This is a genomic window from Streptomyces sp. NBC_00576 (assembly GCF_036345175.1).
Lineage (GTDB): Bacteria > Actinomycetota > Actinomycetes > Streptomycetales > Streptomycetaceae > Streptomyces.
This window is the reverse complement of sequence record NZ_CP107780.1, coordinates 5,749,368-5,807,038: the sequence shown is the minus strand read 5'-3', so window position 1 is coordinate 5,807,038 and position 57,671 is coordinate 5,749,368. Positions and strand designations below refer to the sequence as shown.

49 protein-coding genes and 2 pseudogenes (2 of these 51 cut by a window edge) are annotated in these 57,671 nt (G+C 68.6%); 28 read left to right on the top strand and 23 right to left on the bottom strand.

Annotation, left to right across the window (positions count from 1 at the left end):
* The 4 genes from OG734_RS25095 to OG734_RS25080 all read right to left on the bottom strand — a co-directional run.
* Window positions 1-1,782, bottom strand: the 5' portion of a protein-coding gene (locus OG734_RS25095; protein ID WP_443065101.1) for an AAA family ATPase. The gene continues 318 nt to the left of window position 1, outside the view; only the first 1,782 of its 2,100 coding nucleotides appear in the window; its start codon is at window positions 1,780-1,782; its stop codon lies off the left edge, out of view.
* A gap of 23 nt (window positions 1,783-1,805) precedes the next feature.
* On the bottom strand, window positions 1,806-2,513 hold the full coding sequence (locus OG734_RS25090) for a DUF4255 domain-containing protein (RefSeq protein ID WP_330289741.1): 708 nt from the start codon (window positions 2,511-2,513) through the stop codon (window positions 1,806-1,808).
* Entirely contained in the window at window positions 2,510-5,731 is a 3,222-nt protein-coding gene (locus tag OG734_RS25085) for a hypothetical protein (protein ID WP_330289740.1), read from the bottom strand. The genes OG734_RS25090 and OG734_RS25085 overlap by 4 nt, the downstream gene beginning before the upstream one ends.
* Before the next feature lie 156 nt (window positions 5,732-5,887).
* On the bottom strand, window positions 5,888-6,586 hold the full coding sequence (locus OG734_RS25080) for a helix-turn-helix transcriptional regulator (protein ID WP_330289739.1): 699 nt from the start codon (window positions 6,584-6,586) through the stop codon (window positions 5,888-5,890).
* 282 nt (window positions 6,587-6,868) lie between these two features.
* Between OG734_RS25080 and OG734_RS25075 the strand changes: the two genes are divergently transcribed.
* On the top strand, window positions 6,869-8,182 hold the full coding sequence (locus tag OG734_RS25075; RefSeq protein ID WP_443065100.1) for a COG1470 family protein: 1,314 nt from the start codon (window positions 6,869-6,871) through the stop codon (window positions 8,180-8,182).
* Between the two features lie 147 nt (window positions 8,183-8,329).
* Here the strand turns inward: OG734_RS25075 and OG734_RS25070 are convergent, their stop codons facing one another.
* The 4 genes from OG734_RS25070 to OG734_RS25055 all read right to left on the bottom strand — a co-directional run bounded on the left by OG734_RS25070 (window position 8,330) and on the right by OG734_RS25055 (window position 11,298).
* The gene (locus OG734_RS25070; RefSeq protein ID WP_330289737.1) at window positions 8,330-8,650 is read right to left on the bottom strand and encodes an amphi-Trp domain-containing protein; all 321 of its coding nucleotides are present in this window, start codon (window positions 8,648-8,650) and stop codon (window positions 8,330-8,332) included.
* A gap of 62 nt (window positions 8,651-8,712) precedes the next feature.
* Window positions 8,713-9,546 (bottom strand): class II glutamine amidotransferase, encoded by an 834-nt coding sequence (locus OG734_RS25065; protein WP_330289736.1) that lies wholly within the window; start codon window positions 9,544-9,546, stop codon window positions 8,713-8,715.
* 139 nt (window positions 9,547-9,685) lie between these two features.
* Window positions 9,686-9,910 carry a hypothetical protein gene (locus tag OG734_RS25060; RefSeq protein ID WP_330289735.1) on the bottom strand — a complete coding sequence of 75 codons (225 nt, stop codon included), beginning with the start codon at window positions 9,908-9,910 and terminating at the stop codon, window positions 9,686-9,688.
* 53 nt (window positions 9,911-9,963) lie between these two features.
* A complete protein-coding gene (locus tag OG734_RS25055; protein WP_330289734.1) occupies window positions 9,964-11,298 on the bottom strand; it encodes a diacylglycerol/lipid kinase family protein in 1,335 nt (444 codons plus the stop codon).
* Window positions 11,299-11,516: 218 nt separating this feature from the next.
* Between OG734_RS25055 and OG734_RS25050 the strand changes: the two genes are divergently transcribed.
* From OG734_RS25050 to OG734_RS25040, 3 genes are all read left to right on the top strand, one after another.
* A complete protein-coding gene (locus tag OG734_RS25050; protein WP_330289733.1) occupies window positions 11,517-11,861 on the top strand; it encodes a carboxymuconolactone decarboxylase family protein in 345 nt (114 codons plus the stop codon).
* A gap of 40 nt (window positions 11,862-11,901) precedes the next feature.
* Entirely contained in the window at window positions 11,902-12,315 is a 414-nt protein-coding gene (locus OG734_RS25045; RefSeq protein WP_330289732.1) for an SHOCT domain-containing protein, read from the top strand.
* Window positions 12,316-12,595: 280 nt separating this feature from the next.
* On the top strand, window positions 12,596-14,014 hold the full coding sequence (locus OG734_RS25040; RefSeq protein ID WP_330289731.1) for a DUF2252 domain-containing protein: 1,419 nt from the start codon (window positions 12,596-12,598) through the stop codon (window positions 14,012-14,014).
* A 204-nt stretch (window positions 14,015-14,218) separates the two neighbouring features.
* Here OG734_RS25040 and OG734_RS25035 read toward each other — a convergent pair whose 3' ends face one another.
* Window positions 14,219-15,340 (bottom strand): hypothetical protein, encoded by a 1,122-nt coding sequence (locus tag OG734_RS25035; protein WP_330289730.1) that lies wholly within the window; start codon window positions 15,338-15,340, stop codon window positions 14,219-14,221.
* A 477-nt stretch (window positions 15,341-15,817) separates the two neighbouring features.
* On the opposite strand from OG734_RS25035, the gene OG734_RS25030 reads away from it, so the two are divergent.
* Both OG734_RS25030 and OG734_RS25025 read left to right on the top strand, forming a co-directional pair.
* Entirely contained in the window at window positions 15,818-16,882 is a 1,065-nt protein-coding gene (locus OG734_RS25030) for a glycosyltransferase (protein ID WP_330289729.1), read from the top strand.
* Between the two features lie 403 nt (window positions 16,883-17,285).
* Entirely contained in the window at window positions 17,286-18,128 is an 843-nt protein-coding gene (locus OG734_RS25025; RefSeq protein ID WP_330293777.1) for a hypothetical protein, read from the top strand.
* Window positions 18,129-18,199: 71 nt separating this feature from the next.
* On the opposite strand, the gene OG734_RS25020 is transcribed toward OG734_RS25025, so the two are convergent.
* From OG734_RS25020 to OG734_RS24995, 6 genes and pseudogenes are all read right to left on the bottom strand, one after another.
* Window positions 18,200-18,961, bottom strand: coding sequence for a hypothetical protein (locus OG734_RS25020; RefSeq protein WP_330289728.1), 762 nt, complete (start codon window positions 18,959-18,961; stop codon window positions 18,200-18,202).
* Window positions 18,958-20,643, bottom strand: coding sequence for a serine/threonine-protein kinase (locus OG734_RS25015; protein ID WP_330289727.1), 1,686 nt, complete (start codon window positions 20,641-20,643; stop codon window positions 18,958-18,960). The genes OG734_RS25020 and OG734_RS25015 overlap by 4 nt, the downstream gene beginning before the upstream one ends.
* 380 nt (window positions 20,644-21,023) lie before the next feature.
* Window positions 21,024-21,569 carry a flavoprotein gene (locus OG734_RS25010; RefSeq protein WP_330289726.1) on the bottom strand — a complete coding sequence of 182 codons (546 nt, stop codon included), beginning with the start codon at window positions 21,567-21,569 and terminating at the stop codon, window positions 21,024-21,026.
* Window positions 21,566-21,742: pseudogene (locus tag OG734_RS25005) on the bottom strand (helix-turn-helix domain-containing protein); the annotation flags it as partial. The pseudogene OG734_RS25005 and the gene OG734_RS25010, both read right to left, overlap by 4 nt.
* A gap of 173 nt (window positions 21,743-21,915) precedes the next feature.
* Entirely contained in the window at window positions 21,916-22,566 is a 651-nt protein-coding gene (locus tag OG734_RS25000) for a response regulator transcription factor (protein WP_330289725.1), read from the bottom strand.
* Complete coding sequence (locus tag OG734_RS24995) at window positions 22,566-24,956, bottom strand: histidine kinase (protein WP_330289724.1); 2,391 nt, start codon at window positions 24,954-24,956, stop codon at window positions 22,566-22,568. The genes OG734_RS25000 and OG734_RS24995 overlap by 1 nt, the downstream gene beginning before the upstream one ends.
* A gap of 137 nt (window positions 24,957-25,093) precedes the next feature.
* On the opposite strand from OG734_RS24995, the gene OG734_RS24990 reads away from it, so the two are divergent.
* The gene (locus OG734_RS24990) at window positions 25,094-26,215 is read left to right on the top strand and encodes a CPBP family intramembrane glutamic endopeptidase (protein WP_330289723.1); all 1,122 of its coding nucleotides are present in this window, start codon (window positions 25,094-25,096) and stop codon (window positions 26,213-26,215) included.
* A 112-nt stretch (window positions 26,216-26,327) separates the two neighbouring features.
* Here the strand turns inward: OG734_RS24990 and OG734_RS24985 are convergent, their stop codons facing one another.
* Entirely contained in the window at window positions 26,328-26,873 is a 546-nt protein-coding gene (locus OG734_RS24985; protein ID WP_330289722.1) for a flavoprotein, read from the bottom strand.
* A 205-nt stretch (window positions 26,874-27,078) separates the two neighbouring features.
* Here OG734_RS24985 and OG734_RS24980 point away from each other — a divergent pair, with 205 nt between their 5' ends.
* Entirely contained in the window at window positions 27,079-27,447 is a 369-nt protein-coding gene (locus tag OG734_RS24980; RefSeq protein ID WP_330289721.1) for a hypothetical protein, read from the top strand.
* A gap of 58 nt (window positions 27,448-27,505) precedes the next feature.
* Here the strand turns inward: OG734_RS24980 and OG734_RS24975 are convergent, their stop codons facing one another.
* Complete coding sequence (locus OG734_RS24975) at window positions 27,506-28,297, bottom strand: GntR family transcriptional regulator (protein ID WP_330289720.1); 792 nt, start codon at window positions 28,295-28,297, stop codon at window positions 27,506-27,508.
* Between the two features lie 107 nt (window positions 28,298-28,404).
* Here OG734_RS24975 and OG734_RS24970 point away from each other — a divergent pair, with 107 nt between their 5' ends.
* From OG734_RS24970 to OG734_RS24955, 4 genes are all read left to right on the top strand, one after another.
* A complete protein-coding gene (locus OG734_RS24970) occupies window positions 28,405-28,812 on the top strand; it encodes an NUDIX hydrolase (protein ID WP_330293776.1) in 408 nt (135 codons plus the stop codon).
* A 46-nt stretch (window positions 28,813-28,858) separates the two neighbouring features.
* Window positions 28,859-29,287, top strand: coding sequence for an ATP-binding protein (locus tag OG734_RS24965; protein ID WP_330289719.1), 429 nt, complete (start codon window positions 28,859-28,861; stop codon window positions 29,285-29,287).
* The gene (locus OG734_RS24960; RefSeq protein WP_330289718.1) at window positions 29,281-29,700 is read left to right on the top strand and encodes a hypothetical protein; all 420 of its coding nucleotides are present in this window, start codon (window positions 29,281-29,283) and stop codon (window positions 29,698-29,700) included. The genes OG734_RS24965 and OG734_RS24960 overlap by 7 nt, the downstream gene beginning before the upstream one ends.
* Window positions 29,701-29,766: 66 nt before the next feature.
* Window positions 29,767-30,210, top strand: a complete 444-nt coding sequence (locus OG734_RS24955) for a hypothetical protein (RefSeq protein WP_330289717.1) — start codon at window positions 29,767-29,769, stop codon at window positions 30,208-30,210.
* A gap of 8 nt (window positions 30,211-30,218) precedes the next feature.
* Here OG734_RS24955 and OG734_RS24950 read toward each other — a convergent pair whose 3' ends face one another.
* Window positions 30,219-31,994, bottom strand: a complete 1,776-nt coding sequence (locus OG734_RS24950; RefSeq protein WP_330293775.1) for an IS481 family transposase — start codon at window positions 31,992-31,994, stop codon at window positions 30,219-30,221.
* 380 nt (window positions 31,995-32,374) lie between these two features.
* Window positions 32,375-34,564, bottom strand: a complete 2,190-nt coding sequence (locus OG734_RS24945) for a hypothetical protein (protein ID WP_330289716.1) — start codon at window positions 34,562-34,564, stop codon at window positions 32,375-32,377.
* A gap of 785 nt (window positions 34,565-35,349) precedes the next feature.
* On the opposite strand from OG734_RS24945, the gene OG734_RS24940 reads away from it, so the two are divergent.
* The 3 genes from OG734_RS24940 to OG734_RS24930 all read left to right on the top strand — a co-directional run bounded on the left by OG734_RS24940 (window position 35,350) and on the right by OG734_RS24930 (window position 39,466).
* Complete coding sequence (locus OG734_RS24940; RefSeq protein ID WP_330289715.1) at window positions 35,350-35,769, top strand: hypothetical protein; 420 nt, start codon at window positions 35,350-35,352, stop codon at window positions 35,767-35,769.
* The gene (gene fxsT / locus OG734_RS24935; protein WP_330289714.1) at window positions 35,766-38,594 is read left to right on the top strand and encodes an FxSxx-COOH system tetratricopeptide repeat protein; all 2,829 of its coding nucleotides are present in this window, start codon (window positions 35,766-35,768) and stop codon (window positions 38,592-38,594) included. The genes OG734_RS24940 and fxsT overlap by 4 nt, the downstream gene beginning before the upstream one ends.
* Window positions 38,595-38,875: 281 nt before the next feature.
* The gene (locus OG734_RS24930) at window positions 38,876-39,466 is read left to right on the top strand and encodes a hypothetical protein (protein WP_330289713.1); all 591 of its coding nucleotides are present in this window, start codon (window positions 38,876-38,878) and stop codon (window positions 39,464-39,466) included.
* A gap of 462 nt (window positions 39,467-39,928) precedes the next feature.
* Here OG734_RS24930 and OG734_RS24925 read toward each other — a convergent pair whose 3' ends face one another.
* A complete protein-coding gene (locus OG734_RS24925; protein WP_330289712.1) occupies window positions 39,929-40,135 on the bottom strand; it encodes a hypothetical protein in 207 nt (68 codons plus the stop codon).
* A gap of 1,002 nt (window positions 40,136-41,137) precedes the next feature.
* Here OG734_RS24925 and OG734_RS24920 point away from each other — a divergent pair.
* On the top strand, window positions 41,138-41,812 hold the full coding sequence (locus tag OG734_RS24920) for a hypothetical protein (RefSeq protein ID WP_330289711.1): 675 nt from the start codon (window positions 41,138-41,140) through the stop codon (window positions 41,810-41,812).
* A 246-nt stretch (window positions 41,813-42,058) separates the two neighbouring features.
* Here OG734_RS24920 and OG734_RS24915 read toward each other — a convergent pair whose 3' ends face one another.
* Complete coding sequence (locus tag OG734_RS24915; protein ID WP_330289710.1) at window positions 42,059-42,505, bottom strand: hypothetical protein; 447 nt, start codon at window positions 42,503-42,505, stop codon at window positions 42,059-42,061.
* Window positions 42,506-43,063: 558 nt separating this feature from the next.
* Between OG734_RS24915 and OG734_RS24910 the strand changes: the two genes are divergently transcribed.
* The 3 genes and pseudogenes from OG734_RS24910 to OG734_RS24900 all read left to right on the top strand — a co-directional run.
* Complete coding sequence (locus OG734_RS24910; RefSeq protein ID WP_330289709.1) at window positions 43,064-43,465, top strand: hypothetical protein; 402 nt, start codon at window positions 43,064-43,066, stop codon at window positions 43,463-43,465.
* A 291-nt stretch (window positions 43,466-43,756) separates the two neighbouring features.
* Window positions 43,757-43,945 carry a hypothetical protein gene (locus OG734_RS24905; protein ID WP_330289708.1) on the top strand — a complete coding sequence of 63 codons (189 nt, stop codon included), beginning with the start codon at window positions 43,757-43,759 and terminating at the stop codon, window positions 43,943-43,945.
* A gap of 66 nt (window positions 43,946-44,011) precedes the next feature.
* A pseudogene (locus OG734_RS24900) lies at window positions 44,012-44,124 on the top strand (polysaccharide deacetylase family protein); the annotation flags it as partial.
* A 38-nt stretch (window positions 44,125-44,162) separates the two neighbouring features.
* Here OG734_RS24900 and OG734_RS24895 read toward each other — a convergent pair.
* Window positions 44,163-46,094 (bottom strand): glycoside hydrolase family 97 protein, encoded by a 1,932-nt coding sequence (locus tag OG734_RS24895; protein WP_330289707.1) that lies wholly within the window; start codon window positions 46,092-46,094, stop codon window positions 44,163-44,165.
* Window positions 46,095-46,322: 228 nt separating this feature from the next.
* Here OG734_RS24895 and OG734_RS24890 point away from each other — a divergent pair, with 228 nt between their 5' ends.
* The 6 genes from OG734_RS24890 to OG734_RS24865 all read left to right on the top strand — a co-directional run bounded on the left by OG734_RS24890 (window position 46,323) and on the right by OG734_RS24865 (window position 54,401).
* The gene (locus OG734_RS24890) at window positions 46,323-47,840 is read left to right on the top strand and encodes an RICIN domain-containing protein (RefSeq protein WP_330289706.1); all 1,518 of its coding nucleotides are present in this window, start codon (window positions 46,323-46,325) and stop codon (window positions 47,838-47,840) included.
* Between the two features lie 322 nt (window positions 47,841-48,162).
* Window positions 48,163-48,942 carry a polysaccharide deacetylase family protein gene (locus tag OG734_RS24885; RefSeq protein WP_330289705.1) on the top strand — a complete coding sequence of 260 codons (780 nt, stop codon included), beginning with the start codon at window positions 48,163-48,165 and terminating at the stop codon, window positions 48,940-48,942.
* Between the two features lie 221 nt (window positions 48,943-49,163).
* A complete protein-coding gene (locus OG734_RS24880; RefSeq protein WP_330293774.1) occupies window positions 49,164-51,827 on the top strand; it encodes a LuxR C-terminal-related transcriptional regulator in 2,664 nt (887 codons plus the stop codon).
* A 117-nt stretch (window positions 51,828-51,944) separates the two neighbouring features.
* The gene (locus OG734_RS24875; protein ID WP_330289704.1) at window positions 51,945-53,600 is read left to right on the top strand and encodes an MFS transporter; all 1,656 of its coding nucleotides are present in this window, start codon (window positions 51,945-51,947) and stop codon (window positions 53,598-53,600) included.
* Complete coding sequence (locus tag OG734_RS24870) at window positions 53,578-54,075, top strand: hypothetical protein (RefSeq protein WP_330289703.1); 498 nt, start codon at window positions 53,578-53,580, stop codon at window positions 54,073-54,075. Before OG734_RS24875 ends, OG734_RS24870 begins: the two co-directional genes overlap by 23 nt.
* A 128-nt stretch (window positions 54,076-54,203) precedes the next feature.
* Window positions 54,204-54,401 (top strand): hypothetical protein, encoded by a 198-nt coding sequence (locus tag OG734_RS24865; RefSeq protein ID WP_330289702.1) that lies wholly within the window; start codon window positions 54,204-54,206, stop codon window positions 54,399-54,401.
* A 208-nt stretch (window positions 54,402-54,609) separates the two neighbouring features.
* Here OG734_RS24865 and OG734_RS24860 read toward each other — a convergent pair whose 3' ends face one another.
* Window positions 54,610-55,251: a potassium channel family protein gene (locus OG734_RS24860; RefSeq protein WP_330289701.1), complete on the bottom strand. Its 642-nt coding sequence runs from the start codon at window positions 55,249-55,251 to the stop codon at window positions 54,610-54,612.
* A 225-nt stretch (window positions 55,252-55,476) separates the two neighbouring features.
* Here OG734_RS24860 and OG734_RS24855 point away from each other — a divergent pair, with 225 nt between their 5' ends.
* From OG734_RS24855 to OG734_RS24845, 3 genes are all read left to right on the top strand, one after another.
* Window positions 55,477-56,139, top strand: a complete 663-nt coding sequence (locus OG734_RS24855; protein ID WP_330289700.1) for an HdeD family acid-resistance protein — start codon at window positions 55,477-55,479, stop codon at window positions 56,137-56,139.
* A gap of 141 nt (window positions 56,140-56,280) precedes the next feature.
* Complete coding sequence (locus tag OG734_RS24850; RefSeq protein ID WP_330289699.1) at window positions 56,281-57,651, top strand: hypothetical protein; 1,371 nt, start codon at window positions 56,281-56,283, stop codon at window positions 57,649-57,651.
* A 3-nt stretch (window positions 57,652-57,654) separates the two neighbouring features.
* Window positions 57,655-57,671, top strand: partial view of a ribonuclease BN gene (locus OG734_RS24845; protein WP_330289698.1) — the 5' end (the start) only. The gene runs 967 nt beyond the window's last position; only the first 17 of its 984 coding nucleotides appear in the window; it begins with the start codon at window positions 57,655-57,657; the stop codon falls past the right edge of the window.

The following is a 57,671-nucleotide window of genomic DNA, read 5'->3' as shown; positions in this document are numbered from 1 at the left end:
GAACGCCTCGTCGAGGTTGGCCCGCAGGTTGGTGGTCAGCACCGCGATCCCGTCGAACGACTCCATGCGCTGCAGCAGATACGCCGACTCGATGTTGGCGTGCCGGTCGTGCGCGTCCTTCACCTCCGAGCGCTTGCCGAAGATCGCGTCGGCCTCGTCGAAGAGCAGCACCGCGTTGACCGCGGAGGCCTCGGTGAAGATCCGCTCCAGGTTCTTCTCGGTCTCCCCGATGTACTTGTCCACAACTGTGGACAGGTCCACCACATACAGGTCCATGCCCAGGTCGGCGGCGACGACCTCGGCGGACATCGTCTTTCCGGTGCCCGACTCGCCCGCGAACAGCGCGATCACACCGCGCCCCCGGCCGCCGCCGGGCCGCATCCCCCACTGCCCGAGCACCTGCTCGCGGTGGCGGGCGCGCAGCGCGAGTTCGCGCAGCCGCCGGTCCGTGGTGGGCGGCAGCACCAGGTCGTCCCAGCCGACGCCCGGCTCCACCCGGCGGGCGAGCCGGTCGAGCCCCGCGCCGTTCTGGGCGCGTACGGCGGTGCGCAGGTCGTCGGCGCGGACCGGACGGCCGTCGAGGGCGGCCGTACGCACCGCCACGTCGGCGGCGCGGTGCAACTGCCCGGAGTCCAGGCGGTGCGCGGCGACCGCGTCGGCGAGCACGTCGACGTCGCCGATCGCGAGGCCGGCACCGGAGGTGTTGTCGGCGGCCCGTTCGAGGGCGTACCGCCAGCGCGCGGCCTGCCGCTCGGGCGAAGGCGCCGGCACGGTCAGGGCGACGGGCGTGTCGGCCGCCCACTCCGGGGCCCAGCCGACGGTCCCGTGCGTGATCAGAGGGATGCCCCGCAGCGCCGCGCACAACGCGCCCAGCGTGCGGGCCCGTTCGGCGGGCTCACCGGGAAGCGCTTCGAGCGGGCCGAGGACAACTCCGGCGCCGGTCAGGCGGGCTTCGAGGGCGGCGATCCGGGCGAGCTCCGGTACGTCGCCTGCGCGCCGGGCGAGCGCCGTCGCATCCAGGACGAGCGGGCGCAGCCCGGTCGCGTGCAGGGCCGCGGTGGCCAGCCCCGCCGCGTCGCCGCCCCGGCTGCGCAGATGGACGAGGCCGACGCCGGTGCCGGCCGCGGCCGCCGTCCGGTGGACGTCCGGTGTCTCGGCGGTCGGGTCCTCGCGGGCCTCGCCGAGCACCCCGGCGAGCCGGGCATCGGGCCGCGCGCTGCCCAGGAGATGCCCGGTGACCCGGTCGGGGACCGTCAACACCCGTGACAGCGGCGGCCGTTCGGGCTCGGTGACCTCCACCAGGCCCCCCGCGATCAGCGGCGAGCCGGAAGCGAGCCGGAACCGGGCGACTGCCGCACCGGCCAGCCCGCACAGCTCCAGGGCGAGCCCGACCGTGGGCCGACGGCGGGTCAGGTCGTCGTTGAGGTAGCCGTAGAGCCGCTCGAACCGTGCGTCGAGGTCGGGTGCCACCGCGACCAGGAGCAGGTCCAGGTCCAGCGGGGACAGCCCGAACCTTCGGGCGAGGCCGTCGAGGACGGAACCGGCGGGCGGCTGCCAGGGCTCGTGCGCGGGCATGTCGAGGCCGCCCGGCTCGTCCAGGATGCGGGCGACGGCGTCGGGGGTGAGGTACTGGCCGCGGTACGGGTCGTCCGGGTCGGGGTCGGCGGAACGGCGGAGGGCCACGGCGTGCCGTACCCGCTCCTCGACCAACTGGAGCCGTGACCAAAGGGGTTCTACGTCAGTGGGGAGGGGTTCGGCGTCGATGGACACACGGTCGGCCACGACGACGGGTTCGACGGTGTGTGTCACGGCTGGCGGTCCCCCCGGCGGCGACGGGTGGGGGCGGGGACCCGTTCGCGCGGGCCTGCGAAGCCGCCGTCCGGGCCCGGGTCGGTGGTCTCCTGGTAGCGCAGGCGGCGGCCCGGCGTCGCCTCTCCGCCCTCGCTCCGGGTGGCGGTGCGCACGACGAGGCCTTCGGTGACCGGCGGTGCGGTCTCCGTGGTCACGCCGGCGAGCGGCGCGCTCACCCGTATCTGCAGCGAGGCCTTCAGCTCCCCGCCGAGCGCCGACCACACGTCGGCGGCGGCCGGAGCGTCGAGCCCGACCCCGCCGGCGTCGAGTCCCACCGTCAGGCCGAGGTCGGCGAGGGTGCCGGTGAGCAGGCGGGCGGGCAGGGTGCCGCCTGCCACCAGCGTCGCCAACACCTGGGAGAGCAGGCGGTGTTCGTCCTGCGGGCGGGTCGCCCACGCCGTGACCAGGTACGTCAGCTCGAACCAGCGCGGCGGGGTGCGCCGCGCCACCAGGTGGCCGTCGGCGTCGTACACCTCACCGGCGCCGCTGCCGCGCCGGGTGGCGTCCTCCCGGATGTCGTAGAGGAAGACGCAGACGGTGGGGGCGCTGCGGCGCGCGGCCCAGTCCCGGGTGGGGGCGTCGAAGGCCACCTCGACGCCCGACGCCTCCAGGCCGGACTCGCCGAGCAGCCGGCGCAGCCCCTCGTCGACCTCGTGGATCACCGGCGGATCACCTCGCCGGGCGGCTGGATGGTCCCGCTGACCACCAGGAAGTCGGTCGTCACCGGCGAGAACCCGCGGCCCCTGGCGGTGATGACGCGCGGTCCGGTCTGGTCCTTGGCGAGGATGAGCAGCTGGCCGATGAACGTGCCGTCGCGGCCGGGGACGGTCGGCGCCGCCGCCGCGGTGATCCCCGGCTTCCAGGTGAACCTCACCGGCACGCCCGGCGGGAAGTCCTTGCCGCGCACGGAGGTGACGAAGCCGGGCTTGCCGATGTTCGGCACCGCCACGATGCGCGGCTGGAGGATCCGCAGCCGCTGCCGGGCGGTGTTGTCGCCCTTGTCGGCGTCCGTGCCGGTGGTGGTGAGAACGCCGGTGACGGTGCCGGTCAGCGCCTTGTCCGGGCTGAGGACGACCCGGACCACGGTGCTCGCGCGCGGCTTCAGGTCCGGCAGCGCGCACACCCAGGACGTGTCGCAGCCCGCCGGCGACCCGTTGTTCGGGATGCCCTTGGGCAGGCCGATGCGCAGCCGCAGCCCGGTCGCGAGCGCGTTGCGGCCGTTGCGGACGGTGTAGGTCACCACGACGCGTCCGCCGACGTAGCCCGGGTTGGGCTGGGCGTTGACCTGCACTCCGGGTCCGGCGTCGGGAGCGGGCGGCTCGGCGGGCACGGGCGGCTCGGCGGGAGCTGTGGGCGTCGGGGTCGGTGGGACGGGCGTCGGAGTGGGCGGGACGGGCGTCGGGGTGGGTGTCGGGGTCGGGGTGGGTGTCGGGGCCGGGGGGGCCTCGCGCACCGGGACCACGGTCCGGCCGGCGTTGTCGCTGGGCTCGGGGTCCAGGACCGTGCCGGTGACCGACCAGTCGACGGGCTGGTCACCGGGGGTGAGGCCGGTGAGGGTGACGCTCACCGTGACGGTGATGCCGGGCTGCACCACGCCGACGTTGCACTGGAGGGAGGCGGCGTCGCAGGTGCCGCCGGGCCAGGTCACCTTGGTGACCTGTACGCCGATCGGCGGGACGACGGTCAGGGTGGTGCCCGGGGAGGCGGCGGGCCCGTTGTTCACCAGGCCGACCTGGACCGTGGTGGTCTTGCCGACGGTGACCTCGGGCGTGGTCCCGGGCGCCTGCACCGCGAGGTTCACGGACTGCTGGACGCTGGGTTCCTTCTGCCGGCCCGCGAGGGTGCTGGTGAGCGGGGTGAGGTCGCCGGAGTCGACGTCCAACAGGCTCAGCTTCTCGGGGCTGTTGACCGCTGCCTCGGCCCGCGAGCTGATCACCAGGCTCTTGCCGTCGGCCGTCCACGCGGCGTCGCGCGGCTGGAACGGTCCGGTCGCCGAGGTGTCCGGCAGCGGCCGGCCGCAGGCGCCCGGCAGGTCGAGGTCGGCGGGCGTCAGCACCCGGCAGTCGTCGCCCGTGAGGGACGTCAGGAGAATGCCGCCGCGCTCGTCGACCACGCCGCCACCGCTCTTGCGGTTGAAGGCGATGCCGGTGCCGTCCGGCGAGAACGCCGGGCTGTCGTCGATGACCGCGCAGCCGCCCGGGCAGATCGTGGCGCTCAGGTCGCGCTGCTGGTCCAGGCGATCCACGGGCACGGTCCAGATGTGCTTGTTGCCGCCGTTGCCGTCGATCACCTCGTTGCGGGTGAAGGCCAGGGTGGTGCCGTCGGAGGACCAGGTGGGCTGGGCGTCGCCGCCCGTCTGCTCCCCGGCCGGCGGGGTGATCTGCCCGGTGATCGCGCCGGTGGCCACGTCCGCGACGAGGATGCGGCTGGGACCCGCGGCCTCACCGACGCCACCCGGCGAAGTCCGGGTGAAGGCAAGGGACTTGCCGTCCGGGGAGAACGTCGGGTCGGTGTCCCAGTCCGCCGCACCGCGTCCCGCGAGCGGCAGCGGCGCCGCGTTGGAACCGTCGGCGTCCGCCATCCAGATCCGTTCGATACGGCCCTGGGAGCCGTCCTCGAAGCGGGTCAGCACGATCCGGCGGCCGTCGGGCGTGTAGTTCTGCCGCTCGGTCCACGGGTCGAACCCGGCGGCGGGCTGGAACAGCGGGTCCTTGGTGGGATCGGTGTTGGTGTCGGCCGCCGGGTCCTCCTTGAGGATCGTCAGCCCCAGATCGCGCGGGTCGGAGCCGTCCGCACGCGCGTCCTGCAGTGTCACCACGTGCGGGCCGGCCGCCGAGGTGCGCTCGACCACCGCGCCACCGCCGACGAGCGAACCGGACCAGGTGACCGAGGAGACCTCCCGGTCCTCGTTCAGCACGAGCGAGGGGACCTCGTCGACGTGGGCGGTCGCCCGGAACACATGGTCCCAGTCGCCCTCGCACTCACATGTGATCTCGGGGCTCAGGAACACCAGATCGTCCCCGTCGGGCAACCACGCTGCCCCGTGGGCACGCCACTGTGCCCGCGCGCCCCCGAGCAGTGGTTCGTCACCGTTCGCGTTCGCGTTCGCCACCCGCAGCCGGGGCAGGCTCTGCCCGTCGACGACGGTCGTGGCGGTGTACGCGATCCAGTCCCGGTTCTCGTCGTCGTTCACCGGGTTCCACACGGGTTCGGTGCCCGTGCCGTTCGCGGGGGAGGTGATCCGGGTGGCGGTGCCGCCGTTCAGGGGCCGTACGTAGATCTGCTCTCCGGCCGACGCGTCGCTGTCACTCACGTACGCCAACCGCTGCCCTTCGGGGGAGACCGTCGGGCTCTGTTCGTTCGCGGGGGTGTCCGTGAGCCGCGTCAGGCCGGTGCCGTCGGTGCGCACCAGCCACAGGTCGCGCTGCGTCCCGTCGCCCAGGCCCACGGACTCGGCCGCGTCGAACACCACGGACGTGCCGTCCGCTGTCAGCCGGGGGTGCGCCGCGTCCATGCCGCTGGTCAGACGCCGTACGGAACCGTCGGCGGACCGCAGATAGATCTGCGGGGTCTCCTCGTCGCGCAGGCTCGCGAAGACCAGCTGGTCGCCGAGGGCGGACGGCTGGACGTCGTAGTGGGCCGGTCCCGCACCGAACAGCGGGGTGCTGGAGGTCGCGGTGGCCGCCTGGCCGAGACTGCGGTGCCGGGTGCCGGCGTAGGCCATCCGGGTGCCCGTGATGTCAGCGGCCGCGGCCCGCGTCTCGGTTTCGGCGCTGCCCTGCCCGGAGGCCACCGTCACCCCGAGCAGCGGGACGAGCAGCAGCAACGCCATGCCGAGTCTTCCCGGGCGGTACCGCCCACCAGGGCCGGCGGTTCGCATTGAGGGTCCCCTTCGCGGTCTGGTGCGGCACGTGGATGTGCCCCGCCCACCTTGCGACGACCGCGCACGACGCGGCAGGGCGACGGGGCCGTACCCGGGGGAAACGTGCGGTGCGCTTTCGGGCAGCACCGGCGTACCCCGCTGTCGTCACTGTCGTCAGATGAGTCCGTTCCGCAGCGCATAGCCCACCGCGTGGGCCCGGTTGCGCAGTTGGAGGCGGGTGGTGATCTCGTGCAGGACGTTCTTGACGGTCCGTTCGGAGTACGCGGTCTTGCGGGCTATCTCCGCGGTGTCCAGGCCCTCCGACACCAGGCGCAGCATGTCCGCCTCCCGGGTGGTCAGCGTGGACAGGGACAGGCCCTGCGGATCGAGCGCCGAGCGTTGCAGGCTCCCGACGTGGGACAGCAACTGGCCGAGCAGGTCGCCGGGAAGCACTCCCTCGCCGTTGGCCGTCGCGAGGACCAGGTGGACGAGCCGGTCCTGGTCGGCCTCGGCACGCCGCAGCACCGCCGAGACGCCGCACTCGATGACGCGTTGCAGCGCGCCGGAGCCGAGGGTGCCGACCACGAGGCCCACGCGGGTGGCGGAGTTGAGCCGCAGCCGCTGCAGCAGGGCGGCCACGTCGTCGCCGACCTGGTCCACGACCACCAGCGACACCTGGGCCCCCTCGGCTTCGGCGTCGACATCGGCGAGGAGGTCGACCTCGGGGCGCTGGCGTAACTGCTGGACGACACCGACACGCAGGATCGGATCGGCGGCGTAGACGGCCACGGTCACCCGCTTCGGCTGACCGGTGCGGGTGACCCGGTGCCCGGAGCCGGCGGTGGCGTGCTCGTAGGACGTGGGGGCAGACATGGCAGGGGTGTTCTCCTCTGCGCAGGGCATGGGGGGGGTACCTGTTCGTGAGTTCGTGGGGGAGGATCGCTGGGGCGGGACGAACACGGGAAGGCGGCGCGCGGGCGGCGTCGAGTGACATCAACAATCCGCTGCTACGGGCGAGTTGGCGGTGACTTCGCGGGCACCACGACTGCCCGGGTGTTGCCCTCGCGCCCCTCGCCTCACCCCTGCGGGCGCTTCTACCGTGGTGGCGTGACGCCTTCTGCAGCCTCTTCCGTTCCCGGTGCGCCCGGACTTGACATCCCGGTCGTGACAGTGGCCCCGGGCGGCACTGCCACGACCAGTCTGACCGTCCGCAACGACAGCGACATCGTCGAGGCCTACAGCCTGGAGGTCGTCGGGGACTGTGCCTCCTGGACCACCGTGGAACCCGCGCGGGTCTCCCTCTACCCCGGCACGTCCGAGACGGTGACGATCCTGCTGGCGCCGCCGCGCTCCCCGGAGATCCGGGCCGGCGAGCTGCCCCTCGCGATACGGGTCCTGCCGATCGAGCACCCCGACGCGGTACGGGTTCCCGAAACCACCGTGCACATCGAGGAGTTCCACGAGCTGCGCACCGAGTTGCAGCCCCGCCGCCGACGCGGCTGGCTGCGCGGACGCTACCGGCTGGCGGTGCGCAACGAGGGCAACACCCCGGTGCAGGTGGGCTTCACCCCCGGCCAGGCGGGCGAGGAGCTGGCGTTCGCCTTCAACCCGGCCGAGCCGAAACTGGAGCCCGGCGAGTCGGTCGAGGTCGGGCTGCGGGTCCGTACGGGCAAGCCCGTGTGGTTCGGCTCCCCGGTGGTGTGGCCGTTCACCCTGGCCACCGCCGAGACCCGCAACCAGGACGACGCCCAGCCGGACGAGATCACCGACCGGCCGCCGCTGGACGCGGAGTTCGTCCAGATCCCCATCTTCCCGAAGTGGCTGCTCGCCGTGCTCGCGGCGCTGCTCGCGCTGCTGCTCGCCTGGTTCATGCTGGTCCGCCCGGCGGTGCGCAGCGCCGCGAAGGAGGCGGCCACCGAGGCGGTCCAGCCGCGCCCCACGCCCCCAGGAGAGCAGGGCGTCAACGGGCAGACACCCGGCAACGGTTCCGGCGGCGCGAGCCCCTCGCCCGACGGCCAGGGCCCGGGTCAGGGTCAGGCCCCCGGAGCGGGCGGCGGTGGCACCTCGCCCGGGGACGGCACCACCATCGGGGGCGGCACCACGGTGGGCGGCGGTCAGCAGAGCTCGGAGACCATCGACCTGAAGACGTCCAGCGGGCAGACCGCGCCCGGTACCTACAAGGTGCCCGAGAAGACCGTCTTCGGTGTGACGGACATCGTCGTCGCCAACTTCCAGGGTGACGAAGGGGTGATGACGATCAGCTTCGGCGACCGCAAGATCACCACGATCGCCCTGGAGACCTTCCGCAACCAGGACTACCACTGGGTCACCCCCATCAGGATCCCCGCGAACAAGACCGTGACCATCGAAGTGACCTGCACGAAGCCGGGCACTCCGGCCACCGGCCGCCGGGCGCAGGGATGTCACGAGGTCCTGAACGTGAGCGGTGTGGTCAGCCGCACCGAGTAGTGAACCGGACCTCAAGCGTCCGATCATTTTTGATGAGTGCCGACTGCATCTGTAAAGAGTGGCAACTGTTTCTGTCCAGAATCCGATAACCCTGGTCTCAAAACCGGCATCCAGCCTCAGACGGCACACACCACAGCCAGACCGAAGTCAGGGTGTCTTCGTAGCGGACCGCTTCACGCTTCTGCTTCTTTTGGTGCCCGTACCGCTGTGCCCTGGCTTGGTGGCTGTGGCCACCCGCTTTCGCGTTGTCGGCCACTTGAGCTCGATCTCCAACTCGATCTCCCCGTTACCGATCTCGACCTCGATCTCGCTGTGAAGGTCGTCGGGGATCCGCAGGCTCAGCGTTCCCGGGCTGAGTTCCAGTTCCGCATCCCCACCTTCCCGCAGCGCGGCTGCGAGTGCTGTGAGCTGGTCAGCCGCCTCAAGGCGTGACAGCGAGCGCTTCTGCTCGAACTTGAGGTCCTTCATGGTGTCTCCGATCCGGATAAGAGTCCGTTTCGCCGAGCAGCGGCAGACCAGGACGGTGGGCGCTACACGAGTTGCGGGGCAAAGGGGAGCAGCTCGTCCCCTTCGGGCCGTACAACGCCGTAGCTGCTCTCGGGAACCTCGTTCCAGGCGCCGGGGAGATCGCCCAACGGCTCGGACACGATGAGGCGGGTCTCGTCGGAGACCTCCCGCAGGAACGCCATGTCGGGGTGGAGTGCCCGCAGCGCCTCCACCTGGGTGCTGTAGTACAGCGACCGGGAGGTTCCCTGACTGGAATAGCGGAAGGCCCACGTCTGTTGCCCGTCGGTCACGGCGACCGTCATCTGTATGGGGAACTCCACTCCGTGCTCATGACCGACCCGTTCCACCAGGCCGACCATGCGGGCGACGGCACCCGGCGGGTCCTTCTCCAGACCGAAGGTGAGGGCCAGGTAGAACATCATCTCGGAGTCCGTCGATCCCTCGATGTCGAGGAAGAGTTCCGGGTCGACCGCCAGGGCGAGATCGCGCCGTATCCGGTGGAAGTCGGTGATCCCGCCGTTGTGCATCCACATCCAGCGGCCGTGGCGGAACGGGTGGCAGTTGGTCTGCTGCACCGGGGTACCGGTCGAGGCCCGGATGTGAGCGAAGAACAGCGGGGAGCGGACGTGGTCGGCGATCTCCCGCAGATTGCGATTGCTCCATGCCGGGCCGGTGTCCCGGAAGACCGCGGGGGTGCCGTTGTCCGGTTCGTACCAGCCGACGCCGAACCCGTCACCGTTGGTCGTCTCGACGCCCATCCGGGAGTGCAGGCTCTGGTCGATCAGCGAGTGGGCCGGTTTGTAGAGCACGGTGTCGAGCAGGACAGGAGTTCCTGTGTAGGCGAGCCACCGGCACATCGGCCATCACCTTCCTGGTGTTCGGAACCACGCCGCAGTGGTCTCGTGTGTCGTCTGTCGTCCCTCCGACGGAAGGCGCGGCGACTCCCTGCTCCGTCAGGGTGATCTCCACTGTGGGCCCGCCGAGCGCGGTTCCGCATCACCCGGAACAGGTGAGTGCCGGCAGCCGTCCTTCCGGCCGTCGCCTGGCCTGCGACGAACCCGACGGCGCGAAGTACAGGGCGTCCGTACGGGTGAGGGGCTCGGTGAAGCTGCCGGGTGTGGCCCGCTCCAGCAGGAAGTACGAGGCGGCGAGGAGCAGTACGAACAGGGGGCCGACGGCGGCAGCGACCCCACGGCCCGCGCCCCGGTCCGGCCGACACACGGATCGCCCTCGCCACGGCCGGCAGGGTCGTGCGAGAGCCGGTTCCCGCACAGTCATCCGCCATGTCCTGCGGCTCTCCGGATCGTCGTCACCGCCAGCCGCCGCACCCGGCGCCAGTCCATCGGGGGTCTGCCGCGCGGCACGCCGGGGCGGTCGCGGGGGACCCGTACACGCAGGGCGCGCGGGCGGATCCGGCACCGGACCGGGGTCGGCAGGGTGAGAGCCTCGCCGTCCACGCCGACCGGAACCGCATCCGCGTCGGCATCGACGACGACCTCCTGAGCGGTCAGTTGCGCGAGCCCGGACGACCGGTGCCCGCGGAGCATCCCCGCCGCCTGCGCCGCGCTGTCGACCTTCACGCCCAGCACCCCGAGGACGCCGGAGTCCAGCCGTTCCCGGTGGCCCAGCCCCGCCGGGTCGTCCGTCCGGTACGGGTTGTTGCTGACCAGTACGGCCTGCGGCTGCTCGACGGTCACGCCCGCTGCGCGCACCGCCAGGCGCGGGCCGTACTGGTGCGTCAGCAGATCGGGCAGCATCTGCAGGATGGTGCGGGCCTTGTCGTCGCGGTACGCGGGGCTCTGGACGACGGACGCGTAGGCGCCGAACGACGCGTTGTTGACGAATACCCGGTCGTTGATGATGCCCAGGTCGATGCGGAGTTCGACGCCGTCGGTGAGTGCGTCGAGACACTTCGACGGGTCGTCCCTGTCCAGCCCGAGGTCCAGGGCGAAGTGGTTGCGGGTGCCGGCGGAGATCACCATGAACGGCAGATCGCGCTCCGCGGCCACGGCCGCGACGAGGGCCTGTGTGCCGTCGCCTCCCGCGACACCGAGCAGGTCCGCGCCCGCGTCGGCGGCCCGGCGGGCGAGCGCAGCCACGTCCTGCTGGTGCGTGACGTCCAGGACGCAGACCTCGGCGCCGAGTGCCTCGGCCTTCTCCCGCAGCCGGAACCGGCCGACCTTGCCGCCGCCCGAACGCGGGTTCATGATCAGGTAGGGGTGCCGCGGCGGCGCAGGAGTGCGTTCCGGGGTCCGTGCCGGGGTGGTCTCGGCGCCTGCCAGCGCGACCCGGCCGCAGAAGACGGCCAGGACCCACAGCGCGAGCGAGACGAGCACCACCCACAGCAGCCCGGCCACCACATAGAGCACGGCGACGGCGACGGGGGCGGCGCAGGCCAGCACCCCGGCCAGCACCCTGACCAGGCCGGTGTGGACGAGCGCCCACCACACGCCCGCCGCCGTCACCGCCAGCCCGGCAGCTCCCACGAGGACGAGCAACAGGCTGTCGAGCCCGGCGAACAGCAGCAGTACGACGATCGCCCCGATGCCCGCGAGCACGGCCACGCGTGCGGCCCAGCGGGGAGCGAGCGCGGAACGGCTACCGGACATGTCGACCTCCCACAGGCGGGGTGCGCTCGGTCCTCCATGCCACCGCGCCTCCACCGGGTCCGGCATCACCCGCTCGGGGGGATCCTCCGGACGGAGGCCCCTCGCACAGGCGGAGCGGTCCTACGACGATCACCCCTTCCGGGTGAGGCGGTCCGCGGCAGGCCCAGCTCTGATGAAGGTGCACGACACCACCCACCACCATGAAGGGATCTTGAGCCATGGCCCAGAAAGTGACCGGCGGAGAAGGCGTCGCCGCCCTCGCCGAAGCGAACGCCCCCGTATTCGAGACGATCGTCCAGATGACCCTCAACACGTTCGAACGTTCCGGGCTGGACGAGGAGACGTACCTGCTGGCACGCATCGCCGCCCTGGTGGCCATGGATGCCTCCGCCCCCTCCTATCTCCTCAACATCGGCACCGCCGCGGAACTCGGCGTGCCGCTGGAGAAGGTCCAGGGAACGCTCGTGGCGATCGCCCCCGTGGTGGGAAGTGCCCGGGTGGTGTCCGCGGCCCACAACATCGGCGAAGCCTTCGGACTCGAAATCAGCGCCGAGGACGCATAGACGAACAGCAGCAAGGCAACCGTGACCCGGAGGAGAAGCAATGAGCGGCAGCGTGAACCTGGCCTACGACTTTCCCGTTCTGGGGGCTTTCTGGTCGATCATGTGGTTCTTCTTGTGGATCATGTGGTTCGTCCTGCTCTTCCGTGTCGTCATGGACATCTTCCGTGACGACGACCTGAGTGGATGGGCCAAGACCGGATGGCTCGTCTTCGCGATCGTCCTGCCCTTCCTGGGCGTCTTCGTCTACGTCATCGCCCGTGGCAAGAACATGGGCAAGCGCGAACAGCGCCACGTCAGAGCCCAGCAGGAGCAGACGGAGCGCTACATCCGCGAGACCGCAGGCAGCGCCGGCACCAGCGAGGCGGACGAACTCGCCAAGCTCTCCGAGATCCGCGCCAGGGGCGACCTCACCGACGAGGAGTACCGCCGGGCCAAGGAGAAGGTCCTCCACTGACCCGCACGTGCACGCGCCCGCACAGGACACTCTGGGCGCCGCCCCGAATCGATCGAACTCGCCGGTGGCGCGATCCGGACATATGTTGTAAATGACGCCTGGTCGGCCTGGCGTGACGAGGTTGAACCGTCGGCTTCGGCAACCGGTCGGCTCCGAGTTCGGCGTCAACCGCAGTGCCCACGCCTTCGGTTGACATCCGTGCCGTCAGCGTCGGCTTCGTTCCGAGCATGCGGAGCGGTCGACTCCCTGACGTCGGGCAACACCTCAGGGAGGGTCCGCAATGACCGAGAACCACCTTTCCGGCGTCGACACACGACACCTCACCCCGCAGGAGCGGGTCGCCCGCGGGAAGGCCGCACGCGCCGACGCACCCCGGTCCAGCCACGCGGAGTTCGTACCGCCGCCGAAGCGTACGGACCCGGTGGAGATCATCGAGAAGCAGTCCGCGACGCGCGTGCCGGAACTCGTACCGATCCGCTACGCCCGGATGAGCGAGGCGCCGTTCCGCTTCTACCGCGGGGCCGCCTCCATCATGGCCGCCGACCTCGCGGAGACACCGCGCAGCGGGTTCAGGGTGCAGTGTTGCGGCGACGCGCACATGCTCAACTTCCGGCTGCTCGCCTCGCCTGAACGCCATCTGATGTTCGACATCAACGACTTCGACGAGACCCTGCCCGGACCGTGGGAGTGGGACGTCAAACGGCTGTCGGCCAGTTTCGTCATCGCGGGCCGGGCGAACGGCTTCAGCACCAAGGAACGGGCGTCCGTGGTACGGGCCGCCGTGGAGTCGTACCGCGAACGGATGCGGGCCTTCGCGGGACTCAGCAATCTCGAGGTCTGGTACACCCGCTTCGACGCGGACGAGCTCCAGCAGCAGTTCGCCCCGCTGCTGAGCGCGGGAACGCGCGATCGCTTCGACAAGGCCCGGGAGCGGGCCCGTGCTCATGACACGCTGCAGGTCTTCGACAAGCTCACTCACTTCGTCGACGGAAGTCGTCGGATCGCTCCCGATCCGCCACTGCTGGTACGGCTCCAGGATCTGCTGCCGGACACCCAACGCGGCGAGCTGGAGAAGCTGCTCGGCCGGCTGATCGAGCGCTACAGCCAGACCCTGCAGACGGACCGCCGGTTCCTGCTGGAGAGCTACCGGGTCGCCGACATGGCCCGCAAGGTCGTCGGGGTGGGCAGTGTGGGAACCCGCTGCTGGATCATCCTGCTGCTCGGCAAGGACGACGAGGACCCCCTGTTCCTCCAGGCCAAGGAGGCCGACGAGTCGGTTCTGGCGCCTTACGTCGGCAGCAGCACGTTCGCCACCCAGGGCGAGCGTGTCGTCGCCGGCCAACGGCTCATGCAGGCCACCAGCGACATCTTCCTGGGCTGGGAACACGTCACGGGCATCGACGGCAGGCAGCGGGACTTCTACGTGCGCCAGTTGCGGGACTGGAAGGGCATCGCCGTGGCCGAGAGCATGTCGCCGAAGCGGATGGCCCTGTTCGGCCGACTGTGCGGTGCCACACTGGCCCGCGCCCACGCCAGGTCCGGAGACCGGATCGCGATCGCCGCCTACCTGGGCGGCGGCGACGCCTTCGACCGTGCGCTGGTGACCTTCGCCGAGCTGTACGCCGACCAGAACGAGAAGGACCACCAGGCTCTGGTCGATGCCATCCAAACGGGACGGGTCCCGGCCGAAGCGGTCTGATGCGCGGTGCGTGAGGCTGAGTTCCCGGCCGGGCCGGTACCGCGTCCCGGCCGGGCAACCAGTTCGCTCTGCCCGGCGTCGGCCGATGGCAGCTCTTCCGCCGCACCGGGCCAAGGCGGAACCTCAGCACACGTATGAGTCCCCGCCGGAAGGCTGAAGGCCGGCGGGGACTCATGTGTGCAAAAGCGGTCGTGCCGTGTGGGGTCAGCTGCAGATGGCGTAGACCGTAATGGTGGTGAGGGCACCCGCCGTCGCGACCACGGTCCAGTGGTCTGTGTTCGGGAAGGTCTGCCCGATGACGGTGGCGAGGCCAGTGGCGGACAGTCCTCCAGAGATGGGAACCGTACCGACCGGGCAATCCGGGGAGTCGTAGGACGCGTTGACGCCGATCAGGACGTTGTAGTCCTGGGAGACGACCGTCGCATTCAGCGGTCCGGCGGGGCCCGTGGCGCCGGCAGGGCCGGTGGCACCCACGGAACCGTCGACGCCGGCAGCGCCGGTGGCACCCGTCGCGCCCGTGGCACCGGTCGCACCCGTGGCACCCGTCGCGCCGGTGGCGCCCGTAGCACCGTCGACGCCGGCAGCACCGGTCGCGCCGGTGGCGCCCGTAGCACCGTCGACGCCGGCAGCACCGGTCGCGCCGGTGGCGCCCGTAGCACCGTCGACGCCGGCAGCACCGGTCGCACCCGTGGCACCCGTCGGGCCGGTCGGGCCGGTAGCACCGTCGACGCCAGCAGCACCGGTGGCGCCCGTGGCACCGTCGACGCCGGCAGCACCCGTCGGGCCGGTGGCGCCCGTAGCACCGTCGACACCAGCAGCACCCGTCGCGCCCGTGGCACCGTCGACACCGGCAGCACCGGTCGGGCCGGTCGGGCCCGTAGCACCGTCGACGCCAGCAGCACCCGTGTCACCCGTGGCACCGTCGACGCCGGCAGCACCCGTCGGGCCGGTCGGGCCGGTGGCGCCCGTAGCACCGTCGACGCCGGCAGCACCCGTGTCACCCGTGGCACCCGTGTCACCCGTCGGGCCGGTCGGGCCGGTCTCGCCGTCAGCGCCCGCAGGGCCGGTCGGGCCGGTCTCACCGTCGGCTCCCGCAGGGCCGGTCGCACCCGTCGACCCCTTGGGGCCCTTGGGTCCGGTGTCGCCCTTGGGGCCCTTGGGCCCGGTGTCGCCCGTGGGGCCCTGGCTTCCCTCGTCGCCGTAGTCGCCGTGGTGACCCTGGTTGTCGCAGTTGCCCTCTCGGCATGCGTCGCCGCCCGAGCGGGTAGCAGAAGCTATCTGAGCGACCGTCTTCGTGTGCTCCATGGCGAGAGCCGGGCTGGCCATGCCCGTGAGTACGAGAGCGAGGGATGCAAGGCTGCCCCCCGCAATCCAAGTGCTCCGAGTGGGGAGCGGGAGCGGTCCGAGTGAGGAACGTGTCCTGGGGTCAGGACTCATGCGGTCTCCTGATTTCGCGAGGTCGGATAGTCACGCCACCCCGGCAGGGGCAACATCCACATCATTACCATGTGCGACGGTTCGCGCACTTTGTGTGATGCCGTTGCCCTCCATCCGAGCCACCTGTACTTCTATTGCCATGTACATGGCATTCCTGGCCGACTTCGACGTCCGCCGGTCTACCGGCATCCGCCCGCTTCCCGCCGCCCCGCCCCGCCCAGCTCGCTCATAACAAGAATCGGCGTTGCGCCGACAATCCCTGAGTCGAAGTGTCTAAAGTGATTACGGAGACTTCCCACTCCCTCCCACGCGATTCAGGCTTTTATCGTCACGCCCGATCGGAAACTCGAAGGTAGGGCCAGAACAATGAAACCGACCATCTGCCTCTGCATGATCGTAAAGAACGAATCCGCCGTAATTGAGCGGTGCATCGCCTCGGTACGCGACATCGTCGACACCTGGATCATTTCTGACACAGGCTCGACGGATGGCACCCAGGATCTGATTCGAAAAGCCTTTGATGGTGTCCCCGGCGAGCTGCACGAAGACCCCTGGGTTAACTTCGGGGCCAATCGCACGCTCAACATCGAACGCGCCCGCGGAAAAGCCGACTACCTGCTTCTGATGGACGCCGACATGACCATTCGGCAAGAAGGGCCGCTGCCTTCGCTGTCCTGTGAGTCCTACATGATCCCGCACGCAGGCAGGCTCGCCTACCGGATCAAGCGTCTCGTCCGCGGCGATCTGCACTGGCGCTACGAAGGCGTGACACACGAGTACCTGACTGCCGACGAGGACCACGAACAGGAGAACCTGGACGCCCTCGTGATCGAGCACTTCGCCGACGGCGGCTCCCGGCACGACAAGTTCGAACGGGACATGGCCCTGCTGAGCGCGGAGCTCGAGCGCGATCCCACAAACGCGCGCAGCGCGTTCTACCTGGCCCAGACCATGCGTGACATGGGTCGTACCGAAGAGGCGATCGCCCTTTACGAACGCCGTGCGGAGATGGGTGGCTGGGGAGAGGAGGTCTACTACGCACTCCTGCAGGCAGGGATCCTCAAGGATGAGTCCGGTGACTGGCCGGGAGCCATGGATACCCTCTCGCGGGCATGGGAGCAGCGGCCGCAGCGCCTTGAAGCATGCTTCGAATTGGCCTCACGGCTGCGGAAGCGTGGAAACTATCGTGCCGGGCATGCCTTCGCGTGTGCGGGGATCAATCGCGCGGAGCCCGACGACATTCTCTTCACTCACCCATGGGTCTACAAGTGGGGTCTACTCTTCGAGTATTCCGTCGTTTCTTACTGGGTGGGGGATATGCGGGGTTCCCTCGAAGCGTGCGACCGCCTCCTGGCCATTCCTGACCTGCCGGAAGCACATCGTCTACAAACACTACGGAATCGCGATTTCGCCATCGCCCGCCAAGCCTGAAAATCGATCCTGCAATCGATGTCGTGGCAGTCATTCCTGGAGCGGGGCCCTGAATCAATTCCGGAACGTGCCTTCGCTCATTGGCGCCGTTCGCGCGCACGCAGCTCAGCAATCGGTGAATCGCGCAGCGTAGTTGTTGTTCGTCGGCCTGCCGCATCCGGGCGGGAGCCGACCGGCCGCGTGAGGACGAGCCCGCGCTCGTGTGACGCAAGGCGGCGCGGCGGCCAACTGGCTTCCACAGCCGATGTGTTGCTGTGTCACGGCTGCGCCACAGCGGCGTCCTGAAGGGAAGACGGGCGCGACCTGCGGGCCCTGGGAGACCTCATAGTGATCACAGAGCGGGAAACGGTGGGAACGCCGTCGCCTCCCTGCCACCCCGCCCCCGGAAGGAATCCTCCCCGTGATGAACCGCCACCTGCGCCAGGCCATCGTCGTCGCCGCCGCCCTCACCGCCGGACTGCTGATGACGGCCTGTCAGAACGGCACAGACGACAGCTCGTCCAGCAAGAGCCCGGCGGACACGGCAAGCCCGGTTTCGGCCGCGGAGAAGGCGTCGGACTCCAAGAACGCCAAGAACTCCAAGGGCGTCAGCGGCTCGTTCAAGAACGGCAAGGTCATCTATCTCGCCCCGGGCAAGTACATCGTGTCCGTACCGGGCAAGGACGACCAGCAGTTCTGGGTCGCCGACGACACCGAGGTCTACGGCGGCGGCACGATATGCGGCGACGCGGGCTCCAAGGTGGACGCGCCGTGCACGCTGGACCAGCTGGAGGCGGCCCTCAAGAAGGGTGCCGTGAACGCCGACGTGGAGATGAAGAACGGCGTCGCGACCCTGGTGATGGAGCGCCGCGCCGCCCAGCAGGACTCCGGGTCCGACTCCGACAGCAGCTCCGCCCCTGACTCCGGCTCCGGCTCCGACGGTGGTTCCGACTCCCGTGAGACCGTCGTCGAGGGCATCAACGAGGGCAAGGGCGTCAACGGAACCTGGTTCGGCAACGTCTCCTACCTGGCGCCGGGCAAGTACACCGTCTCCGACATGAAGGGCACCGAGCAGCAGTTCCTCGTCGCCGATGACACCAAGATCATGGGCTACGACGACATCTGCGACGCCGTGAACACCGGGCCGGGTGGCGAGGGCGGCGTCGAGTGCACCGAGGCCCAGCTGGAGACGGCCGCCAAGAAGGGCTTCTCCGCCGAGGTCAAGGTCAGCAACGGCATCGCGACCACCATCACCGACGACCACTGAGCCACGGGCCGGCTGAGTCGCCCGGGTGGCGACATGACCTGAACGACTGTCCCTGAGCGGCCCTCGGCCGGTCAGGGACAGTCGTATGTGAGGTGGCTGACGACCGTGCGGTCGACGGGGGAGATGAGGCGCAGTTCGGCCTGGGCCTCGTAGTGGCCCTTGCCCTCAAAAGTCCACAGCAGGTGCAGATGTGCCTGTCTCTGGCCCCGGGCCATCTCTTCCCGCAGGACGCCCGAGGCCGTGCCGTCACTTCGGGTCCAGCGGTACGTGAGTGTGCCCGGGCGGCCGTTCGTGGCGACGAGGCCGACGATGTCCGCGGTGGCGTCGCACCCCAGAACCGTCGGCCGGGCAGTGGCCTCCACCGTGCGCACCGCGACGGACGGCCCGAGGCGCTGCCAGGCGAGGAACGCGATGACAGCGATCAGCACCAGCGCAGGCAGGGCATGTCTGCGCAGACGCCGGCGGCGCGAGGGCGCGGGAGTCGGCGGCAGGGCGGGCAGCGTCCTGTGGGTACGGTGCGCGACGGCGGCGGTCACTCCCGGGCCGAAACGCAGCACGGTGCCTTCGGCGCGATCAGGCAGCGTCGGCGGTGTCTGCGGCGTCGACAGGACCTGCGTGGAGGGCGGCCCGACGAGGGTGTCGTCCGGCTCGGGCCGCTGGATCCAGTGGCTGCCCAGCACGGTGGCGCTGTACTCGTCATCGGCGGAGCCTGGTTCGTCGCTGGGGGCTTCGTCGCTGGGGGCGTACCCGTCGGCGGGGCCGAGCACCCGGGTGGACTCGCCGTCCTCGGCAGAAGCGGGAGCCGGGACTGTGCGGTCGTTCTGAGCGGTCATCGGATGTCACACCGCCTGGTCAGAAGCTGTTGCGAACCGCCGCCGTCGGCGGAGGCCGGAGTGGTCGTGGCCTGTACCGTCCAGTAGCAACCGTTGTTCTGGAAGGTGTGGTCGGCGGTGAGGGTGTACTGGGTGGCACCACTGCGCTCGAAGGTCTGCGACGCACCGTCCGGGGTGCCGAGCCCTCCCGCGGTGTCGCTGGTGAACCACGAGACGGTGATGGAGACCGGCCCGGTGCCGTCCGTGGTGATGTCGACGGTTGCCGTGGCGGTCGCGGAACCCGTCTGACGGAAGCCCGTCACCGCGACGTCCTTGACAGCGGGAGCGGCCGGCGCGGTGGGAGAAGCAGATGCGGTGGGGGAAGCCGTCGTCGGCGTTGCCTCGGTGGTCGCCGCGCCGGGCGTCGTCGTGTCCGGAGCCGGAGCCGTGGTGGTGGGCGCCGAGGGCTCGTCGGTACCGGCGGTCGCCGGGCCCGCGACCGACACGCTGGGTGACGCGGTGGACGTCGAGGACGGGGAGGAGCTGGGCGACTCGGACGGGGAGGAGCTGGGCGACGCCGGCGGGGGCGTCGGCCCGCCCGGCCCGCCCGGCTCCACCGCGAGTTGGGCACTGGTGGTGGCCAGTGCCTGCGCCGCCTCCTGCGGAGCCGCTCCCGGGGCGTGCTGGATGCCGTAGGACAGGAGGACGCCCAGGAGCACGGCCGCACCGGACACGAGCATCCCCGGCCGGCCGGGGAGCCACAACTGCACCCAGTGGCCCGGTGCCGGGCTCAGGACGGTGCGTGCGGTGTCCGTGGTGGTCCGCGGGGCGCTGCGGGCCGAGGGCAGCAGCAGTGGCAGCAGTGCCACCAGCGCGGCGAGCCGGCCGCGGCCGCGTTCCTCCCAGTCGGGCCCGTAGGCGGCGCCGGCGGCCGCCTCCAGTTCCGCGACGAACGCCTCGGCGTGTGTGGGGCGCTCCGCCGGGTCCTTGGCGAGACCGCGCCGCACCAGCTCCCGCACCGCCTCGGGAACCTCGTCGGCGGGGATGGGCGCATCGACGTGCTGCAGGGCGAGTTCGGCGAGATTGTCACCCGAGTACGGCCTGTGGCTCGTCAGGCATTCGAAGAACGTGGCCGTGGCCGCGTACACGTCGGCGGCGGGCGAGGCGGGTGCGCCGGTCCACTGCTCCGGGGCCATGTAGGAGGGGGTCCCCGCCGCGCCGGCGCTGGTGCCGGCGTCCACCGCGATCCCGAAGTCGACGAGCCTGGACGATCCGTCCGGCACGACCAGGACGTTCGCCGGCTTGTAGTCGCGATGGACGACGCCGACGCGGTGCGCGTCGGCCAGACCGAGCAACGAGCCCTTGAGGACCACCAGCGCGGCCTCGGGGTCGAGCGGGCCCTGACTGGTCAGCAGGGTCCGCAACGAGACACCGTCCACCAGCTCCATCACGATCGCGGCGCCGTCCGGGCTCTCGACGTACTCGTACAACTCGGCGACGTACGGGCTCTCCAGTCCGCCGAGCAGCCGCGCCTCCGCCCTGAACCCGTGCACGAAGCCCGGTCTGGTGCGCAGTGACTCGCTGAGGTACTTGACCGCGACCGCAACGCCGGTCTCCTCGTGCACGGCCAGTACGACCCGCCCGCTCGCTCCGGCCCCGAGTTCCAGTGACTCGTTGTATCCGGGCACTGCCCAGGTGTTCATGCCCATCCCCCCTCCAAGGCGGCCGTGCGGGCGGATTCCACCCCTGCGGAGCATCGGGCCACGCGTTGGGAGACACATTTTCGGCCACTGCGGTTGCGGTGCGGCACCACGGTCCCCGTTCCAGGAAATCCCCCGGCCGCCGGCGACGCCCGTGCCCATGGCGTGCCCGTGGGGGCGTGCGACCACGGTCAACGGCGGTGCGATCCTGCGCGCCGAGCCCGCCCCACAGCACATATGAACAGCTCGGAAGCCATCTGGCGACGCAAGCGCCGTCGCTTCCCAAGCTGAGAGTGCGAGTTCGGTTCTCGTCACCCGCTCGATAGCGAAGCCCCAGGTCAGCGGCCTGGGGTTTCGTTATTGTCCAATCCAGGTGGCGTTGATCACGAACGCGCGGACATCCTGGGGGCGAGCAGTTCCAGCACTTCCTCCCAGCGGTAGCGGTCGGCCCCGCCGCCGGCCTTCGGCCGGTGAGGTTCGTACGAGCCGATCAGAATGCCCATCTCGCGCAGCCGTTCCAGGCTCTGGCGGTATGCGAGGTGGGCGGCCTGGGCGGAGTTCAGGTAAGGCAGCACGGCGACCGGGATGTCCATGGCAGGTGCTTCGCACAGGATGCCCAGCGCGAGGTTGTCGGAGATCCCAGCGGCCCATTTGTTGACGGTGTTGAAGCTGGCCGGGGCGACGGCGATCGCATCCGCAGGCCGAGTCGGGCGCGGTTCGCCCGGTGATCGCCAGGCCGAGCGGATGGGGCGGCCGGTCTGGGTCTCGACCGACTCCACGTCGAGGAAGCCGAGTCCTTGGGGGGTCGCGATGACGCCGACGTCCCAGTGCCGTTCATGTGCTGCGGTGATCAGCCTGCAGACGTCGGCGACCACACCGGCCGCGCAGGTCACGACCTGCAGAAACGGCTTGTCGGGCTGGTCACTCACGCGGGCACTCCCAGTTGGCGGCTGAAGTGGTGCAGTTCGGGCAGGGCCCGGCGGCGGTCGCGGACTGCCCTGTCGGCTACCAGTTCGCGTACGGCCGGGCGGCGGATGTCCTGCGCCGCGCAGCTCTCGGCGATGCGCAGAGCCTGGTAACCGTCGGCGAATCTGCCCTGCTCCTGCGCAAACAGGAGATACGGCACGACGGTGGGGAGGTGTTTCTCCTTTGCCGTTCACCAGAGGAAAGATGGTGCCGACGGCGACGACCGGGGTTGCCGGTCGGCGCAGCCACGGCCCTTACGGGAGTTGCCCCGCCGGTCGGCGGGGGCCGGCCGGCTGTGCGCCCTGGGACTCAGGCCGTTCCGTGCGGCCTGACCAGTCCGCTCTCGTACGCCAGGATCGTGGCCTGCACCCGGTCCCGCAGGCCCAGCTTGGACAGCAGGGCGTTCACATGGGTCTTCACGGTGCCCGTGGTCACTCCCAGCGCGGACCCGATCTCGGCGTTCGTCAGGCCCGACGCGACGTGCAGCAGCACCTCCCTCTCGCGCGGCGTCAGGGAGGACAGCGCACCCGTCACGGACGGCGGCCGCGGGGCGCCCTGCGCGAAGGTGTCGATGAGCCGGCGGGTCACGGTCGGGGCCAGGATGCCCTCTCCGGCGGCGACCACACGGATCGCGGACAGCAGGTCCTCGGGCAGGGCGTCCTTGAGCAGGAACCCCGAGGCCCCGGCGCGCAACGCCTCGTACAGATAGGCGTCGAGGTCGAAGGTGGTCAGGACGAGGACGCGCGGCCGACGCTCCTGCGTGGTGATGAGACGGGTCGCGGTGAGCCCGTCCATGCCGGGCATACGGATGTCCATCAGGACGAGGTCGGGCGCCTCGGTGGCGGCGAGCGACACCGCCGACGCCCCGTCACCGGCCTCGGCGACCACCGTCAGATCGGGTTCGGCGTCCACGATGGCGGCGAATCCGGCACGGACCACCGCCTGGTCGTCGACGACCATCACGCGTATGGCGACGGGGACACCTCCTGGACGGGCGCCGGACTCGGCCGGGTCGACAGCAACACCCGTACGGTACCGGCCTGTTCGAGAGTGATACGGCCGATCCCTGTCGTCCTGGTCCCCACCTGCACCTGCAGGCGTTCGGCCACCGGACCGGTCACGGCCAGCGGCACGCCCGACACCGTGACGCGCAGGGTCGCCCGGCGTCGCGTCAGCGTGACCCGCGCCGGCCCTCGGTCGCCCGCGCCAAGCGCCGCCTCGACGATCCGGTACGCCGACAGTGCCACCGCGGGCGGCAGGTCCCGCGCGGCCTCCGGCAGGCCCCGCAGCATCACGTCCCGCCCGGTCGCGCGCATCGTCCGGCACAGCGTGTCGAGGTCGGCGGCGGTGGGCGCCGGGGCGAGCCCCCGCCCGGGATACTCCGAGTCCTCCGACTCGCCCAGGCTGTGCAGGAGTTCACGCATCGCGGCGAGTGCCGACCGGGCCCCGGCGGCCACCTCCTCCAGCCGCCCCTGCCTGGCCTGTTCGACCAGTGCCGCCGTGGGATGCAGTACGGCGTCGCGCAACCTCGACGCCAGCCGGTGCCGTTCGGCGTCCGCGGCCCGTTCCGCGTGCCACAGCGTGCCGGCCAGCGCGTAGTCGTCCCAGGCCAGGGTCCGCAGCCGGCGGCGCCGCACGGCGAGCCCGGCACCCCACAGGCCGGCGAGCACGGCGGCGAGCACCATGGCCAGCGGTACGAACATCACCAGGGCGGTGGGCCATATCGAGTCCTCGCCCAACAACTCGCCGTCCGTGCCCGCCGTCGCGACCAGGGTCCCGGAGAGCGAGACCGCCGCCGCGCACCACGCGGGCCACGTACGAGCGGCTCCCCGGCCGTAGACCGCCACGGCGTACACCGCCAGCAGCTCCACGAGCGCTCCACCGGCGAGGAACTCGAACACGCGCGACGGCAGCGCGGCCCAGGCGACCACTACCGGCCACAACCAGGACGTGGCCAGCACGCCGAGGAACGCCGGCCACGGAGCGCGCCGCCGCCACAGCAGCGGCACCGCGTGAGCGGTCAGCAGCACGGTCACGACGAGCAGGCCGGGCACCGCGGCGCGCAGGCTCGCACCGGTCCACTCCTCTGCGGTGACCAGGACGAACACCAGAGGGAGGAGCGTCGCCGTGCACACCAGCGCGGGGTCTGCCAGCCGCTGCTCCCGCAGCACGTCGCGCCGGCCCACGCCCTCGGGCGGACCCCACGGCCCCGTGACGTCGGGCAGTGTGGCCCGGACCCGCCAGCCACCGCCGGGTGCGGGACCGGCCGTCAGTTCCCCGCCCACGGCCGCGGCCCGCTCCCTCATCCCCGCGACGCCACGCCCCGACCCCAGACCGTCCACGCCGTCCACTCCGCCGACTCCGTCCGGCGCCGAGCCGCGCGGTGGAGCGTTGTCGACGCTCAGTTCCAGGACGCCCTCCCCGCGCAGGACGCTGACGTGCGCGGCGGAGCCCGGGGCGTACCGCAGAGCGTTCGTCAGGGCCTCGCGGACGATTCCATGGACCGCCTCGGCCGCCGGACCGGCCAGGTCGGCGGGGAGCACGGCATCGATGGGACGCCCCAACCGGCCGAATCCGGCGATGAGTTCCTCGATCCGCGCGGTCATCGGACGTGGGTCAGGACGGTCGACGTCGCGCAGCAGACCGACGAGCCGTTGCAGCGCCGTCAGGGTCTCGGTGCCGGTCCGCTCGGCGAACGACAGCGCCTCGGCCGTCAACTCGGGCCTGCTGCCGCCGAGTCTGCGCGCGGCGTCGGCCGTGATGACGACGGAGGTCAGGTGATGGGCGCTCACGTCGTGCAGTTCGCGGGCCAGCCGCCGCCGTTCGGTGTCGCCCGCCCGGCGACGGGTCTCCTCCGCGCCGGCCAGTCGACGGGTTGCGAGCAACCTCCCCTTGAGCCACTGCCGTCGGGCCTCACCGAGCCCCACGCAGACGACGTACACGAGCGCGCCGAGCACCAAATCCGAGGCGAGCGCGGGCCGGACCCCGACCTGGACGAGCGACAGGAGCCATTCGACACCCACGGCAGCGGCGACCGCGCGTACGGTCACGGGCACGGCGCAGCGGACCGCGACCGAAAACAGCGCGATCGGCGCACCCATCCCCAAGTAACCGTCCTGCCACGCCAGTTGGCCCACCAGCAGAGAGCCGAGGGACCAGGCCAGGGCGAGGACCGGCGCCTGCCGCCGTCGCCCCAGCGCGACCGTCTCGACGACCACCGCGCCCAGGACGGCGACCAGTGCGGCCGCCCCGGGCACCTCCGCGCCGGCCAGGTCGGCTACGGGCCACACCCAGGCGATCTGTGCGGCCGCGAGCAGCGCGGGGAGCAGCCAGTTGCGTGTCGTCTCCATATGGGCACGAGCGTAGGGCGGGGTGCGACGTCGCGTCACCGGCCCCAGGTACGAGGCCGCTCTCTACCTTCCGACAGAGACGCCGTTCGTGCCCGCGGCCGATGTGGGGACACGGGCCCGCGGCGAGGCTTGTCTCCATGACGAATCCACTCGCCGCCCCGATGCCCGCGCCACTGCCCGAGCTGCTCCCCTACCACCGCATGGCCCGCGTCTCGGTACGCCATCGATGGTGGCGGCCCGTGCTGGGCACCGGGTTCGTGGCCGTGGCGGCCACGATCGTGGCCGGAATGCTCTACGGCGTCGGCGACGCCCTGGGAGCGGCCAAGGGGTATCCCGAAGCCCCTGACGGAACAGTCGAGTTGGGCCCCGTCACGGGCACCGCCCTCGATCTGCTGGCGATCGCCTCCGCCATACCCGTCGTCCTGCTCGCGGTGCGCTGGATCGGCCGCCGCCCTGCGGGCACGGTCTCGTCCGTGACGGGCGGACTGCGGTGGCGCTGGCTGGGGCTGTGCGTGCTGGCGGCCCTCCCGGTCCTCGCCGTGACCACCGGGGTCATGCTTCTGCTGCCCACGGACGGCGGCCCGCCGTCGCGGTGGGCGGGGTGGGAGGTCTTCGGGCCGGCCCTCGCCATGCTGGTCGTCCTGGTACCGCTGCAGGCTGCCGCCGAGGAGTACGTGTTCCGGGGCTGGCTCACGCAGGCGGTCGGCGGCTTCCTGCGCTCGCCCTGGTTCGCGCTCGTGCCCCAGGCCGTCCTGTTCGCCGCCGCCCACGGCTGGGGCACCCCGTGGGGCTTCGCCGACCTGGCGGTGTACGCGGTGGTCGCGGGCTGGCTCACCGTACGCACCGGCGGACTGGAGGCGGCCATCGGGCTGCACGCCGTGAACAACCTGCTGGCCTTCGGCATCTCGGCCGCCGTCGTCGACGGCCTCAAGAGTGACGACACCGCCACGGACGCTCCCTGGCAGTACGTGGTCCTCGACCTGGCCGGCATCGCCCTGTACACGGCGGCCGTCCTCTGGCTGGCGCGCCGCCGCCCGCCGACCCGCGCCGTTCCCGCACCGGCACCGGTCCCGCCGCCGCTGCCTTTTCCTGCCGCGTATCCCCAGGGTCCCGGTGCGTATCCCTGGGCTCCCGCCGCTCATGTCCCTTTCCCCGGCGTCCCGGTTCCGTACACCGAACGCACGGACGCGCCAGATCTGCCCCTGGGGGCAACTCCCTCCGCTCCCCCGCCCGGTGACGACGGCCGGACCCCGCGCTGACGGCGCAAAGCCCGTTCGCGCACGCGCTCTGCTGGCCGGTCTTCGCAGCCGTGCCCTTGGCGTGCCCGTGAGCACGGACAACCACGGTTAGCATCGGTGTGAACAGCACTGATCACGACTGCGCGGACACCCGGGGAGCGAGCAGTTCCAGTACCTCCGCCCAGCGGTAGCGGTCTGCTCCACCGCCGGTCTTCGGCCGGTGAGGTTCGTACGAGCCCATCAGGACGCCCATCTCGCGCAGCCGTTCCAAGCTCTGGCGGTACGCGAGGTGGGCGGCCTGGGCCGAGTTCAGATACGGCAGCACAGCGACCGGTACGCCCATCGCGGGTGCTTCGCACAGGATGCCGAGCGCGAGGTTGTCGCAGATCCCGGCGGCCCATTTGTTGACGGTGTTGAAGCTGGCCGGGGCGACCGCGATCGCATCCGCAGGCCGGGTCGGGCGCGGCTGGCCCGGTGATCGCCAGGCCGAGCGGATGGGGCGGCCGGTCTGCGCCTCGACCGCCTCCACGTCAAGGAAGCCGAGTCCTTGGGGGGTCGCGATGACGCCGACGTCCCAGCGCCGCTCGTGTGCCACGGTGATCAGCTTGCCGACGTCAGCGGCGACACCGGCCGCGCAGACCACGATCTGCAGGAACGGCTTGTCGGGCTGATCACTCACGCGGGCACTCCCAGTTCGCGGCTGAAGTGGTGCAGTTCGGGCAGGGCACGGCGGGAACCCGATCTTCCGGGCTCACGCGGATCACTCTGACACACAGCTTGCCCACTCGTCTATACGAGTATGCCTGTTGGGGTGTACGCGTTCGGAGAAGGATCCATCCCCTCCGATCAAACGGCCTGTCAGACCTGTCCGGCACGATCTGCTCATGCTGATTGCGACGAACGCCCAAGGACACGTGGTGAAGCGCGCCTCAAAGCCGGCCATAGGCACCATGCTCGCCAACCTGCGACGCGCCAACGAACACATGGTCTTGGAGAGGCAGGACGAGGACCGAGAAGGCAGTTGGTACATCCAGGTTCTGCTGTGCGACAACAACACCTACCAACTGGAGTACCGCGATGGTGTCGCTGCGGAGCATCATCAGACGCGCACCGTTTCGCAGGGCAAGGTTCTCGATGCACTGCTCGGCTGGGCAGCCGACAAGCCAGGCTGGCGAGACGACTTCATGTGGAGCAACATCGGCTCCTTGTTTGAACCATCGGTCAGTGACACATCGGAACGGCCCACTGCGTAGCGACAACTCGCAGTCCGTTCCACTTCGTTGGTGCAGGACACCACCGCCGATCATGCGGTCACGTCGCCGGGAGCTGGTACGACAGCACGTACGCATCCGCCGCCATCACGGTGTCGCACACCTCCACGGCCCGCCCCTCGGTGTCGTACGCGGTACGGATCAGGTGGATCACGGGCACACCGGAGGCCAGCCGCAGCGTCTTGACCTCAGTCGGCGCAGGCATCCGGGCCCGGATCTCCTCCTCGAAGTGGTCGAGGCGGTGGCCGAGTTCCTCAAGACGGGCGTAGATGCCGCCGGGGCCCGGGTTGGGCTCGGCGATCGCCGTACCGCGGGCGATGTCGAGCGGGAGGTAGGAGGCGGCGAACTCAACCGGCTTGCCGTCGAGGAGATACCGGCGCCGCCGGGCGAGCACCCGACGTACCGAGCCGAGCCGGGCGGAGATGTCCTGACTGGCCTTCTCCTCCTTCACCTCAAGACTGTCGACCTGGGGGTGGCTGCCGGCCGCGTCGGCCTCGACGATGAACGCGGACCTTCCTTGCTCTCTGTGCCGCCGGGCGAACCGGTCGGAGGCGAGCCGTCGCACGGGAGGCCGGGGCCGTACGAACACGCCCTTCCCGTGCTCGGCGTGCACGAGTCCCTCCCCCTGGAGGACGGAGAAGGAGTTGCGGACGGTCATCCGGGAAACGCCGTAGTGCTCGACAAGCTCAGCTTCGGAGGGCAGCTTGGCGCCCTCGGTGAACCGCCCACGGTCGATGGCCTCGCGCAGCTGGTCAGCAATCTGCCGGAACACCGCACGATCGCTCGTGGGGTCGAGATCACCGAGCAGACCGGCGTACGGGAGTGAACTCACACGTACTCCTTTAGATATCTAGACGAGTGGGTGAGTGCTGTTGCTACGGTGATGAGCCTAGCCATCCGGGAGGGCCGAGGAACGTGACCGCAGAACGCCCGCACTCCGTGAGCGTTGCCGGAGTCATCGTCGACGACCAGGGCCGCGCTCTGTTGATCCAGCGCCGCGACAACGGCCAGTGGGAACCCCCGGGCGGCGTCCTCGAACGCGAGGAAACCATCCCCGAGGCCCTGCAACGCGAGGTCCTCGAAGAAACCGGCATCAAGATCGCAGTTCCGGCGTCCCTCACCGGCGTCTACAAGAACATGACGGGCCTGATCGTCTCTCTGGTCTTCCGCTGCGAGGCCGACAAGGGCACCCCCACCACCGGAACCGAGACCCGCGCGCTGCGTTGGGCCACCCGTGAAGAAGTCTCCGAGCTTGCCGACGAGGCATATGCGATCCGCGTCCTGGACGCACTCGACGCCACCTCCCCGCCGGCCGTCCGCGCCCACGACGGCGTGAAACTCGTCTAGCCCGAACCCGCTGCACATGGCGGTCTACCAGCACGAAGGAACTTGTATGCACGAGTATACGAGCATGGCGCGGGTCTGGGGACTCACTTGCCCAGGATTCCCAGAAGAGATCAGCAGAGCCCGCCGCTGGACCCGCGACATCCTGCACGGCTCACCACTGGCCGACGACGCCGAACTGATCGTGAGCGAACTGAGCACGAACGCCGTTCTCCACACGGCCAGCGGCCTGGAGGCGGGCAGTTTTCATCTGGCGCTCGCAGTCTCGGCACAGGTGATCGCCCTTTCGGTCACGGATGACGGGGGCACGGGCACGGCCCCGAAGGTCGAGCACCGGGGCCAGGAGGCGGAGCACGGCCGGGGCCTGGGCATGGTCAGCACACTCGCCCACCGGGTCGTGGTCCACGGCAGTCAGGGCGGCTACACGGTGACCGCGGAACTCTTCACGGACACGTGCCCGGGAGGCCACCCGTGCTGACCGACTGGCCCCGCCGGGGCTTCTGGTGCGAGTGCTGGACCGAGGACCTTACCGAGGCGGAGCCACCTGTACTCCGGGGATCCTTCGACGCCTACTCCCCGCCCCAGGCCGACAGATGGATCGCCATCGCCCTGCGGACCATCTCACCGGCACTCGACTCGGACGCCTCCGACGAGGCATGGGCCTGGCTGTACGAGGGCCGCATCGAAACCAGGAGAGCCCTCCTGCACGCGAAGCCCTGCACGGTGTCAGTCACCCACGCCGATACCCGCATCACCTGGACGGTCCGACCGGCGCTCTTCCTGCCCCTCGCACACCGTCAGGGAGCCGAACTCCCAGCCTGCGCACACGAGTTCAAAGCCCCCACCAGCCACAGAACCAAGCCCCAGCAGACCGTGTCGAGTCTCAGTTGATGGTTGACAGGATGGCGTCGGGTGATGCTTGACGTCTGACCTAGACATCGTGGCTTACTGGCTGCCATGGCGGACCGTTTCTCTGAGATCACCTCCGTTGAGGAGTTCATCCGGCTGCGGGAGAGCGAGGACCCGGCGGAGTACAACCGCTCGGCGTGGGCAGCCATGCCGCTGCCCGTCTGGTGGAACCTGGTGCGTAACCATCCCGACATGCGTTTCTGGGCTGCACATAACAGGACGGTGCCGTCGGAGATCCTGGCCGAGCTGATCAAGGATCCGGACTGGCGGGTTCGAGACCGGGTGGCCAGTAAGCGCAACTGCCCGCCTGAGCTGCTGGAACGGCTGGTCGACGATCCGCATGACGCCGTACGGAGGCTCGTCGCAGGCCATCCGCAGTCGCCGCGGTCGGCGGTTGTGCGTTTGGTTGATGACCCGTGGCCGGTCATTACGCAGGAAGCCCGCGTCCGGCTGGCCAACTGGCCGTCCGTGCAGCCGTCCGAACCCTCCTGACGCAGCGATCACACGATCTTCCGGCGGTTGTGTTCGCCGGACTTGCCGACGACCACCTCCTTCCTGGTGACGCGGGGGACGGTGGTGATCAGCTCGGTTCCCTGGAAGATACGGATGCTGGTCTCGTCCAGGTGGGCGGTGACGACCTGGCGGGCATGACCGCGGCCGAGTTGGATGCGCTGTCCGGCGACCATGAAGCCTCCGGTGCTGCTGACCGTGCGCTCGGCGATCTGCTCGCCGGGCGGGGGCAGCAGTGGTGGCGGTCCGGCCGGACGGCCGCCCTGCAGACGGCTGCAGGCCGAGGGCGGCAGCGGGCTGGGCAGGGTGGCCTTGAGGATGCGGTGCTCGTCGAGGACCTGCAGGACGCGTCCGTCCAGCCGCAGGGTGACTCGTTGTCCGGCGAACGGCCAGCCGATCAGGACCTTGTCGCCGCCCAGGCCGACGTAGCCGACCGCGTTGACAGTCCGGTCCACCTCCACTGCCCCACCCGTGTTCTGCGCCGGGCCGGGATCGTCGTGCCAGGGCCCGGCGGGCCGGGCATCACCACTGGCCAGCAGGGCTTTGAGGTCCCGGCCGGACAGTTTCGAGGGCAGGGTCTTGTGGCGGGCGCCGCCGATCAGGACGTGCAGCCGGTTGACGTCGACGCGCAACGTGACCGGGGTGCCGGCCAGGGCCGGGCCGAACCAGATCTGCTGCCCGCGCAGGCTCAGGTTGCCCGAGGCGGGCACCTGTCGTTCCACTTCGATGGCACCGATCTCGCCCTCGGCCAGCGGCCAGGCTGCGGGCGCCGGTTCAGGCGGCAGATCTGGCGGTGCCGCGGGGCCGACCAGGTCGAGGCGGGCAGGCAGGATCACCGGCAGTGCTTCCTGCTCGGCTCGCGGCCTGGGAACGAATCTGCTGGCCGGGACGGCCATGTCCAGGGACTGATGCGGCCGCATCCGGTTGTAGTCCTCCAGCCAGGAATCCACCGCCGCCTGCGCTGCCGCCAGGTCTGCGAACGGGGCGCAGCCGTCGAGGAGTTCACGCCGCAGCGTCTGGTGGAACCGCTCGATCTTCCCGGTGGTGGTCGGGGACCGGGGCTTGGTGAGCCGGTGGGCGATGCCGTTCTCCCGGCAGATCCGGTCGAACATCGTCTCCCCAGGCCTGCCGGAACCGAACCGGGCGGTGAACTGCTTGCCGTTGTCGGTGAGCACCTCCTCGGGCACTCCGAACCGCAGCAGTGCCTCCCCGAAGGCCAGACACACCGCGCGGGCCGTGGCCCGTTCCACCACCTTCGCGATCACCATGAACCGTGAGTGGTCGTCGATCCCGGTGACCATCTTGCACTCGCCACCGCCCGCGAGCAGCACACCGCCGACGATGTCCATCTGCCACAACTCCATCGCCGCATCCCGCTCCCACCTGCGGTAATCCGACCTGCGCCGCCTGCACCCCCCGGGCTCGACCAACGCGTTGCGCACCAGCACCCGGTAGACCGTCGCCCGCGAGGGAACCGGGGAGATGCCCCTGCGTTCCAGCTCGTGCACCAGCCTGCGCGGACCCCAGCCGGGATGCCGGCGCCGCAGCTCACACACCACCGCCTCCACCTCCCCGGCGATCCGGTGCGGACACGAGACCGGACGATGCGACCGGTCCGCCAGCCCCGGCAGGCCCAACTGCTCGTACTTGCGCACCCATGCGTGCACCGACTGTCTGGAGACCCCATACCGGGCCGCGACTTGAGTGACCGGCACTCCCGCGGCGACCTCCATCACCGCGTGATACCGCTGCTCGACCACGCTCAACTCCACCAGCACGGCCCCAGCCCTCCCCATACGCCACATCCAGGCGCACAGCCAAGCCGAGGCAAGCGGTGTCAAGCATCAAGTGAGGCCACAGCGTCAAGCATCAACCGAGACCGGACAAGCCCCAGCAGACCGACTGAGTTACAACTTTCTCTACTGGTTCAAGGCGGCTCGCTCCGCTCCCCGCGCGCGGCCCGGCCCCCGGCCGGGCCTGCACTCCTGTCTCCGCCCCGCTCCAGCCCGGCCGGCGCCCGTGCCGCACACACAGCAATCAGCCACGTGATGCCAGATAAGGGCTACGTCGCGGCTGGGACGCGCAGGCATCTGGGGCCACCTTCTCCCCATCGCAGCATATTCCCGAGGGCGGATTTAGCCGCCCCTCAAGCACCGTTGGGCGGCACCTCTCTGACAATACTAAGAAATTCCTCTGCGTTGACATGCAAGTTTAGAAGAGTCATGTGCGGCAAGCTCGCCCGTCCAAATCTGCCGCCCCTATGCAGTCGACTGATATCAACCACTGTTTGCATTGAGCGTGCGCCATGGTAGTACTTCTCAACCCGCAGGAAGGCCCTTACCACGCCCATGTCGACGTCGAGCTTTCCCGCCTCTTTTCCTATCCCGGCATCATTCAGGAAATGATTTAGAAGTAGTGCACGATGGAACATCCAAGCAGCCTTCTCCTTATTTCGATTTTTCCCTGGGTTAGGACCTACGACGTCCAGGTATCCCTGCAAACGGCTAGCGAAGTCGGCCGCCTTCGAGTTAGCATCGACCCCTTTAGCCATCTTAATGAACTGGTCGTACCGGTGACAGGTACCGCCAGCAAAGACGAATATGGCGCGTCCTATAGGATGCACTATCTCACCCTGCTGAAAAGTTCCATCCTGCATCGGTGACAGGAAGTAAGAGAGCCATCCCAGTTGGGCTTCTCTAAAATTAGAGTCGAATTCGTCCCAGAAGACCAGTGGAGCCTCTCCCTGAAGCCCCCTGTCCCTAACTTGATGCAAGGCATTAGCCAGGTCGGCGACAGATTGAAACTGGGACAGATTGAATGTTAGCCCCTTATCTCGGTTAGGGTAGAGCGAGGCCACAACCTCTCGCACTGCGAATGACTTCCCGTCGCCAGGTCTGCCGAACACGCCGATCGATCTCGGTTTCTTCTTTTCTGGACTATTTATATACTCTGCTATTAGATTCTGCACTACGCGCAAGCCCTCTATTTCGTGCCAATCGGCCGTTATTAGATCATGGAAATGTGCTATAGGCACCCCCTTAAGTTGTCCACACCCTCGGATGGCTACCTGAACGGCTTTATCCTCCAGGGATTCTGAAGGTTCTGCTGCAAAGGATGCAAGACTTGACCAAGTGGGCAGCTCGGACCCGGACCTCGGTTCTGGAACCTGGGTAACTTCCAACTCCTCGAGGTACTTCTCTTTTGAGTCGGTGCCTTCTATCATGCACTCAAGTGGAAAGTGCATTTCTCCTGGCTGTCGTCGGCCTTCTGCTTTGTCGAAACCCGAGTTTGCCTCAAACCCCAGGTCATACAGCGCCCGCATGGCCACTAGTCCGTTTCGGGTCCCCTCGGCAAGGGCCGTCGAAACAGAACGCTTACTTCCCGAATCGACGCGTTTCAGTAGCGAGCTTCCAATTGCTGCTGTTAGGGCCTGGGTGTAGCCAAACATACCCCCGTGGTCATGCTTCCCCCATGTGGCTTCCGTAAATTCCCGATGGAAAAACAGCTGATGCCGAGATTGCCTAGAGGTATGATCAATGATGAGCACTCCTGAGGGGCCGAATGAAACAATCAGCCGCTTATGCTTAGCAAGGTCACTGAGAGCTGATTTCTCATCCCGCTCGCCCAGTTCGAGTTCCGCCAGTACATCTTGAGCCGACCGCTCCCAGGAAAGTCCCCTACTTACAGCAGCGCCAATTTCTCGCAGGCTCGGGGCAGTGACGATTGGGATAACATGGTCATGAACATCAGGCGACTGACTTAGACTCCGCCAGAGCTCGCTATTACCTTCTAGTGCCCTCGTTCCAAGTTTTACAAGGATCCACGGGTCTCCCCTTCTGGCCAGTTCATTCGTGCTCCGGCATAGCTCTCCGTTCTCTCCGAACCCGAAACCCGCGTCGTCGAGAAGCAAGAGTGACAGGGATTGGCCACTTTTCAACTTCGGTTGAGTGAGGGGCTGGAGTTTCTCCTGAACGTGAAACCCAAGAAACTCTCTAACTCGAACCTTCCTGTCCGTTTCAGGTTTTCCCCCTTTTTTATCGTCCGACAATGGCAAGAATTGCAGAGTGTTGTACGAGTGGTGGAATCTGAGGTCACCCCCTGATGGGTAATCGGCTGGTTTTGACCACTCCTGGCTTCGGACTCGGTCGGGTTCGGGCACGACACAGCGCATCAGCTCGTAGAGACCAATTGCACCACCCCAGTGCCAGTGAGTGGTTGCCGCAGAAGTTAGCCGCTCTTCGACCGTTGGGCATCGGTGGTCAGGCAGCAGTACGCCCCAGTCGAGAGTTGGATCACCGGTGACAGCAACGAGATTCAGTGAGTTACTTGGCGACATGTCAATCACCCTCAAGACATGGTTCCAAGGAGCGCGGCTCAGGGGAGATGCTGCGGTTCGGACACTCGCAGTTCGCTTGGATTCCCCTCGCGTCTTCGCACGTCCAGATTACATTGAGTGCGGCTCCCTCGCTCGTCGAGGACTCGTACGAGGAGCGGAACAGCGTTGCCGCGCGCCAGGTTGTTGGCCTCGAAGGTGCGAGGGGTCGAACACCACTACGCCGCAGGTCAGCGCGGCGACTGCCGCCACGAAACCAAAGCATCCCAAGCTGAGGGCTGCGGCCGTCGTCACGGGGTGGCCATGGCCGCTAGCTCTGATCGACGACAAACCCCGGTAGCGTGGCTGAGGCTGGTGGGGGTGCAGCGAGGCACACGCGTGCGTGGTCGGTCGACGTACCCACCGTCGTGGCTGACTGTCGTCGGCTGAGGTTCGTGCCACTGCCGTGCCAGATTCAAGGTTCAGCCACGGTCAACGAGGGTGTCTCGCGGCCGAGTTCTCGGCAGCCTGACCAGGTATCGAAGCCCCAGCTCAGCGGCGCGATCCCTCAGCCTCTCTCCTAGAGCGGGTGTCGCAGGTTCGAACCCTTCCCGCCGTAGTAGCGCCCTCCCCCCAGCACGCCGACGTCCCATGCTCGATCTGATGGAGACGGTGCCGACCGCTGGGTATCGGCATGTCTCGGATGGGGTGTGCTGGACCTGCTGTAGATGGTTTGCGCGTTTTGGTCTTACGGGTGCCAGCTGTTTTCTACGCTAGTTCCTTTCGCAACCGTATGATTGGGGGATCAAGTGAGTGCGGACATCGTGCAGTTGGTAGAGCAGGCGGGGCCGTATCTGACCACCGCTGTCGGCGCGTACGGCGTGGCTGTGTTCACCCGGATGGAAAGTGCAGCCGCGGACGCCACAGCAAACCTGGGTCGGCGGATTTTGCAGGCAGTATGGCGCCGGCGTGACGACCAGGGCCGGGCGGAACTGGAGGTCGCCGTCCAAGAGGCGGCCGAAGCACCGGACGATGAGGACATGGCGGCGGCTCTGCGTCAGCACATCAAGCGTGCTCTGCGTGACGATGCCGAGCTGCTGGCGGAGCTGGCCCGCATACTGCCTGCAGCTGGTGAGACGGTACATGTGACGGCGTCGGGTGAGCGGTCCATCGCCGCCAAGACGATCGGGACGGCCGTCACCGGGGACAACACAAGGGTCAACCTATGACGGACAGCGCGATGCCCCAGGGAGGCGGTCCGCAGGCAATTGGGCTGCGGTCCATGGCGGTGGGTGGCGATGTAGGTGTGGCAATCACCGGCGACGGTACCCAGGTGGTGATGCTGCCAGCCGAGGCCGTGGGCTGGGCTAAGGGGACGGAAGCGCCACCGGGGTCCGGGAACCTCCCCAATTCGGCATCCGGCGTGTTCGTCGGACGAGAGAGCGAACTCACCGAGCTGCGCCGCCTCCTGGCAGCCGAGGGCGAGGCTGCCGTCATCCAGGTGCCCGGTACGCGGGCCATCCACGGGCTGGGCGGTATCGGCAAGAGCACCCTCGCCCTGCATTACGCCCATGCTCACCGGCGCACGTACACGCTGGTGTGGTGGATCAACGCCGCGAGCACCGAGCAGATCATCACCAGCCTCGCCAGCCTCACCACACGACTGTGCCCGCAGTGGGCCGCCACCACAGGCGTACATGAGCGTGCAGCGTGGGCGATCCTTTGGCTGCAATGGCATCCTGGCTGGCTGCTCGTCTTCGATAATGTCGATCGCCCAGACGATCTGCGCCATTACCTTGGCGCCCTCCCGGACGGGCATCACCTGGCCACCAGCCGCACCGCGACCGGATGGCACGCCATCGCTCCCACCATGGCCCTGGGCCTGCTCGCCCCCGAGGCAGCCATCGCACTGCTGTGCACCCTCGCTTTGGGAGAAAGTCACGGTCCCACGCCTACACAGCGCCAGGACGCCGCGGCCCTTGCAGCCGATCTCGGCCACCTTCCCCTGGCACTCGAACAAGCTGGCGCCTATCTCTTCGAGACCGGCACCTCACTGGCCGACTACCGGGAGATGCTGAGCGACGTAATGGACACGGCTGTGGGAGGGATCGATCCCGAACGCACCATCGCCCGCGTCTGGCACCACACTCTGGCCGCCATCGAACAACGCAATCCGCAGGCCATCACCCTCCTCAGCGCTATGGCCTGGCTGGCACCCGACGACATCCCCCGCAGCCTGCTCGCCCCCCTCTGCCCCGATCCGCGCACACTCGGCGAGGCCTTGGGCGCTCTACACGCGTACAACATGATCTCCCACAGCGCCGACCGCCAGGCCCTCAGCATCCACCGCCTGGTACAAACCGTATTGCGTAAATCCGGATCGCAGGATAGCCCGCCGCATGGGAGACGTGAGGCCGAACATGTAGTAGGCCGCCTCCTGTACCCAGATGGTGCCGACGAGGCGGCGCCTTTGGAGCAGTGGGAGCAGCTAATCGAGCACGTGATTGCTCTCGCTTCCAGCACTCCTGCTGGCTACGCTTCCAAGCAACCTTCCAAGTTCTACCAACCTGTCATCACTCATCTACATGAGCAGTGTCAGGACGCACGCGCCATCCCTCTTCATGAGGCCATGCTTGCCCGATGTGAAGAGGTTCTAGGCGACAGCGACCCCTACACCCTGGCCAGTCGTGGAAATCTTGCCTATGCCTATCACGTGGCTGGGCATCTGCGCCGCGCGATCAGCCTGAATGAAAAAACTCTTACTCAACGAGAGCAGGTCCTGGGGGAAACTCACCCCTCGACCCTAGCCAATCGCAATAGCCTCGCCTACGCCTACTCTGCAGTGGGAGAATGGGAGCGGGCTATTGCTTTGTTTGAGATCACCTTATCTCAGCGAAAAGAAGCACTAGGCGACGAACACTCCTCTACTCTGGCCAGCCAAAACAATCTAGCCTACGCTTACGAGGCAGTAGGAGATCTAGGGCGGGCCCTCCCTTTGTTCGAGGATTCGGTGGCTAAGCACGAGAAGATTCTTGGTCATGCGCACCCCCAGACGCTCTACAGTCGCAACAACCTTGCGCATGCGTACGAGGCGAGTGGGGACCTGAAACGTGCCACATCCCTCTACGAGGTTACTTTGACAGATCGTGAGCGCATTCTGGGTGCCACTCACCCTCACACCTTGCAAAGCCGGAACAATCTCGCCCACGTATATCAAGGGTCGGGACATTTTGCGCGGGCCATCCCGTTGTTTGAGACCACCCTGGCTCAACGCGTACAAGTCCTGGGAGATACTCACCCTGACACCCTGATCAGCCGCAACAACCTCGCCTTCGCTTACAAAGAGACAGGGGATTTCGATCGGTCCATCCCCCTCCTGGAGAGCGTCATCGCCCAATGGGAACAAGTCTTGGGAGAAACCCATCCCGACACCCTAAACGGCCGCAATAATCTCGCCACCGCTTACGATGCATCGGGGGACTTGGAGCGGGCCCTGCCTTTGTACGAGGCGACACTTGCTCAACGCGTGGAAGTCCTGGGAGATACTCACCCCGACACCCTGATCAGCCGCAACAACCTCGCCAGCGCACACTTTGATAGCGGCGACCTAGCCCGAGCCATCCCGCTGTTTGAGACAGTCGTTGCCCAAAGCGAGCAGGTCTTGGGCAACATGCATCCCTATACCCTGCTCAGCCGTAGCAACCTCGCGAGCGCTTATGAGTCAGCGGGAGACTTGGAGCGGGCCATCCCTCTGTTTGAGGCCGCCCTCGTTCAACGCGAGCAAGTCCTCGGGGAGACCCACCCGCACACACTGACTACGCGCAACAACCTGGCCGGCGCCTACTTCAAGGCTGGCCAACTGTACCGGGCAATCGTTTTGTATGAGCTCACCGTTGCTCAAAGTGAACAGGCGTTGGGCGACACCCACCCCGACACTTTGACCAGCCGCAGCAACCTCGCCCACGCACGCCACGCGACCCAGGCAAGACAGCAAGGAAGCACGGTATCGCCTACGGGCAAACCCGATCGCCAGCGCCCTCACGCAACCGGCTGAGGTGAACCGTGGCCCTCCTGAGTGTCTACGTAACTGCTTGACAACGCCGACGCACACCCGCGAACAAGCGCGGACGCCTGCGGACGATCCACCCAGGTGAGAGGCGCCCCATCCCGAGGCACGGGTGAAGCCCAAGTTGCTTCGGGACGAAGCAGTCGCTCGGTCGAGGCATGAGTGCTCGCGATGGGGACCCAGCTCGTCCAAAACCCACTCACACCGAGGCTTCTGGTGCTGGCATGCTGGCAGGTCCGAGTATCGGACCGCAGCCCCAGGGGGACAGCGTGATCGTGAACCGGCGTATCGGCAGCGAACAGCCTGATGAGTACGACGAGCTAGAACAGCACCTCACCCAGAAGCTCAACGTCCCGCTCGACTGGCCCGAAGATAGCGGCCTCACTGTCAGCCACGTTGCCAAAATCGCTGCTGCTGCAACCTGTGACACCGCGTACAGCCAAGCTGCCAACGGTCACTTGATCGACCTGTTCGCGGCGCTTCCGTTGCCGGGAACCACAGAAGGGAAGGACTTCTGGGAGCGCATCCGCTACACCGTAGGCAGCGCAGCCTGGAACATCCACCCTGCCAACATGGGCGGGCCCTTCTTCGACCGTATCCATGACGGCAACGAGGGCGGCATCGCCTCCCGCGTCCTGAGCTTCCTGGAGGAGCTGACGCCAGCTCAGCGCACGGCTGTGGCAGAAGCCATCGGCTCAGTCCTCGACAACGGCACCATTGGCGTTAGTGGTCGCTACGGGGGCGAGCTGTGGCTACGGGACGCAGAGATGAGCGCATGGCGCGTCGCGCTGGCCAGCCGGCGGGAGTTCGAAACGGCACAGGACCGTGAGCGATTCTTCGAAGCATGGCGCCGCCCCTGACCGCCTGGCGCACCTCAAGTCGCGTACAGCAGAGAAGTACCGCAACCACAGCAACCAACCCCGTCTAACAGGATCCGCCCATGGCTCCTCAACGACCGGTCTGACCCTCACTGACCGATCCACATAGAGCTACGGATCAGAAGGTGCCAGCGCCCTTACCGTGCCCGAATACCGGGAACTGGCGGGGAACCACGGGGGTTGACGGACAGTGCAGAGGAGAACGGCCCCCGACCGATTTACCTAGCTAGGGGCCGTTCATCTGCGAAGGTGGCGAGATTCGAACTCGCGGTGATATCGCTGCCCGGGTCGACTCGCCCATTGAGACTACACCGAATTCCGACTTCCACCATAGTACGGTTGAATCGAGCACTCGCGGCCATGGCCAGAGTCGTCGGATCTTTGGGGGCTATTTGAAGGGGGTCTGCGGGAAGATACAGTGCAGCCTCCTGTCAGCTTTACGATCTACTTCACCAACTTCGCTTCACTGTCGAGGGACAGCTTAAAGTCGGCAAGGATGGCGAGTCCTCCAGACTTCACCTCCTCTGGCACATCAACCTCATGTAGAGACTCGCCACTCTTGACTTCAATTTCGACTGGCGAATATTCGTTTGCCGGGTTGATCCTCGCGGCAGCCTTAATGTTGCCGTACTTATCGGCGACAACCTTCATTTTCGTCATTTTATCGCTCCAGTCAGGGGGTAATGACCATCGTCGTGATCGTGAAGGGCGTCATGATCTGAGGATCAGCCACTTGAACCGTCACCCAGTGCCCGATGAACCGGTGACCGGGAAATTCGCCTCCCGTGGTACCACCTGTTTCAATTCCGTGAGAGACCGTCCAAAGGGACTGCTTTCCTCCGCGGGGCTTGCTCGGGAATGCCTGCGAGAAAAGTGGAAACCCTCGCACCCCTTGCGGAACGGGGAAACCGAATGCCCGGGGCTCTCCAGGACTTACGAATAGCTCTTCAGAGTCCTGAAGAGTAACTGACGTCATCTCGCCCTCCAGAGGTTACGCTCGGGTGCATGCATCTGCTCGACCAGGCGACGCTTCACCGTCGCCGTCAAATCAGTTCCACCGCAATGGATCGCTGTAACAGCGCATGCCACAGAGCACTCATTTGGGTCACCTCAGCGCTGCCGCAAAGGGAATTGCCAGGAGTACTCGTGGTACGGCAGCGAAGTGCAGCCAAGCACCATGACTGCAGCCAACCGTCAACGGCACTCGACGGTCGACTGAGCAGCCCACCAGACCTCAATGCCCCCAACCGAGAATTCGGGACGAAGAGGCCGTGCCAGGATCGTGCCAGATCGTGCGGGGAACCACGGGGAACAGCGGGGACTCGCCACGGGTGCGACCACACTCCGGCCCTACTCCGCCGCAGGTCAGTGCACCAACTGCCGCCCAAGAACCCGAGCTTCCCAAGCTGAGAGCACGACGTACTCACCATCCGCGCCGGGACGGCCTCCATGTAGAGCACTCATACCGTCTCTCCCTGCCTACTGACGGCATGACGGGGCATGCCACACAGTGGCGATAAGTTGGTCACAGATACGCAAACCCTCACCTCAGCAGCTCCAACAGCTATGGGATGTCACTTCCGGCCCTCACACGATGTCCGTGTTGTCGAGCCGCACCCTTGGGGCTCCTACTCCCGCAAAGGAACTACGAAGATGACTCAGCCCGGAGCAGTGGTCCTGACCAAGGCCTCGCCTACGGTCTCGTTGGACAAGCACGGTGTGACTTCGGGGCTGATCCGGGTCAACCTCAGCTGGACCTCACCGCGGGCGACGGCAGAGCGGGAAGCCCAGGAGGTAAGCGGTGGTTGGTTGCGGAGGATGCGGGCCTCCTTGCGGGCGAACGCGGCCAAGGATGTAGATCTCGATCTGGGCTGCATGATCAGATGCAGCGACGGCAGCAAGACCGTCGTGCAGGCCCTCGGCAACGCATTCGGCGCAGTGGATCGCTTCCCCTACGTCGCATTGGACGCGGACGATCGAACCGGCACCCGAGCCGCAGGCGAGAACCTGGTGATCAATCTCGACCACCAAGCTGAGTTCTCAAAGCTCTTGCTCTTCGTCTACATCTACAGCGGTTCGGGGGACTTCCGCGGGCTCGACGCAGTAGTGACCCTCACTTCTGATCGCGGCGACCGCTTTGAGGTGCGCCTTGATGAGTGCCCACCGCAAGGCCATGCATGTGCGATCGCCTTGATCAAGCGCCAAAAGGCGGAGCTCGTCGTGGAACGCGAAGTGAGGTGGTTTACCCCGCAGGATGGCCCCGCCATCCACGACGTGATCTCGCGGGCCTATCGGCTCGGCATGAAATGGACACCCGGCCGGAAGTAGCTCGCCAGACGTAAGGCCCTCCGCAACGGCCTGCGTCCGTCTCAATTTCCGTCTCATTCAGCCCCGTTCACGACCGTTCAGGCGAGACCCGAAGCCGCCCGAGCGCCGGCAGCCGGTCGCTCATGAACGCAAGTGAACGGCCCTGCACTCAGCCGAAGCCCCCACCACCACAGTTGGAAAGCGTGTTGGGAGTGGGCCGGGCCGGATCCAGCAAGCAGGTTCCGCCGAGCCGTACGTCGAGTTCGGCTACTGAACTTGCTTCGACGCGTAGTCGACGAAGTTTCTGATGGCTGCCTTGGCGACGTCGTCCAACTGGTTACGCTCGCTGTCGTTCGCAGCGCCCGAAACTGAGCGTGTCTGTTCCAGAGCCGCCTCAGCGTGGGCCACGAGACTGGCGTCGTTCGTGACCAGCTTGAGGCGGTAGAACGCCTGCCACGCGGTTGTGCGCAGGCGGTGACCCTCCTGATACGCCAATCGATACGCTTCCCCGCCGGGATTTCGTTGCTTGGTGAAGTAGCGCTCGGCCTGCCCCCACCGGAAGTCCTCCACGGCAGAGGCGAACGCGGTGTACGCGGCGATCCGCTCGTCGCGCAACGTCTGCTGCTTGGCTGCAAGCCGCTGAAAGGGATAGGTGGCAACGGCGCCCAGCAACGTGCCGGCCACCGCCACAACACTGGTCCATATCGGCTCCATGTCCACAGAGAAGCATAGGCGTGCCTCTGTATCGGAGACTCGTCCTGATCTTCATTGAACGTCCCCATGCGGAAGAGCCATGATCCAGGATGAGCATGCAGCCGCTTGTCGCATCCGGCGGTTCGTAGGACACCGACAGTAAGCGAGAGCAGTTGCTGTACAGCAACGAAGTACAGCAGCCCCAGCAATCGACCGTGACCAACAGCCACTCCCAGGGAGCCAACGGCGGCCTCTATGACCTCTAATGACCGATCTCTGTCGAGCTACGGATCAGAAGGCATAATCTGTTGAGCGGTGAGGTCGTCCGCACGGTAAAGGCCGCGACCCGGGGTGCGACAAGGGTCGGCTGCCTCACCGCTCAGAGCCGTGCCAGTTCCGTGGCAGGTGAAGCGGGGACCACGAGGAATGGCGGGTACTGAACCGCTGACGTGAAGCAGTTCCGCACAGTCGGCCGCAGGTCAGGCGCCCAGCAGGCCCTTAAAAACCTCAGCTTCCCCAGTCGAGGTCCCCTCGTGAAAGCGAGGCTCGCTGTCAGACCTGCGCTGTACGGTCCGTCCCATGGCCGAGAGACCAACAACGAACTGGAGCGAGGGCATAGCCCAAGAGGCCGCGGAGCTTGCCGCCGGCACCCTGGATCCCGACTGCGCGTGCATGAGCGAACTGTTCCCCGACGGGCTCTTGCTGGAGACCGACGCCGCCCTCGACACGTTCGAGGCTGAGTTGCCCACGCTCACCGAAGGGGACGACGCACAGACCTTCGCCATAGTGGAGCGTGTCATCCTGGCCCTGAACGCGGTGAACGAAGCTCACGACGAATCCGCCTTCGAGACCGACGAACGCGAGCAGTTGTGCGCCTACATCGACGAGGCCCTTACCGAGCAAGGAATCGACGTTGCAGCCCTGACCGCCAGGCACGGGATCGGTCGGTACGCGCTCACTGACCGGTGGCGAGACTGGTGAACAACCCCTCATCGCGAGTCAGGTTGGCTGTGGTCCGTCTCAGTTTCCGTCTCATTCAGTCCAGTTCACCGACGTTCAGCCAAGACCAGAAGCCAAGACCTGCCTGACGACGGACCACCAATGAACGCAGGTGAACGCCCCCGTACGAGCGCCAACACCCCACCACCACAGTTGGAAAGCGTGCTGGCCAGCTGTCGCATATTGCCTCGCCGGACGGCCCCCGCCTCCGTATGGTCTGCGCCGGGGACGAGGTTGGGCAACGGCACGAGCTGCGCGGGGAGCAGGGGGACGGTGAGCAGGAGACGCTATGTTGCCAGAGGGGTGTCGGGCGGCTATCGCATCTGGGACAACCGAGGCCGTCGGTGGTGGGGCGATCTCTACGAATTGTGCCCCGACGACCTCTTGGCCGAGCTCAATGGTCAGGCGGACCCAGCTCGAATCACCGCGCTAATGAAGCGTTACCGAGCGCAGAAGCGATAGACAGGACCGAGTACTGGACGACGAGGGCGCGCACTACAAGCGCACCAGACCGAGCGGGGCTTGTCGACGCTCCTCTTCCACGACGCGGGATGCGACCGCTCCCAGACCGTCGAGGCCCTGCGCCAGATCCTCCCCGGCTCAAGGAAGAGGGCTACACCTTCGGCTTCCCGGTGCGCTGAGCCCCTCCTGAGCCGGATCCCGGAGCCGGATCCCGGTGTCAGCTCACCGGCGTGAGAATCACCGCCTGGCCGCCCGCGCTGGTCATGGTCACGTTGAGGGTGGTGGCGGAGGTGACCGTCCGGGTGCTGACGACGGTGGGGGTCGAGTGGGGGGTGCTGCCCGCCGTGCCGTCGGCGTAGAGCGTGGCCGTGTAGGACGTGCCGCTGTCGAGGAAGTCCAGCGGGACCGGCACCGTGCGCGCCGCCTCGTTGTTCATCGCGCCGAGGAACCAGGTGGTGCCGCTACGGCGGGCCACGGCGACGTACTCGCCGAGGGAGGCCGCGACCGTGGTGCTCTCGTCCCAGGTGGTGGGGACGGCGTCGAACCAGGCGAGGCCCGGCCAGTTGGCGGTGGTGGCGTAGGCGGAGGGCTTTGAATACCAGTAGAGGAAGTTCAGCGGCTGGTAGTAGACGGCGGCCATCGCCAACTGGTGGTTGTTGGTGGTCTGGTCGCGCGACTGGCCGTAGCAGATGGTGTAGTCCATCGGGCCGCCGACGTTGCGGGCGAAGGGCAGGAGGACGTTGTTGGTGGCGGTCGGGAACTGCTCGTTGCCCCGGACGCCCTCCAGGCTGATCCAGTTGGGGTAGGTGCGCTCGTAACCCCAGGAGCGGACGTCGTCGTGCATGTCGATCAGCAGCTCGTGCTTGGCGGCGGTCTTGGCCCAGCTGATGATCTGGTTGGTCATGGCCTGGGTGCCGTCGTTGATGAAACCGAGCTTGATGCCGGCCACGCCCCAGCTCTTGTAGAGCGCGAACAGGGTGTCCGGGTCGGTCAGGGCGATGCGGTTGACGTAGAGGAAGACACCGATCCCGTTGGCCGTGGCGTGGTCGATCACGGTGGGCAGGTCGATGGCCGCGATCGGGGTGGTGGCGTCGGGCGTGCTGAACTCCGGGCCGTACCAGCCGGCGTCGTACTCGATGTAGTCGAGGTTGCGGGCGGCGGCGAAGTCCACGCCTTCGGTACCGGCGGCGGTGGTCAGTTCGCAGCGGAACACCTTGCCCGGTTTGATCCAGGAGGTGTCCGGCAGGGCGCAGGCCGGGGCGAGGTTGAGTACGAGCTCTGCGTTGTCGATCAGGTCGCCGGCCTCGTCGCCGAGCACCAGCACGCGCCACGGTGTCGCGAACGGCGTGGTGACGGACGTGGTGTTCTGGGCGGTGCCCGCGGAACGGGCGGACTTCTTCATCAGGTACGTCTTGAGCGTGCTGTCGGCACCGGTGACCGAACTGACCATCGACCGCGGGTAGTTGACCCGGGAGGATTCGCAGACGGTGGCATACACGCCGTTGTCCAGGGTGACCAGCAGCGGCAGGTCGCTGAGGTTGCCGTTGTCGGTGCTGGAGGTGCCTGTGTACGGGATGGCGGCCGGCGCGATCGGGCTGTAGGCGTCCTCGTCCCGGGCGCTGTAGACCGTCGTGTCGGCGGGGAAGGACCAGGTCGTCAGCTCGTCGGAGATGGTGGCGCTGCCGGAGTCGAGCAGGACGTGGCGCAGGGCGACGCCGGTGTCGTAGGCCCGCAGCTGGACGGAGAAGTTGACGCCGCTGGTGTTGTCCCGGAGGTTCCAGCGCATCTCCTGGTAGTGGTCCCGGATCGTCGCGTTGCGGCCGTAGACCGGGGTCCAGGTGCTGTCCTTGGTCCAGTGCTGATAGTTGGTCACCGACACGTTGCCCGTGCCCAGTTGGGTGCCGTCGCTCAGCGTCAGGCCCAGCGCCGAGGAGTTGAGGACGGTCCTGGCGCCGCGCTTCACCGACCACTGGAGCACCCCGCCGAGCAGGGACATCGTGATCCTGTTCGCGCCGTCCGGCGAGGTCGCCGTGATCGACGAGTCCGCCGCCCGGGCCATGGGCACCATGCCGAGGCCCAGGACCGCGCCCCCCGTGGTGACCGCCGCCCCCTTGAGGAGCCCTCGTCGGGACAGCCCGGAAGCTTCCATGGCGTGCGCACCTCTCCCAGTCGAACAAAACCCACCAGTAACCAACCGTGACGACTCGCAGAGGTTGTTCTACTCGTCAATCTTCTGACTGGTCAACGGGTCGTTCGTAAAAACCAAAAAGAAACAGAACCCAACGCCGATGCCTTGACAGAGCCGGTGGCGACAGTTGTCATTAACCGGCCGTACGGCGGACAAATATGTCCGCCCGTCAGGAAAAGGTGGCGAAGCATGTCCCAAGGAACGTCTTCCGGCCGGAGCGGCGGCCACAGCCGCCACAGCCTCAGACCGTGGCGCACTGCCGCCGTCCTGCTCCTGACCCTGCTGGCAGGTGTCGCCGCGCTCCTGATACCCGTCTCGGCCGCCCAGGCCGCCACCGTGACCTTCACGACCGGCGCGGCGCGGACCGACACCAGCGGCAACGCCCTGCAGCTCCACGGCATGGGCATCATCAAGGTCGGCGACACCTGGTACGGCTTCGGCGAGAACAAGACGGGCGTGACCTCGTCCGACACGTCCTTCCAGGCCATCGCCTGCTACAGCTCGACCGACCTGGCGAACTGGACGTACCGGGGCGACGCGCTGTCCCTGCAGAGCAGCGGTGACCTCGGCCCGTCCCGGGTGGTCGAGCGGCCGAAGGTGATCTACAACGCCACCACCCAGAAGTACGTGATGTACGTGCACATCGACAGCCTCAACTACTCCGAGGCCAAGGTCGGTGTCGCCACCAGCAGCACACCCTGCGGCGCCTACGACTACCGGGGCAGCTCTCGCCCGCTGGGCCAACTGAGCCGTGACATCGGCCTGTTCCAGGACACCGACGGCACCGCCTACCTGCTGTCGGAGGACCGCAACAACGGCCTGCGCATCGACCTGCTCTCCAGTGACTACCTCACCCCGGTGAGCACGGTCGCCATCCTGGGCAGCGGCGGCGGCGCCAACAGCTTCGAGTCACCCGCGATGATCAAGGCCAACGGGATCTACTACCTGCTGGCCTCGCACCTGACCGGCTGGAGCCTGAACGACAACGTCTACTCCACCGCCACCTCCGTCAGCGGCACCTGGTCGGCGATGCGGAACTTCGCCGCCCCGGGCACCAAGACGTACGGCAGCCAGACCGCCAACATCATCACGGTGGCCGGCACCACCGGTACGACCTACATCTACGCCGGTGACCGCTGGAACGCCTCCGACCTCGGCGCGTCCCAGCTCATCTGGCTGCCGCTGACCATCAGCGGTACGACGGTGAACCTCGGCCAGTACCCGACCTGGTCACTGGATGCCGCGGCGGGCACCTGGACGCCGAACAGCGGCGTGCCGAGTGCGGCGGCCCACACCCTGACGAACTCGGGCAGCTCCATGCTGCTCGACGTCACCGGCGCCTCCACGGCCACCAACGCCAACATCATCCAGGCGACCGGCACCGGCGGGGCGGACCAGCGGTGGACGCTCACCAAGGTCTCGGCCAACATCTACACGCTGAAGAACGTCAACAGCGGGCTGTGCCTGGACGTCCCCAGCAAGTCGACCGCCGAGAACCGCCAGCTCATCCAGTGGACCTGCAACGGCGGCACCAACCAGCAGTTCTTCTTCGACCTGGTCGGCAGTTACACCGGCAGCGTCTACATGCTGGTCGCCGTGCACAGCGGCCTGAATCTCGGGGTGCTGAACAGCGCGACGACGACCGGAGCGGCGGTCGTCCAGCTCACGGGCACGGGTGCGACGAGCCAGAAGTGGACCGTCGGCTGACGCCCTCCGGGTGAGGCGACGCGAGTTCGGTTCTCGTCGCCCGCCCACACCCACACCCACACCCACACCCACACAACGAAACCCCAGGCCGATGCCTGGGGTTTCCGTGTTCATCCATCCGGCTGCGTCCCGTGTCGGACGACCGCCCAGCGCCTGAACACCATCCCCGCCCCGCCCGCCGCTCGGCTCAGTTGTCCGGGAACCACACCGGGATTGTCCTTGATCGGTAACGGACGCATCCTGTGGCCGCCGTTGCTCGTCTGGTCAGTTGGTCGCGAGGTGACCAGGGGTCGGCGAGGAACTGCGGGAAAGCGGGGCGGACATGGCACGGGCGCGGCACAGCGGCGGGCGGGGCTGGTACGGCAAGGTGCTCGGCGCGGCGCTCGGGGTGACATTGCTCGCCGCCGGTGCGTCGGTGTGGACCGCGCAGGCGGGTGCCGTGGGCGGCTCGTCGCCGAAGGAGCCCGCGTCCGCCAGGCAGGCCAGGGCCGTCAAGCCGGTCGCGGTGACCATCGTGCACGCCTCCGACAAGGGTGCGCGCGGCGTCAACATCACCATCGACGACGGACCCGACCCCGAGTGGACCCCCCAAGTGCTCGACGTGCTGCGGGAGTACGGGGTGAAGGCCACGTTCTGCATGGTCGGTACGCAGGCGCAGGCCCACCCGGACCTCGTGAAGAAGGTGGTCGCGGCCGGGCACCGGCTGTGCGACCACTCGGTGTCGCACGACACCACCATGGACAAGAAGTCCGAGGCCTACCAGTCGCAGCAGATACTCGACGCCGAACGCATGATCACCGAGGCGTCCGGGGGCGTACGACCGATGTACTACCGGGCGCCCGGCGGCGCCTTCACCCCGTACAGCCGCAAGCTCGCCGCCTCCCGCGGCATGCGCCCGCTGGGCTGGAACGTGGACACCAAGGACTTCGAGCGGCCGGGCACGGACGCCATCGTCGCCACCGTCGAGCGGGAACTGCCCAACGGGCCGACACTCCTCTTCCACGACGCGGGCGGCGACCGCTCCCAGACCGTCGAGGCCCTGAGCCGGATCCTCCCCCGGCTCAAGGAACAGGGCTACGCCTTCGGCTTCCCGGTGCGCTGAGCCCCGGCCCCGGTTCACCCCAGGCTGCCGCGCGCGCGGGCCGGAGGGCTGGGATGCTGGGTGAGGAAGCGATGCCCATGGCATGACCCCGATGAACAGGGGTGGTGAGTACCTTGGCGGGGAACGCCGAGAACACCGGGCACGCCGGAAGCGCTCAAGGACCGCCCGTACCAACGGCTTCCACGGTTGCGGCCGCGTCGGCCGTTCCGTACGCCGATCCCCTGGGGGATCCGTTTCTGCGCACCCGGTTCGCCCTTCCCGCGAGGCCCTCCACCTTTCTGCGGCGGCCGCGGCTCGTACGGCATCTCGACAAGGCGCTACGGACACCGTTGACACTGGTCAACGGCTCGGCCGGGGCGGGCAAGACCATGCTGGCCGCCGACTGGGCCGCCGGACTGCGGCAACCTGTCGCATGGCTCACCGTCGAAGCGGGGGACCAGCGTCCGGGCGTTTTCTGGGCGTACGTCCTTCAGGCCCTGCGCGCCTGCGGTGTGCCGGTTTCCGACGCGGTGGGGGGCCCCGCGGACGCGACCCGGGTGGACCACAAACTGCTGGCGCTGCTCGCCGCCGAGCTCGACGACCGCGACCGGCCCGTGGTCGTCGTGCTCGACGAGTACGACCGCGTGACCGCTCCCGAGGTCGCCGAGCAGCTGGAGTTCGTCCTGCACCACGCCGGGAGGGGCCTGCGCCTGGTCCTCGTCACCCGCACCGAACCGCTTCTTCCGTTGCACCGTTACCGGGCGGCCGACGAGCTGACGGAGATCCGCGCCGCCGAGCTGGCCTTCACCTCCGAGGAGGCCGGGGCACTGCTGGAACTGCACGGTCTCAGCCTTCCGGTGCACGCCGTGGACGCCCTGGTGGACCGTACCCGGGGCTGGGCCGCCGGCCTGAGCCTGTCCGCGCTGACCGCCCGGGAGAGCGCCGACCCGGAGCTCTGTCTGAAGGAGTTCGAGGCTGACCGCAGTACGGTCGCGGACTTCCTGACGGCCGAGGTCCTCAAGGGGCGGTCGGAGGAGGCGCAGGACCTGCTGCTGTGTGTCAGCGTCCTGAACCGCTTCTGTCCAGAGCTGGCCGACGCGCTGACCGGGCGAAGCGATGCCGAGCCGATTCTCGCCGGGCTGCACCGCGAGAACGCGTTCGTCGAGCACCTCGGACACTCGTGGTACCAGCTCCATCCGTTGTTCGGGGAGATACTCCGGGCCCATCTGCGGGTGCGTCTGCCCGGCCTTGAGCCGGAACTCCACGGGCGGGCCGCGCGGTGGCTGCGCCGTTCCGGGTTCCTGCAGGAGACACTCGCCCACGGCGCCGCCGCGGGCGACTGGGACTTCGCCGCCGGTGCCCTCGTCGACGACCTGGCGATCGGCCAGCTCTTCACCGGCCTGCGCTCGGGCGAGCTGACCCAGTTGTTCTCCGGTATGGGACCCGAGGCCAGGAGCCCCGCGACGGACCTCGTACGGGCGGCCCGCGATCTGTCCCGGTGCGACCTCGACCGCGACCTCGCCCACGGTCTGGCCTGCCTGCGCCGCGCCTCGGAGCAGCTGGACGGGCAACGGCTGAACGGGGAACGGCCGAACCGCGACGCGCCCGGTCTGACGGCCGCCCGGCTGAGCTGTGTGCTGCTGGAGGCACTGGCCGCCCGGCTGACCGGTTGTCCCCCACGGGCCGAGAAGGCCGCCGAGGCGGCCGCCGGACTGCGACGGGAGGTCCCTGAGGGGCTTCTGGACGATCACCCCGAACTCACCGCGCTCCTGCTGACCCATCTTGGTTCGGCACGTCTGTGGGCCGGGCGTTTCGAGGACGCCCGTGCCGCCCTGACCACCGTGGCCGGCACCCCTGGCGGAGCCTCCACCGCGCTGCCCAGGGAGGACTCGATGGGGCACCTGGCGCTGCTCGACTACCTGAACGGCTGGCTCAGCAGGGCGGAGCGCAAGGCCCTGGCGGCGGTGTCCGAGGCGGAGCGGGCCGGCCTGCCCCAGCCGTCCGGCTCCGGCATCGGACGGCTGGTCCTGGCCGGTGTGGCCGTGGACCGCCATGAACTGGACCGGGCCCAGGCCCTCCTCGACGAGTCCGCCCCCCTCCACCAGGGAAGGCGTGATCCGGTACCGGCGGCGGGACGAGCCCTTGTCACCGCTCGTCTCCTGCTGGCCAGAGGCGACACCCGAGCCGCCGTCGAGGCGGCGGACCCGGCGGTGACCGCCGCCGTGGCCTCCCCCTGGGCGGCGGGCCACAAGGCGCTCGTGGACTCCGCCGCCCACCTGGCCGAAGGACAGCCTCGGCAGGCCGTCGACGCGCTCCAGTGCGTGTCCGGCGACCAGCCTGTGTGTGCCGTCCAGGCCGCGGCGATCCTGCTCGCCGCCGACCGTCCCGGGGATGCGATCGACCTGCTCGACAGCGTCCGCGCCGAGGGCCGTAGCGGTCCGGCGGTGACCGTCCGGGCGGCACTGGTGAGGGCACGGGCCGCGGCGGAGACGGGGGACGCCACCACCGCCGGCAAGCTCGTGGCGCAGGCGCTCCTCGACGCCCGGCGCGAGCGGCTGCGGCGTCCGTTCCTCGATGCCGGCCCATGGCTCCGGCCGCTCCTGGCCACGGCACCGCTCCAAGAGCTGGCCGCGGGCTGGCTCACGCCCGTGCAGCCCGTGCAGCCCGCGCAGCCCGTGCAGCAGTCCTCGCGGCAGTCCTCGCGGCTCGTCGCGGTGGAGCTGAGCGCACGCGAGCGCGACGTCCTGCGGCGGCTGGCCCTGATGATGTCGACGGAGGAGATCGCCGCGGACCTCTTCGTGTCGGTCAACACGGTGAAGACCCATCTCAAGAGCGTCTTCCGCAAGCTGGGCGTGAGCCGGCGGGGCGACGCGGTGCGCCGCGCCCGCGACCTCCGGCTGCTGTGACGTTCCCCCAGAACGGGTGAGGCGCGGACCGGGTGGCCGGGATTCGATGAGAGCGGCGGCGGGGTATCCGTCGGCCGCCGGTATCCCGAGCCGACCCGACTCAGCGAGGTGGACACCGTGAAGCACTGGCGGGCTCTGATCGTTCTCGGTACGGCTCAGTTCCTGATGGTCCTGGACACCGCTGTCATGAACGTGTCCATCAGCCAGCTGGTGGAGGACTTCGACACGGAGGTCACCGCCATCCAGGCCGTCATCACGCTGTACGCGCTGGTCATGGCCGCTTTCATGATCATCGGCGGTCGGTTCGGGGACATCCTGGGACGTCGCCGCATGTTCCTTCTCGGACTCGTCGTCTACGGCACCGGGTCCGCCCTGACCGCCGCGGCACCCACCCTCTGGGTCCTCGCACTGGGCTGGTCGGTCATCGAGGGACTCGGCGCCGCCATGGTGCTGCCGGCCATGGCCGCGCTCGTCGCGGAGTCCTACCACGGGCGGGACCGGGCCGTCGCCTACGCGGTCCTCGGTGGGCTCGCCGGCGCGGGGATCGCGGTCGGCCCGCTGCTGGGCGGCTGGGTGACGACGTATCTGACCTGGCGGCTGGTCTTCGCCGGCGAGGTCGTGGTCGTCCTGGCCGTCCTGTTGTGCCGCCGGGTGATCCCGACGCCCGCCCCGCCCGCGCGGCGCCCCCGGCTGGACTGGGTGGGTGCCGTGCTCTCGGCGGCCGGACTGGGAGTGGGCGTCCTCGGAGTGCTCCAGAGCAGCACCTGGGGGTGGGTGCAGCCCCGCAACCCTCCCTTCACCGTCTTCGGCTTCGCCCCGACCCTGTTCGTCATCGCCCTCGGGGTGGTCGTCCTGGCCGGGTTCCGGCACTGGGAGCGGCGGCGCGAGGCCCAGGGCACCGATCCCCTCGTACACCTGTCCCTGCTGGGCCGACCCGTACTGCGGTCCGGCCTGCTGACGCTGCTGAGCCAGAACCTCATCCTGCTGGGGCTCTTCTTCACGATCCCGCTGTACCTGCAGGTGGTTCAGGGGTTCAACGCCTTCGAGACAGGGCTGCGGCTGCTCCCGGTGTCCGTCACCATGCTCGTGGTCTCGCTGTGCGGGTCCTCGCTGGGTCGGGTGATGGGGCCTCGGCGGGTGGTCCGGCTGGGTCTGCTGACCCTGGCGGGGGCCATCGTGTGGCTGCTGGCCACCATCGACCCGGTCATCGACAACGCGATGTTCGCCTGTGCCATGGCCCTGCTGGGCGTGGGTGTCGGCCTGCTCGCCTCGCAGCTGGGCAACGTCGTCCAGTCGAGTGTCGGCGAGGAGGAGCGCAGTGAGGCCGGAGGGCTCCAGTTCACGGCACAGAACCTGGGTTCCGCGCTGGGCACCGCGCTGATCGGGTCGATCCTCATCGGCGCGCTTGCCCACGCCTTCACCTCGCAGGTGGACGACAACCCGCAGCTGTCCGAGGAGACCCGTCAGCAGGTCGGTGTCTCTCTCGAGTCCGGGATCAGCTTCGTCTCCACCGACCAGGTGCGCTCGGCGGCCGAGCAGGCCGGGCTGCCGTCGTCCCAGGTCGACGCCGTCGCCGATTCCTACGCCTCCGCGCAGCTAGACGGCCTGAAAGCGGCGATCCTGGCCACCGGCGGCATCGCTCTCGCCAGTTTCCTGGTCACCTCGCACCTGCCGACCGGCCGGGAAGCCCGCCGACGGCAGCCGGACACCGACGCTCCGGCCGGAGCAGGCAGTGCCACCGGAGCCGACGGTGCGACCGGTACGACGCGCTGAGCGCCGGGCCCACGCGGACTACACGGGCGGGGTGTACGGATCCATGCTCGCGGCCTCCGTGGTGATCGGCGCCGGCGAACTGGGCCGGTTCCCCCGCGGGGAGCTGGTGCTGCTGTTGTTGCTCACCGGGGCCACTTTCTGGATCGCGCATGTGCACGCCCAGTTGTTCGGGGCACGTCTCGCGCAACAGCCTCCGGACCGCCAGGTCGTGCTGCGCGCGTGCCGCGACGAGTGGCCGATCGCCAAGGCCTCCGTCCCGCCGGCTGTCGCGGTGGCCGTCGGCCCGCTCCTCGGCCTGGACCTGCGGGGTTCCCTGTGGCTGGCCGTCTGCGTCGCCGTTGCCGGGCAGGTGGGCTGGTCCGTGGCCGCGGCACGCCGCGCCCACGCCTCCAAGCGCCTTGTGGTCGCCACCGCCTCGGTCAACCTGCTGATCGGCCTGCTGATCATTTCGTTCAAGCTCGTTCTGACGCACTGATCCGTGTCGTACGGCGCCTGGCGGCGGTCACCTGCACCGGGTGAGGCCCGAAGGGAGCACCGGGGCGGACGATCGCAGAGTAGAAGTTCCGCCCACCTGTGCCGGACTGTTCCAAGGAAGGACAGCTCGTGCGCTACGAGATCCGAGTCGAGGGACACCTGTCGGAAGTGCTGGCCAAAGCCTTCCCGGAGCTGAGCCACGTCATGATGTCCGGCCAGACCGTCCTGTTCGGCCCCGTCGTGGACGAGGCGCACCTGTACGGGCTGCTCGCCCGCTGCCAGTCGCTGGGCCTGCGCGTGGTGGAGATGCGGCAGCTGCCGGAGTGACGGGAAGGACGGGGGGACGGGCGGACGGGCGGACGGGCGGACGGGCGGACGGGCGGACGGGACATTCAGCGGGTGGGCGTCCCCGCAGAGCTGCACCTGGAGCCCGGTGCTGGTCAGGGGCGCCGGATCCGCCGCCATGATCGCTGCCCCGTCTCGTACCAGCCGTGGCACGAACGCGACGCACGCCGACGCGCGTCCCTGAGTACGGTCACGGTCCGGCCTCCTGGTCCGGGGGCCCGGGATCAGTACCGGAACGCGACTGCGTCGACGACTCACGGCCCTTGCGGCGCAGCCCCGCCTGGACCGCGCCCGCCAGCACCCGTGCGGCGACGCCGACGAGCAGCAGCCCTCCCGCCATCTGCACCATCGTCAGCAGACGCCCCGTCTGGGAGCGTGCGGTGATGTCCCCGAAGCCGACGGTGCTGAACGTGGTGAGAGCGAAGTACAAGGCGTCCGTCCTGGTCAGGGGCTCGCTGAACGAGCCCCGGGCGGAGCGTTCCAACAGGTAGTAGGCACTGGCGAAGAGAACCAGGAACAGCACCAGCGTGGCGGCCAGGGCCTCGACGGCCTTCAGCCGCGGGTGGGTCGAGCGCACGATGCTGCGCACCTCCCACGAGAACACCAGCAGCACCGCCACCAAACCGCACACGAGCAGCGCCGTCGTGCGGGCCGTGCCGCGATCGTCAAAGGGCAGCAGGTAGTAGCCGGCGACCAGACCGACGGCGATGAGCACGGCGCGGGCGAGGGCCGCGAACGCCGCCCACCGGCCGCCGCGCAGCCGTCGGTGCCGCCGAGGCTCGCCCGGTTCGGACCCGGTGCGATCCGTGCGGGCAGCGCGGGCATCGCTCATCTTGGCTCTCTCCGTCCGTCCGTCGGGTCGGCCGGCCGTTGGACAGGACGCGGTACGTCCGGTGCGCCGGCAGGTTCCACCTCATCTCCGTGGCGGGCCCGACGGATCACCCGTCGCGGGTGATCCAACCCCCGGCCATGGGCGGGACTCTGGAGCGGCCAGGTCCTGGTGCACCGCCTCGTCGGCGGTACCGGAAGCGAGGACCCGATCACGCGAGGAGAAGCCATGACCATGCCGCGCGGTCCGGCATCGCGTACCGAACCGGAACACCTGCCCGACAAGGCGGCCCTCGATCCGATGGGCGATCCCGCGCGGGCGCTGGCGAGGGTCGGCCGGTCCTGGACCTGGATCATGGGCTCGGCGGTCGCGACGCTGGTGCCGGGTGTCCTCGTGCTGGTCTGGCCGGACGAGACCCTGCACGTCCTGGCCGTCCTCTTCGGCCTGTACCTGCTGGTGATCGGGGCGTTCCGGTTCGTGGCCGTCTTCGCCCGGGAAGGGCACGGCGAACGGCTCCCGGAGCTGCTGATGGCCGTGCTGTACGTCCTGGCCGGGGTGCTGTGCCTGCGGAACCCGCTGCAGACGATCGCCGCGCTCTCCCTGATCGTCGGGGTCGTCTGGCTCGTGTCCGGCGTCCTCACCCTCTACACGGCCCTGGCCACCGAGAACCTGCCGCACCGCGGCGTCGTCCTGGGCGCCGCGGTGCTCGGCATCGTCGCGGGGATCGTCGTGCTCGCCCTCCCGGCCGAGTCGGCCCGTGCCCTGACCCGGCTGCTCGGCCTGTGGCTGGTCCTGCTCGGCCTGGCCGAGGCGGCGGTCGCCCTCGCATGGCGGGCCGCGCTCCGAAGAACACCCGCCGACGCACCGCCCCGCCCCACCGAAACCGGCTGACCCCTCGGGCCCGAGGGGTCAGCCGCAACGGCCCGACCCCGCGAGCCGCCGCTCCGGCGGTGGACGCGGCCGAGCACGGCGGTCGTGGCCGGCCCGGCGCACACCAGGAGCCGCACGACGCGCGCGACGAGAGGAGCACCCATGAACCCGGCCTCGACCCCCGCTTCACCGGACCCCGGCGGAGCCGCGCCTCCCGGCCACCACATCCTGAGCGCCGAGGAGAAAGCGGAGTACGAGCGACTGCGCCGGGCCGCGAAGGTGCGTCACCGGGGACTGCGCCGCACCGGCGCCTCGGTGCTGCTCCTGCTGACGTTGGTGCTCGCCCCGCTGGCCGTCGTCGCGGCCTGGGTGCAGGCCACGGTCTCCGACACCGACAGGTACGTGGCGACCGTCGCGCCGCTCGCCTCCGACCCGGCCGTGCAGGACGTCGTGATCAACCGGCTCACAGACCGCGTGGTGGAGAACGTGGACGTCCAGGCGGTGACGGATTCGCTCACCAAGGTCCTCAAGGACGCCGGGGCACCACCCCGCGTCGTGGCGGGGGCGGACTCCCTCACCGGTCCCCTGCGCAGCGCGGTCAGGTCCGTCGTCGACCGCGCCGTCACCCGCGTGATCACCAGTGACGCCTTCCAGCAGGTGTGGGAGGGCGCCAACCGGCGGTCGCACGCCGCGGTGGTGAACATGCTCACCGGTGACAGCAAGGGTGCCGTACGTGCCCAGGGCGACACCATCAGCCTGAATGTGGGAGACGTCGTCGACCAGGTGAAGAAGCGTCTCGTCGACGCGGGCTTCGAGAAGGCCTCCGCGATCCCGGACACCGACAAGACGGTCACGCTGTTCCACACCGAGAAACTGGCCAAGGCACAGGACGCGATGCGGCTGCTGGACATCCTCGGCACCTGGCTGCCCGTCCTGACCATCGCGATGGCCGCGCTCACGGTATGGACGGCTCCGTCGCACCGGCTGATGCTGATGATCACGGCGATCGGTATAGGCGTGATGATGGTGGTGGTGCTGGTCGCGCTGGCCGTCCTGCGCCGGGTCTATCTGGACTCGGTGCCACCCTCGGCACTGCCCCCGGACGCGGCCGCGGCGATCTACGACACGTTCATCCGCTTCCTGCGCAACAGCACCCGCACTCTGCTGATCATCGCGGTGATCACGGCGCTGGCCGCGTACCTGTACGGTCCCAGCCGCGTCGCCCGCGCCGTCCGCTCGACCGCGGACCGGGGCACGACGGCCGCCGGCCGGGCACTGGGCCACACCCGAGTACGCACCGAACCCGTCAGCCACTGGCTGGCCGAGCACCGCAGGTGGACCACCGGCATCGTCATCGCGGCGGGAGGACTGTGGCTGCTCCTGTGGAACTACCCCACGGTCGCCTCCGTGGCACTCGTCCTCTGCGTCGTCCTGGCCGCCCTGATCCTCCTGGCGATCCTCGCCGCCGCGGGACCGGCCGACGGCACGGAGGCCGAGGCGGAACACGGCGCGCCGAACCGGGCGACCCCATAAGCCATGGCCGGGACATCCGG

What these genes read in the sequence shown, in the direction of transcription:
- OG734_RS24895 (WP_330289707.1), bottom strand. Translation starts at nt 46,094, where the DNA reads ATGGAAGCTTCCGGGCTGTCCCGACGAGGGCTCCTCAAGGGGGCGGCG.
- OG734_RS25085 (WP_330289740.1), bottom strand. Translation starts at nt 5,731, where the DNA reads ATGCGAACCGCCGGCCCTGGTGGGCGGTACCGCCCGGGAAGACTCGGC.
- OG734_RS24910 (WP_330289709.1), top strand. Translation starts at nt 43,064, where the DNA reads ATGGCCGAGAGACCAACAACGAACTGGAGCGAGGGCATAGCCCAAGAG.
- OG734_RS25035 (WP_330289730.1), bottom strand. Translation starts at nt 15,340, where the DNA reads ATGGCCAGCCCGGCTCTCGCCATGGAGCACACGAAGACGGTCGCTCAG.
- OG734_RS25055 (WP_330289734.1), bottom strand. Translation starts at nt 11,298, where the DNA reads ATGTCCGGTAGCCGTTCCGCGCTCGCTCCCCGCTGGGCCGCACGCGTG.
- OG734_RS24915 (WP_330289710.1), bottom strand. Translation starts at nt 42,505, where the DNA reads ATGGAGCCGATATGGACCAGTGTTGTGGCGGTGGCCGGCACGTTGCTG.
- OG734_RS25040 (WP_330289731.1), top strand. Translation starts at nt 12,596, where the DNA reads ATGACCGAGAACCACCTTTCCGGCGTCGACACACGACACCTCACCCCG.
- OG734_RS25025 (WP_330293777.1), top strand. Translation starts at nt 17,286, where the DNA reads ATGAACCGCCACCTGCGCCAGGCCATCGTCGTCGCCGCCGCCCTCACC.
- OG734_RS25020 (WP_330289728.1), bottom strand. Translation starts at nt 18,961, where the DNA reads ATGACCGCTCAGAACGACCGCACAGTCCCGGCTCCCGCTTCTGCCGAG.
- OG734_RS25070 (WP_330289737.1), bottom strand. Translation starts at nt 8,650, where the DNA reads ATGAAGGACCTCAAGTTCGAGCAGAAGCGCTCGCTGTCACGCCTTGAG.
- OG734_RS24920 (WP_330289711.1), top strand. Translation starts at nt 41,138, where the DNA reads ATGACTCAGCCCGGAGCAGTGGTCCTGACCAAGGCCTCGCCTACGGTC.
- OG734_RS24890 (WP_330289706.1), top strand. Translation starts at nt 46,323, where the DNA reads ATGTCCCAAGGAACGTCTTCCGGCCGGAGCGGCGGCCACAGCCGCCAC.
- OG734_RS24850 (WP_330289699.1), top strand. Translation starts at nt 56,281, where the DNA reads ATGAACCCGGCCTCGACCCCCGCTTCACCGGACCCCGGCGGAGCCGCG.
- OG734_RS25030 (WP_330289729.1), top strand. Translation starts at nt 15,818, where the DNA reads ATGAAACCGACCATCTGCCTCTGCATGATCGTAAAGAACGAATCCGCC.
- OG734_RS24925 (WP_330289712.1), bottom strand. Translation starts at nt 40,135, where the DNA reads ATGAAGGTTGTCGCCGATAAGTACGGCAACATTAAGGCTGCCGCGAGG.
- OG734_RS24965 (WP_330289719.1), top strand. Translation starts at nt 28,859, where the DNA reads ATGCACGAGTATACGAGCATGGCGCGGGTCTGGGGACTCACTTGCCCA.
- OG734_RS25050 (WP_330289733.1), top strand. Translation starts at nt 11,517, where the DNA reads ATGGCCCAGAAAGTGACCGGCGGAGAAGGCGTCGCCGCCCTCGCCGAA.
- OG734_RS25080 (WP_330289739.1), bottom strand. Translation starts at nt 6,586, where the DNA reads ATGTCTGCCCCCACGTCCTACGAGCACGCCACCGCCGGCTCCGGGCAC.
- OG734_RS24855 (WP_330289700.1), top strand. Translation starts at nt 55,477, where the DNA reads ATGACCATGCCGCGCGGTCCGGCATCGCGTACCGAACCGGAACACCTG.
- OG734_RS24945 (WP_330289716.1), bottom strand. Translation starts at nt 34,564, where the DNA reads ATGTCGCCAAGTAACTCACTGAATCTCGTTGCTGTCACCGGTGATCCA.
- OG734_RS24980 (WP_330289721.1), top strand. Translation starts at nt 27,079, where the DNA reads ATGCTGATTGCGACGAACGCCCAAGGACACGTGGTGAAGCGCGCCTCA.
- fxsT (WP_330289714.1), top strand. Translation starts at nt 35,766, where the DNA reads ATGACGGACAGCGCGATGCCCCAGGGAGGCGGTCCGCAGGCAATTGGG.
- OG734_RS24995 (WP_330289724.1), bottom strand. Translation starts at nt 24,956, where the DNA reads ATGGAGACGACACGCAACTGGCTGCTCCCCGCGCTGCTCGCGGCCGCA.
- OG734_RS24885 (WP_330289705.1), top strand. Translation starts at nt 48,163, where the DNA reads ATGGCACGGGCGCGGCACAGCGGCGGGCGGGGCTGGTACGGCAAGGTG.
- OG734_RS24955 (WP_330289717.1), top strand. Translation starts at nt 29,767, where the DNA reads ATGGCGGACCGTTTCTCTGAGATCACCTCCGTTGAGGAGTTCATCCGG.
- OG734_RS25045 (WP_330289732.1), top strand. Translation starts at nt 11,902, where the DNA reads ATGAGCGGCAGCGTGAACCTGGCCTACGACTTTCCCGTTCTGGGGGCT.
- OG734_RS25015 (WP_330289727.1), bottom strand. Translation starts at nt 20,643, where the DNA reads ATGAACACCTGGGCAGTGCCCGGATACAACGAGTCACTGGAACTCGGG.
- OG734_RS25065 (WP_330289736.1), bottom strand. Translation starts at nt 9,546, where the DNA reads ATGTGCCGGTGGCTCGCCTACACAGGAACTCCTGTCCTGCTCGACACC.
- OG734_RS25000 (WP_330289725.1), bottom strand. Translation starts at nt 22,566, where the DNA reads ATGGTCGTCGACGACCAGGCGGTGGTCCGTGCCGGATTCGCCGCCATC.
- OG734_RS24860 (WP_330289701.1), bottom strand. Translation starts at nt 55,251, where the DNA reads ATGAGCGATGCCCGCGCTGCCCGCACGGATCGCACCGGGTCCGAACCG.
- OG734_RS24990 (WP_330289723.1), top strand. Translation starts at nt 25,094, where the DNA reads ATGACGAATCCACTCGCCGCCCCGATGCCCGCGCCACTGCCCGAGCTG.